Source organism: Cupriavidus basilensis (assembly GCF_000876015.1).
In the GTDB taxonomy this organism is placed as follows: Bacteria; Pseudomonadota; Gammaproteobacteria; order Burkholderiales; family Burkholderiaceae; genus Cupriavidus; species Cupriavidus basilensis_B.
The window spans coordinates 1-57,671 of the sequence record NZ_BBQM01000032.1; the positions used below are offsets into that span (position 1 = coordinate 1).

Below are 57,671 nucleotides of genomic sequence, written 5' to 3' on the forward strand. Positions count from 1 at the left end.
CCCTCGCCGCCCTTGCTCCATAGCAGCACCGCGTCAGGGGTGATCAGCCAACCCGTTTCGGCAAGGCCGGGCAGCAGGTGCTCAATAACGTCATCGTCGCCGGTGAGCAGTAGCCAAGGCTGGCGATGGCGCCAGCGCCAACCGTGGATAGCTCGAAGGCGTGTTGCCAGCGATTCCCTCAAGGGCGCCCACGCTAGCGAATCGGGCACTTCCGACCCGGCCACAGAATCGACCGGCACGACCCCCTGGGCAAGCAATGCCTGGTCTACCACGCGCCCCGCCTTGCGAAACTCCACCAAGGAAAACAGCGGGATCACAACCAGCAGGATTGCTCCACAGCCCAATACCCATGCCATCGCACGGCCTCGGCTCTCCGGCGTAGTCAGGCCAATCGTCGCGCCGAGCAGATAAATCAGGACACACGCCAAGGCGCATGCGAAGACCAAGGCCCAGAGTAGCCCAGAGGGCAGGCGGACCTTTGAAGCGGGAGAGGGAACGTCAGACACCTTCATGCGCTGTTAGATTTTCATTTGATCATGGTCATGCGGACCAGGTCACGTTGCTGGCTCGCAACCATTTGCGGACGCCCTGTTTGATGTGCATGCTCGCTCGCGAGTGCAATGCCAAGCCAATCGGCTGCGATGCCCGCATGGCCAAGACTGGCATCGACCTCTTGGATTTCACCCGCGTTCCGGCCGGCGTTCGTCCAGGCAGCCAGGATGGCTGCCCCAGTTGCGCTATCCACGCCGGATTGCCACAAACTACCGGCTTCGTCAGCAGAACCCCGCCCCCATTGCATGGCGGATGCTAGGACCCCGCCCATATCGGAAAGAGTGCCTTCAACGGGACGATGCAGCGCAGTATTCCCCACCCACCCTGCTCGCCGTCCAGCGCATTGCGTCACAAATAGCAAAGCCACGCCAGCCTCGGTACTATCAGATGGCGGCACGTCATACAGTTGTGCGGCGACGACCAGGATCGCGCGGGCCGTCTTTCCACCATTGTCAAGCCACCTATCCACTTCCATAACGCCATAATCTGCCGTTGTGTGCTCGACATTTTCCCCGCGCAGGCCCATCTCCACCCAGATGCGTTTCCAGCCGACCAACGCCTCAGCGGGGTCAATTGACCGCCCGTCAGCAACCAGATAGACATCCAGATGCAGCCGGGCCGGCAAGTCTCGCAGCGCATCCGTCATGCGTTCGAGCAACATCTGATACACCGATTCCGACCGGATGGCCGCTGGCTTCCTGGCGAATTCACTTGCGACATGGCCAGCCTCGTCCTCGCTCTCAATAAGAATCGAGTGCCGGACGTGAGCATTGACGGCATCCACATAGGTCGATTCCAACACGCTTTCACCATCGACGATGCGTTCGGCAACACGGTCTCCCCCAAGAGCGGTGACATAGGCAATTTCCAGTAAGCTCAATGGCTGTTGGGCATGTCTAATGGCAACACGCAAACCCTCGTCTCGCACTTCGTTGCGAATGTGCGTTTTCATCTGGGCATACTGGAACAGCCCATAACGCAGAGAAAACATCACTCCGTAGCAAAGGCCCGGAACACCAAATAACCAGGCCCAAAAGACTCCTTCGTGAACCGACTTGCCCGCAGGCCAGCACCACAAGGTCAAACCGGCACCGGCACCCATCACCACGATAAACAACACAAGCCAAATCACCGCCGAAGGCCCATCATCGCCACAGGCAACTTCTGCCGGCAATGCGGAGAGGTCGATCGGCATCAGGCAATTCCGGTATTGGGTGCCGACGAAATCAGCGAGCACCCGCAGGCAGTTCGGTGGCCATGAAAGGCCACCGGAACGCCATCATCGGTAAACGATGGGTCACCCTCGACGATCACGTTTTCTCCGTGCATTGGGCAAGACACCCAATCACCTTTGCGCGCCACCGGGCTGCCGTCGATCAACATCGTCACCGAGCCCGTGAGAACTACCCCGCCATGTGAATTTCCGTCGCCCTTCCTGACAATTCCTCTCATTTCTTTATCTCATCACAATATAAGATCAAGCTTCCTACTTAGCGGCGCCGACTATGGCAACCGCTGCCCATGACTTCTCGCACTCCGAGCTCACTTCGGCAATTCGGCAGGTCCGGCCGTCCACAACCAGCACATGGCCGTGGCCCCTCCCCACGTCACGCCTACCGCCACCAGCAGCATTGCAAGCCAGATCAGGGAGGCTTCGATCGTCCCGCCCAACTTAATGGGCAATGCGTTTCGAAATCCCCGTTGATCATCCAGGCAAATCAGCAACAGTGCTCCCGCGGCGGCAACTACCCACGGAAATACGGCATAGGGAGCGAGTCCGTTCCGTCGTTGTCGGAACACACGCACGCACTGCCTCAGCCAGAGCAACGAAACGAAGACAGGCAACGCGAGAATGGTGCGCGACAGCAACACCAAACTGAACATATCCCGCTCGGTCATCAACGTCAGCAACCAAATGGGAAGCACCCAGAAAATGAGTGCCCAGGCCATGACGAGCTGCAGATGCGATCCTCGTCGGGCAATTAAACTCACGCCCAAGAGCGTGACAGTCACGCCAAGCACACCTGCAATCAGGATCAACATTCCGCTGATATAACCCGCATAATCCGCATTAGACATAGCTGGCAGCCCCGACGCTCGTTGTTACCGGAATTAGACCGCATCCATCATGATCACTCCCGCTTGCGCAGTGACGCCACCACCTCGTCCGCTAGCCGCTTGAATTCCTCCTTCGACATTGGCGTAAGATTGCGTTGCCTTGCCACTTCCGACCGTTGAATCAAATGAATGTCCAAGGCATAGTAACCACCCTGCGGATTGGCGACAGCACGATATCCATAGTCCACGTCCCCATTCTGACGGGTGATTTGGATGAAACTGCTGTAGCCCTCATAGTCCGCCATCTTGACTGACGGAAATGGCCAAACGAGAGTTCGCATTTCCCTTTCTCGGGGAAGTTGCTCCCAAAATACCCTGAGGCTATCGCGGCTTTTTTTCTTGTTTTCGCTTGATGACAATCGGAAATCCGACGCGTCATCGTTACGATCCCACCAGGCACCATCACCCACCCAGATCATGATATCCGGGTGTTTCGCAAGCACGCCCTTCTGATAGATCCTTAGAAATCGCCCACGAAACGTCGTGCCGATGAAAGAAAATGGCAAACACAAGCCCTCTCCACTAGAAATCTCAAACAATTCCCGTGGCCGGAATAGCTTCACCTTCTCTTCAAAGGTCGGCTCGCCTGGGCTTGCTTTTCCTTTCGGAGGTCCTGAGATCGAATAAATCCTGCCAGCACGGTAGAAATACCCGTCAATACTATCTGGGCCATCTCGCCATGCGAAAGCATTTATGTCGCTGATTGGGTACGCGGAAATACTTTCCCCGTAGATCTGCCTCTCTTTCGCTGCATCCGTCATCGGTGCATTTTTTGCCTCATCAAGCGCATTTTTCTTATTACTGATATATGCGTCGTGCAATTTTTTTTGCACCGTATAAAATTCTTTGATCGTCACGTTACTGCCCGATGCAACCGGAAGTTCAGCTACCTGATCGCTTCCGCTAACGTAGTCACCAACAACGCTGCCAACCGTCCTCACAAGGGGCTGGAAATCCGCTGGCAGGTCCACCTGATATAACCCAACACACTCACTTTTCCAGGCCACCCCGTCTGTTTTAAATCCAAATACTTGCGCCTGACACACTCCCGCGCAAAGAGACAAGAGCATCCAGACCAACTGGAACCTGATTAGCTTGAAGGGATTCCTCATGATGCGCTCCCGTTGTCAGGCAACTGCCCGACTGCGGCCAGAACTGGCCGGGGTGCAGCATTTTTCTCATCGGGAACTTCCTTTGTTGGCAAAGGATCTCCCTCTGTAACCAAAGTATAATTTAGCTTCACATCGTTGTTCTCACCCTTGGTCCATGCATAAGGAAACAACGTCGCGAATCCCTTAATATTTCCCAATTCAGCCACCTGCTTTTCATCGAGTGGTGGCGCCTTCCAGAATTCCGAGTCAAATGGCATCCTTGTCCTTGCAAGCGTCAAATCTGCCCCCTTTCTCTCATTCTTCTCACCTCTGTGATAGACGGGCCAGATCGAAGCCCCCCTTTTCCGCTCCGTATTCTTTTGTGGATCAGAAGGGTCAAAATTTTGGGGAATAAAGGGAAACGCTGCTTCATAAGCCTTTGCGTTAGCGTCCGCAATTTTTTGAATGTTCTTCCAGCTGCCCGGCTTCCCTGGCTGCTGGATGGCGTTTTTCAACTCTGTTGCTTGCTGAACACTACTGCTGCCGTTTTCCACGTTGAGGCCGAAAATCTTCTCCCACACCGCTACCCGTAGATGGTGCGCGAAGTTCCGCACCAGGCGGGGTCGACCGTCATCAAGCACATCCTTACTGCCCTGTTTAGTGTCCAGAATCAGCACTCCAAGCTCTGAGTCACGATCCCCCAGCAAACTCCGATCGTTGATATTGGCACTGCCTAGCAGCACATAACGATCATCCACAATCATCAATTTCGAATGCACGTAGACCTGTTCTGTCACATAGCGTTCGCCCAGCTTGGTCCAGTTACGGAGATTCAATAGCGTGACGTACCTGAAGCACTCAGAAATCTTAATATCCTTATAATCATTCGTCGTCTCGCTCTCCCTGCAAACCGCCGCCTTGAGGGATGCCAATTCCTTGACGGTCTTGCACGTGCCTTTATTTGCATCGAACTCCCGCTTCGCCCACAAGTGCCGGCGAATCCGGTTCAACAGACTGAACCGCCCGAACACCAGCGTCTGCATCGTCCAATGCACCTGGCATAGCACCGCCCCATCATTCAGCTTCCCTTCCGGATGTACAGGCAGCGTGATATAGACGTGAAATGGCTCCCCATCAGGGTTGTCAAAGATTGCCCGCCTTATCCGGTCTCCAATGCACTGGCAAATGTCGTTCTGGATTCCTTCGTCATCGCCGTCGTAGCCCCAGCGGGTAGCCTTCGCCGAGACCATGCTGTACACCTCCGCGCCTGGCCCTACATAGCCGGGGCCCGGCGACGGGCTCGGGTTCCAGTCCGATTGGGCGCCGTCAATCGTCCGCGCCGAACCCGATTTCACCTGAGCACTGCTGAAGTTCGAGACGAAAAATTGATTCTCGATGTAGATGAAGTGCGTGCTATGGTCGATCAGCAACCGCATTGCCTGCAGATGATCACTTTGGGTCTTGCCGCTATCGCACATCGCCGGCGGAGCGCTACGCAGCACCTGAACCACGCAGCCACCTTTGCTTTGGACCGGTTTTTCCGCGTTTGTCAGCTTGGGGAAGTCCTTCTTTGCACCGTGGTTCCAGCGGCTCACGAAATTCCGCGTGAGCTCCGCGACAGCCGGTCCCTCAATGCGCACCTCGACATCATTCCAAGGCTGGCGGGGCTGGATGGCCACATCCAGTCCGTCGAGCGTTGTAGACAGTGGCACACCGGGCTTGTCCTTCGCTATATTGCCGCTGTATGGCTTCTGATAAGCGCCTCGTTCAATAGCCTCGCGTGCGATTTTCTTGTTCGTCTTAACGAGATACGGCACCCCTGCAGCGGTGTCCCATGGGCCACTCATGAGATCTGGATCGACGACCTCCACTTCACCATCGGTGACTTTACCCACCGGAGCCACGCAGGCGTTGTAGCGATTCAACCCCTTTCGACCATCCGCGTCCGCACGCAGGGTGAACTGCGCATCGTCATATCGACCATAGGCGAGATCGATGCCGCCGACGTAACCGATCTTCCGGTCAATCACGACCTGCTTCTGATGATGACTGTAGAAATCCCTATTCCGGGGTGACACCGAAGCCGACAACTGAACGTAGACTTGCTTGCCCTCGACTCCGCGCCGCAACGTGTCATTGATGCTTTCCAGCGCGCTCTTGGTTTGATCGTCGTAGGTCTGCACCGGTGGAGAGTCATCCCACGGCATGACATAGATCTTGAGGCGTGGCTTTGCCTTGGCCGCGCTAAGCAGAACGTCGTACAAGCGTTTGCCAGGCGCGAGCTGAGCATCCCAATTGACTTGCCATCCTGCGATATAGATGCTTTCCGTGGCACCAGCAATATCTTTGATCAGGTCGGAAAAATAGTCCTTCCCACAAATATATGGCTTGACCTGGTTCCCTTCGAGTGGCACGGAAAATCCATCCACAACGTGGAGGGAGCTGGTCACCGCGGCTTTATATGGGCTGCCATCCGTGCCAACGATCTGATGAACTTGACGCCTCTTGTCGGTGTTATCCGGCACGACTCAGACCCCCTTTATCTTATTCAGCGCGGCCTTGCCACCGACCTTTAGTACATCGGCGATGTGAGCGCCAGCCGAGCCATCGATATCCGTGCCGTTGATGCTACCCATTGCATCGGTATAGCCCATTGCATTGATGGCACTCTGATAGGCTTGACGGCTGCTCCAGCTCGCCAACTCCTGGTCCAGTACCAATTCATGGGCCCGGCCGTTCGCAACGACCCACATCTGATTCGGCGTCTCGTCATAGGCAGCCTTGAGCCTTTCCATTTCCGCGGATGTCAGTGGCAGTTTTCCAGCAGCGTCTACCCGTCCTTTCAGCAAAGGTTCAAAGTCCAGCAGGGCCTCTTCTGGACTCTCGGCCTGGACGATGGTCCATGGGGTATGCACGAGGTGGCCTCCGTGCTCACCAGGGACGTCCGGCATCATTAAATTGAACGTGGAAGGCGTCTCGGGCAACGCAGTGCGTGGCAGTACTGGCATTTTCATGTTCAAGCTCGCTGGCCCCACCTTCTGAAAGGTCGCGCACTTGAATTTCAGGTCCCCCGGGCAAGCGATCTCGATATTGCCGTTCTCCAGCTTGATGTAAGCGCCGCCACTGGCGAGAACAACCGACTTCTCGCCAACTGCCAACACCTTGCCAGTGGCGCTGGCCACTGTGACATCCTTGCGGCCAGTCATGGACAGTTCGTCGTCCTGCGCCTGTATTTCGACCTTGCCCTTGGCGGCAAACAGCTTCATGCCCAGTTTCTGCGCAAACAGCGAAACCGCCTCGCCTGCGGCAACCGTGAACTTCCTGATGACGCCGATATCAGCATTGCCGCCGGCAGTAGCAAACAGGTTCCCAGTGGCCGACACCTGAAGATGCGAACCGCTCGTCAACGCCACGCCTGCCGGAGCAGTGGCAAGCAAACCTGCCCCCTTGAGTTCATTCAGGGTCTGCTCAAACAACTGCTTTTGCTTCTCGAACTCGGCGGCGTGCGCCTGAGCCGCCTGCGCGGCCTTCGCCATTGCCTGCATCTGCTCAAGCGCAAGGTTCAACTGCTTCTGCGTGCCTTGCATGTCCAACTGCTGCCCATTCGCTCCCGGCTGGTCGTCCGCGGAAAGGAACAATCCCTTGCCGCCCCGGACCGCCCCCCAGCCCGACGTGCGCAACTCGAAGCCGTCTCCCCGCTTTTTCTTCTGATGATCAACGAGATACCCCAGGTTGAGCTGGGTCTTGCCATACTCGGTGGAGAGCTTGATCCCCTCCTGCCCCTCCCAGTCCTCAAACCGCAGCTTGTTGTTGCTCTGCGTGCGAATCACGTTGCGCGACAGCCAGCGATCCTGATTGGTGATCAGGTCAGGGTGCTGGCTGGTGTGCTGCACGCTGGCGATGTATGGCTTGTTCGGGTTGCCGTCTCGGAACGCCACGTCCACATAGGTGCCGTCGATCAGAGGAAAGTGAAAGCCCGTCTGCCGCGCCCCAGCGAACGGCTTGGCCAGGCGCAGCGGCACGCTCTCGCCGCCATTGGGCCAGGCGTCAAAGTCGAAATCGAAGCGGACGATGTAATGACCATCCTGGGTCAGGTAGGCATACTTGTACTGGCCCGGCGAGGTGATGCGGGCGCTGAGCGTGCCGGGGATGCGCGGCCAGTTGGCTTCGTCCATCGGCAGCCGGAAGCGCCGGTCCGAGGGAATGGCCTTGTAGGTGTTGCGGTAGGCGGCATCACGCGCGCCGGTGTGGACGACCTCGGTGACCACCTGCCCGTTGGGCGCGTCGGGCAACGCCAGGTCCAGTCGCAGGATGCGCGCCGGGCGCAGCGCCAGCACGTTGCTCTCACCCGTGTAGACCAATTGGCCGGCGAACTCGGCCTCGTGACGCAACTGCGCTTCCCACTTGGCGTCGTCGAAGTCCAGGTGATGCGTGCCATACACGTAGGACTGACCGTAGGTGGTCCTTTCCTTCGCGACATCGGCCTCTCCGGCGGGGCGTTCCCATGCCTTGTCGGGATTGAAGTCCGCGACCCGGAATGACTCGGGGATGGTCCGCGCATGGGTCCTGAGCGAAAACACCGTTTCCTGGCCTGATTCCAGTCCCGCCGTCTCGCGATAGGGCACTCGCAGCTCCGGCTGGTAGAGGTAATGGTCGATGTCATCGCCGAACACGATCATCTCGCCGAACTCGCCATGGATGAAATAGCAGTACAGGCCCTCCTGCTCCATCAGCAGCCGGATATAGTCCCAATCTGATATCTGGTACTGCATACGCAACTTGTGCTGCGGGTACTTGCGCCGCGTCTTGAAGGCGAACTGGTGGCCCTTGAGGTCGTGGCGACGCAGGATGGCCTCGATGATCTGGGGCGCGGTCTGCTGCTGGTAGATGCGGCTGGCGCGCGTGAGCCGCAGCCGCGCGACGAGCGGCTCCACGACGATCTCGTAGCCGCAGAAATCCCGGGTCTGGCGGGTCTTGGAGAAGCGCGTGATGCAGCCGGCAAACTTGCGTGGCTCGCTGCCGTCGGCGGGAGCGATCAGGAAGGTCGCGTCTTTGCCCAGATACCCGGCTCGATCAAGCTCAAGCGGATGCGTCAGTTGGATAGTGACGGCATAGGGCTCGCCCATCCGCTCCACTGCCTCGAACGACACCACCGACAGCGCGGCGGCGCTGGCTGTGCCCGGCACCTCGAGAAAGTATGCCTGCCGCCCGGTCAGTCCCCTGAGCAGGGCATCACCGTAAGTCCTCAGTTCCCTACCCAGATCCGCCATTGCTTGCGCTCCGTTGTCAGCGTGATCGAACCCTTTTTCACAGGCCGTGCATCGCTCGACACACAGCGCCTTGCGGCGCACGATAAACGCTTTTTCTTATGGAGAGAACCCCTTTGTCTCCGCATTAACATTGATTCACGATCTTCGACAAAAAATCAATCCAATTAAGATTCCTCTGATTTTCTTTCGATGAATTACGTGATATAAATTAAAAACAAGCGCCGTACCCATCGTTTTTCAAGCAGCAATAAAAACCGTTAAAGTCAGAATTAAAAAGGATCAGAATAATGGCTGAGAGTTTCCAGAACGAAGTGCCCAAGGCACGCGTCAATATCAAGCTGGACCTGCATACCGGTGGCGCGCAGAAGAAGGTGGAGCTGCCGCTCAAGCTGCTGGTGATGGGCGACTACAGCAACAGTCAGGACGCGCGAGCGCTTGCCGAACGCGAGAAGGTCTCGATCAACAAGAACAACTTCAACTCGGTCCTCGCCGACTTCAACCCGAAGGCCAGGATCGCGGTCGACAACACCCTCGCCAGCGATGGCTCGGAGCTGCCGGTCGATCTCGATTTCAAGTCGATGGACGACTTCAAGCCGGAAGTGGTGGCCGGCAAGGTACCCGAACTGCGCGCCCTGATGGCGGCACGCAATCTGCTGCGCGACCTGAAATCGAACCTGCTCGACAACGCGATGTTTCGCCGCGAACTCGAGAAAATTCTCAAGGACCCGGCCCTGTCCGAGCGCCTGCGTACCGATCTGCAGAATATCGGCCACGCCGCCCCGGCCTCCCCGTCCGTCCAGTAACTGCCTTCCTTGAGGAACCAACCCATGGCCAAGCATGAAATCACCGCCCACGCCCCTGGCGAAACCGACACCGTCGTCCTGGATGCGCCCGGCAAGAGCGTCTATGAATCGCTGTGCGAGAAAATCAACCTGACGCCGGTCAAGGCCACGCGCCCTGTGGAGTCGTTCCAGAGCGCCGATGCGCTCTCAGAATCGTCGCTGGATGAACGCGTCGCCCAGGCGATGAACGTTTTCCTGAAGATGATCCAGGACTCGTCGCAGCAGGTGGATCGCCTCGACAAGAGCCTGCTCGATTTCCATATCGAGCACCTGGATCAGCAGATCAGCCGCCAGTTGGACGCGATCATGCACAACGAGACGTTCCAGCAGATCGAATCGGCTTGGCGTGGCCTCAAGTTCCTGGTCGATCGCACGGACTTCCGCAAGAACGTCAAGATCGAAGTGCTGGATGTTTCGAAGGATGCGCTGCGCCAGGACTTCGAGGATACCCCCGAGGTCATCCAGAGCGGCCTGTACCTGCATACCTACATCCAGGAATACGACACGCCGGGCGGCGAGCCGATCGGCTCGATCATCTCGAACTACGCGTTCGACCGCAGCCCCCAGGACATCGCCCTGTTGCGCAATATCTCCAAGGTCTCGGCCGCGGCGCACATGCCGTTCATCGGCTCCGTCTCGCCAGCGTTCTTCGGCAAGGAGTCGATGGAAGAGGTAGCCAGCATCCGCGACATCGGCAACTACTTCGATCGCGCCGAATACCTGAAGTGGAAAAGCTTCCGCGAGTCCGACGACGCGCGCTATATCGGCCTGACTCTGCCGAATTTCCTGGCTCGCCTGCCCTATGGTCCGGAAACCGTGCCGGTACGTGCCTTCAACTACACGGAGGCCGTCAAAGGACCGGACCATACCCGCTACCTTTGGGCCAATGCCTCGTTCGCCTTTGCCGCGAACATGGTGCAGAGCTTCATCAAGAACGGCTGGTGCGTGCAGATCCGCGGCCCGCAGGCGGGCGGCCTGGTCGAAGACCTGCCGATTCACCTCTACGATCTGGGCACCGGCAACCAGGCCAAGATCCCGACCGAAGTGCTGATCCCGGAAACCCGCGAGTTCGAGTTCGCCAACCTGGGCTTCATCCCGCTGTCGTACTACAAGAACCACGACTTCGCGTGCTTCTTCTCCGCTCACTCGGCCCAGAAGCCGGCGCTCTACGACACCAAGGAGGCGACCGCCAACAGTCGCGTCAATGCGCGCCTGCCGTACATCTTCCTGCTGTCGCGGATCGCCCACTATCTGAAGCTCATTCAGCGCGAGAACATCGGTACCACCAAGGACCGCCGCCTGCTGGAGCTGGAGCTCAATACCTGGGTCAAGACGCTCGTGACCGAGATGACCGATCCGGGCGACGAGTTGCAGGCTTCGCACCCGCTGCGAGAAGCCAAGGTGATGGTCGAGGACATCGAGGACAACCCGGGCTTCTTCCGCGTCAAGCTCTTCATCGTGCCGCACTTCCAGATCGAAGGGATGGACATCAATCTGTCGCTGGTGTCGCAGATGCCCAAGGCGAAGAACTGAGCGACCGCAGCCAGTTTCAACGGCGATCTCGATATATCGCCAAGTGACTTGAGTCCCGCCGCACGCTGGCGCATGGCCACCGTGCGGCATCACCCATGCGGAAAACCTTTCCGCATACCAGCCGAGCACGATGAAGATAACAAGACCGCTGTGGGCGCAAGGGATTTTCATGACCCCGCAGCATTTCCAGCAACAAGCGCTGTGGGACCGCTATGCCGACGAGTACGTCGCACGCCTTGTCTGCCCCGATCCTTGGGGCGTCGTGCGCGTCGGGCTCGACCAACAGGCCCTGTCGATCCATCGGCTGGCGGTGAGCGCCCTGGCCCTGCGGCTGCCGGATGGCACCGTCATCGATACCGATCTCGCGGACCTGACGCCCTCGGCACGCGATCTTGGCGATGTGCCGGCCACCGTCGACGCGGTGGTCGTGCTGGTCGGCCTGGCCCTTGTTGATGCGCAAGGCGGCAATTGTGTCGAAGCCGGCGACCGGCCCGCGCGCCCGCGCCGCTTCATTCGGGAATACCGGGAAGTCGCCGACCTGCACGGGGAAGGCAAGGAAGAGATCAGCGTCGAGCGGCATGCGCTCGCGCTCCTCTTTGACTTCGAGGCAATCGGCGACTACGTCACCTGCGCGATTGCCCGACTGGTACGCACCCCTCAAGGACGCTTCGAACTCGATCCGGCCTTTGTGCCGCCCTGCCTGTTCCTGTCGGCCAGCGACCGGCTCACCGAGCGAATGGGCCGGCTATCGGAAATCCTGAGCGCCAAGAGCGCGAGTCTGGCCGTGCGGCGGCGCGAACGTTCCGACCAGATCGCCGACTACGCGGTTGCCGATGTGGCCCTATTCTGGCTGCTGCACAGCGTGAACAGCAGCTGGCCGGATCTGGCGCGCCTGCATGCGGCCCCGCAGCAGCATCCCGAACGACTTTACGGCACCCTGGCCCGGCTGGCCGGGGCACTACTGACCTTCTCCACCACCGAGACCCTCCAGGCCATTCCGGCTTATGACCATCTCGCCCCCGAACCGGTGTTCGCGGAACTGGAATCGCTGATCCGCACCCTGCTTGACACGGTGATCCCATCGCGCGTGGTGCCGGTGGCACTCGAACGTGCCCGGCCCACGGTCTGGGTAGGCAAGATCCTTGACGAACGGCTGGTCGAAGGGGCCGAGTACTACCTGTCCGTGCAGGCTGGACTGCCGGCCCACACGCTGCTTGAACAACTGCCGCGCCTATGCAAGGCCGGGGCACCGGACGAGGTGGAACAGATCGTCAACTCCGCGCTGCCCGGCATTCCGCTGCGCACGATGTCGCGCCTGCCCGCCGCCATTCCGGTGCGCATCGAGAACCAGTACTTTGCGCTCGACAGCGCCCACCCGGCGTTCAAGCGCATGCTGGACGCACGGGCCTGCCAATTCTACGTGCCGGCTTCGTTGCCGGACGTGTCGCTCGAACTCTTCGCGGTATTGCCGGCATGAGTCCCTCCACCATGCGTACCCCCGCCATGATGCTCCCGCTCGCACTGCGCGACACAGCGCTGACCGTCACGGAACTCGCCGACTCCGCCAGACCGACCGCTGGCTTCGAAACGTTCCGGGCAAAGTGTGTCGAACAGGTAGCCCGCCTGCGCGAGGAATTCGTGGCGAGCGGCCAGCCGGTCGACGTGATAGAAGACGCCGCCTATGCCCAGTGCGCCCTGCTGGACGAGGTAGCGCTAGGTCGGCTGCAGGGCGCCGACCGCGACGCCTGGGAGCGTGAGCCAATGCAGGTAGCGCAGTTCCAGAGCCACAATGCCGGGGAGATGCTGATTGCCCGCATCGAGCGGCGCCTGGCCGATCCGCAGCCGGTGCTGCCGCTGCTCGCCGTGTTCCACGCCGTCCTCGGGCTGGGTTTTCGGGGCCGATATGCCCTGGAGGGCGCCAGCGCCCGCACCGCCCTCATGCGCGCCATCGATGAACGCCTGGATCGCGCCGGCTGGCGAAACGCTTCCGGCCCGGTGCTGGTGACCGTCGGCAAGACACCTCGATGGCGCCAACTGTCGCCGCTTGCCTGGGTGGTCACCGCCGGCGTTGGCGCGGGTCTGGTCTATGTTGCGCTCGATCGGTGGCTGGCTGCGGCGATCACCCGGCTCGCGAGCTGAAAGGGGTGTCGTGACCGGCTACCCCTACCGTACATTGTTTGCCTGGATCGCGGCACTCGCGCTCGCCTGGCTGGCATTCAGCTCGCCTTGGGCGTCGAGGTGGAATCTGCTGCTCGCCGCCTTTACGATCACCCTGGCGCTGCTCGCGATCATCGTTGTCACCCGGCGGCTGCATGCGCGCCGGCGTGCTGCGGCGCCGGTGCTGCAGGCTGTCAGGGCATCGCTGGATGCGCTGCCCGGCGACATCCGGCGCAATACGCCGCTGGTGCTGACCGTGGGAGATGCCACCGGCGCCCCGGCGCAGGCCTTTGGCGATGCGATGGTTCGGATCACCGACACCGCGATCTGGGTGCGTGTCGACGATCCGACCCGGTTGGCTCATGTGGCGGATGCCCTCAAGCGATGGCGCGAGGAGCAGGGTCCGGATGCCGTCGCCTATCTGATTGGCGCCGACCAGGCCGACAATGCGGGTACGCTGAACGCAGGGCTCAGGCGCTGGCGCTCGGCCATCGGAGAGGCCAGCCGCGCGGTCGGCTATGCGTTGCCGGTCTGCGTCGCCGTGTATGCCGAAGAGGCGGACGGTACGCCGGACGACTGCCCCTGGTTTGGGATGTCTGGCATGGAGATGGTGTCGGGCGAGACCCTGGCGACCAGCGTCGCCACGCACGCCCTGCAGTATGCGCAAGCCGCAGTTCCGCTGGATCGCGAGGCCCGCATGCATCGCGCCACGCGTCTTGACACCCTGGCACGGTGGGCCGCTGGCGCGCTGCTGCCCGCCTTCGTCGAGAATCAGCGCGATGGAATCCGGCATGGGCGCCCGGTGCGCGTCGCAGCATTCGGCGTGACCACCGTCGTCGGAATCCCCGCTGCAAACTCGCTACTGGCCCGTTTCACCGAGCAGACGACAGCCCTGAGCCAACTCGCCCGGCACAGCCGGGATGGCCGGCGTGCAGCTTACCCGTTGCCGGAGCCCCTGATCCAGGGCATCGCCCTGCAGCCAGTGCGACGAACCTTGCCGCGTGCCTTGGGACATGCCTTTGCCTGGCTGGCGCTGGCATTCTGTGCCGCCTGCGCGGCCTCGGCCTGGCAGAACCGGGCGCTGGTGGCGCGCGTCATCGACGATATGGCGCGCTATCGCGCCATCAGCCCAGAGCACGACGCCGCCCGGGTCGATGCGCTGCGGGCCATCAAGCGCGACCGCGACGAACTTGAGCGGTATGCCCGCGCTGGCGTGCCACCGCGCCTGGGCCTGGGTTTCTATCGGGGCGTCCCATTGCTCACCCCGCTCAACACGCTGATCGCCGCGTATCAGCCCCCCGCACCGCCACCCTCGACCATCGAGCTCGACAGCCTGTCCCTCTTCAAGAGCGGCAGCGCCGTCCTGAATCCCGGTTCGAACCGGGTGCTGATTGGCGCGCTCGAGATGATCAAGGCGCATCCGGACAAGCGCGTGCTGGTGGCCGGACATACCGACACCACCGGCAACCCGGACAGCAACCTCAAACTCTCCGAGGCACGTGCCGCGTCGGTGCGCGACTGGCTGGCCGATGCCGCTGGCCTGCCACTCACGCACTTTGCGATCCAGGGCTACGGGGACACTCGGCCTAAGGCCACCGACGACACCGAAGCGGGGCGCGCTGCGAACCGCCGTGTCGAGATCACGCTTGTCCCCGATTGTCGCGATGACCGTCACGACAATCGGACACCCTCGGGCCAGTCGGCCTGTTCATTCCAGCAGAAGGAGTAAGAAGAAATGGCAATTCCCGCGTACATGTGGATCAAGGACGATGGCGGTGCCGATGTCAAGGGTTCGGTCACCGTGTCCGGCCGCGAGGGCAGCGTCGAAGTCGTCGCCTTTGACCACGCTGTCAATATCCCGACCGACTCCAACACCGGCAAGCTGACCGGCACGCGCGTGCACAAGCCGATCTTGTTCACCAAGGAAACTGACGCATCGACCCCCTATCTGTACAAAGCGGTCACCAGCGGCCAGACCCTGAAGTCGATCGAGATCAAGTGGTACAAGATCGACGACGCCGGCAAGGAAAAGGAATACTTCAACACCAAGCTGGAAAACGTGAAGGTGGTTGGCGTGACGCCCAAGATGCTGGACATCAAGAACCCGGCCTACGAAAAACACAACCACCTCGAAGACATCGAGTTGCGCTACGAGAAAATCACCTGGTCGTACAAGGACGGCAACATCATCCACGCCGACAGCTGGAACGAGCGCTCGTAACACGCGCGCAGCCGGCGCCAGGCGCCGGCTGGCCGTCTTGCATGGACGACATGCCGTGGTCCGCGCGCCCCATTTTCCCCTTCCTGCGTTCTTCCTCCCACGCCATGACCGCCCGCGATCCTTCCCCGTTCCTGCGTCGCCTGAACGACCACTGCGCCCAAGCCCTCACCGAGGCAGCCAGTCTCTGTGAAACACGCGCCCACCGGGACATCGAGGTCGAGCACTGGCTGATCAAGCTGCTGGAGTTGGGCGACGGCGACCTGCTGGCGATCCTGCGGCGTTATGAACTGGATGTCGACGGCATCTGGAACGCGCTGCTGGCCGCCATCGACCGGCTGCCGCACGACCTGCGCGGCAAGCCAGGCCTCTCGCAGCGCGTCGGCCAGTGGCTGGAAGCTGCCTGGATGCGCGCCTCGCTCGAAGTGGCGGGCCCCGGCGAGGCTCGGCCCATCCGCTCGGCACATCTGCTTGCGGCGCTAGCCGACTCGCCGCACCTGCTGCGTGCGCCCGATGCCTGGCCGCTCCTGTCCGTGTCGGCCGTGCAGATCGAACGGCTGATGCGCGAGCTGGACAATATCTCGATCGAGGCGGCCTCGCCCATTGGCCCTGGAGCGGACGGGCAAGCGCCCGACCCGCTGACGCCGGGACCGGCGGCAGCGCCCACCTCGCCTGCCCCGGGCAGGGCGATGCCCGGCCAGGCCGACACGTTGGCGCTGGACCGCTTCACCACCGATATCACCCGAAAGGCACGCGATGGCAAGATCGACCCGGTGTTTGGCCGCGATGTCGAAATCCGTCAGATGGTCGACATTCTGGCGCGCCGCCGCAAGAACAATCCGATTCTGGTCGGCGAGCCCGGTGTCGGCAAGACCGCGCTCGTCGAAGGGCTCGCGCTAAAGATCGCCGAAGGGGATGTGCCCGCCGTCATCCGCGATGTCAGCGTGCTGACGTTGGACCTGGGTCTGCTGCAGGCCGGTGCCGGGGTCAAGGGCGAGTTCGAGCAGCGCCTCAAGAACGTCATCGAGGCCGTGCAGCAGTCTCCGACCCCGATTCTGCTTTTCATCGACGAGGCCCACACCCTGATCGGTGCCGGCAATACCGCTGGCGGCGCCGACGCGGCCAACCTGCTCAAGCCGGCGCTGGCGCGCGGCGAGCTGCGTACCATTGCGGCCACGACGTGGTCCGAATACAAGCAGTACTTCGAGCGCGACGCCGCGCTGGAGCGCCGCTTCCAGATGATCAAGGTCGACGAGCCCGACGACAACGCGTGCCTGATGCTGCGGGGCCTGAAGGAGCGATATGCGCATCACCACGGCGTGCATATCACCGATGCGGCCGTGGGCGCCGCTGTCCGGCTGTCGCGCCGCTACCTGACCGGGCGCCAGTTGCCGGATAAGGCCGTCGACTTGCTCGACACTGCCGCCGCCCGCGTGCGCATGAGCCTGGAGGCCACTCCGATCGCCATTTCCGCCTGCGAAGCGAAGCGTGGGGCGCTCGAGGTCGAACGCTCCGCCTTGCTGGAGGACCAGGCCGCCACCGGCGCCGAGGCCGGTGAACGGCTGGCGGCCATCGATGCGCGGCTCGCCGCGCTCGCCAGCGAGTTGAACGCGTTCGCGCACGTCTTCGCCGAACAGAAGCGTGCCGCCGAAACCTTGATCGCGTTGCGCGTGCAGTGGCAGGCGGCCACCGACGAGTCGGCCCGCCTGGATCTGGCGCCATCGATCCAGGCTGCCCACCAGGCATTGGCCAGGCACGGCCACGCCGCCTTGCTCCACGCAGAAGTCGACGAGACCGCCATTGCTCAGGTGATTGCCGACTGGACCGGGGTGCCGGTCGATAGCCTGCTGTCGAGCGAAATCGCCACCTTGCTGGCGCTGGAAACGCGTCTAGGCCAGGTCGTCGTCGGCCAGGACGAAGCGCTGGCCGCGCTGGGCAAGAGCCTGCGCACCGCCAAGGCCGGTCTGAAATCGGAGGACGCGCCGCTGGGCGTGTTCCTGCTGGTCGGGCCATCCGGCGTCGGCAAGACCGAAACCGCTCGGGCGCTGGCTGACCAGATGTTCGGCGGCGAACGTTCGCTCATCACCATCAACATGTCGGAATACCAGGAAGCGCACACGGTCTCGCAGCTAAAGGGATCGCCGCCGGGCTATGTCGGCTATGGCGAAGGCGGTGTGTTGACCGAAGCGGTCCGCCAGCGCCCCTACAGCATTGTCCTGCTGGATGAAGTCGAGAAGGCCCACCGCGACGTGCTGAATCTGTTCTATCAGGTATTCGACCGCGGCTTCATGCGGGACGGAGAAGGCCGGGTAATCGACTTCCGCAACACCGTGATCCTGATGACCTCGAATCTCGGCAGCGAGCAGATTCTGGCAGCAACCGACGCTGCGGCACAGGCCGGTGCCGAACTCCCGACCGGCACCCTGATGGAAGCGATTCGTCCGCTGCTGATCGATCGCTTCCAGCCGGCGCTGCTGGCACGCTTCCAGACCATCGTGTACCGCCCGCTGTCGGCCGAGGCCATGACCGCGATTGTGCGGATGAAGCTTGCCAGGGTAGCTCAGCGGATCGCAAATCGCTTCGGCATGCCGCTGAGCTGCGGCGACGCGCTGGTCGCCGAACTGGTGCGGGCCTGCCTGCTGCCCGATTCCGGAGCGCGCAATATCGACAGCCTGCTTGACCAGCAGATTCTGCCGGTGCTATCGCGCGAGCTACTGGTGCGCATGGCCGACCGGCAGATGCCGAAGTCAATCCAGCTATCGTTCTCCGAGGCGGACGGCATCGGGCTGAGCTTTGAGGAAACCTGCGTGGGCGCGCAGGCGAGCGCGTGATGCGTGGCGGGCCAGGGTTCTTCGAGGCCGTGACGGGGCATTTTGCGAACGGAGCCCCGATCGGCGAATTCGACGCGGCCACACAGACCTTCCTCTCGGTGCAGGACAACATCCAGCGCATCCTCAACAGCCGCCGCGGCGGCCTGGCCCATCTGCCGGACTATGGTCTTGGCGATCTGTCCCGCATCTACCGGCACCTGCCCGCCTCCGCGCATACGCTCAAGCGCGAAATCGAAACCACGCTGCTGCGTTACGAGCCGAGGCTGAAGGCGATCGACCTCACCATCGAAGAGACCGAGCCCGGCATGCTGCTTAGCTTCACCATGAGCTGCCACCTGCATCAGGCCGGGCTGGTGCGCTTCGGCACGCACTTCACCCCCGATGGACAAACGCGGCTCAAACTGCTGAAAGCCGACCGCGACCGCGGATGACCTTGCAACGTTGGATGGAGATGGAGGCTTGACCATGAAGCAGTTGGCCGGAAAAGGCAGTCGCACCACCACCGATGGCACCAAGATGGGCGCTTTCGGCCATTCGATCATGAACATTGGGATCCCAAGAACTCATGGAATGGTCGAGTACAGCGCATGGCACCGATTTTCGCGTTGGCGATTACATCTTCTCCGGCGGTGGATTCACGAACCTGGCGTGGTCGCCTGACAGTTCGATCCGCATCGAGGGCAATGGCAAATACGAAGGAACTGGTGAGACGCTCCATTGCCTGATCTTGCGCGGCAAAGCGGTACAACCATGCAGCCAGGTGCGACCAACTCCTCCGGCAAACCTGCACAATCCACCGACATCACCACCGGAAGCCGCAGCGCCCTTGCAAGGCCGCGCAGCACCCTCCTGAACGTCCCGATCTATCCGCCGCCGAAGCACGCTGCCCGGCGTGAGCGCCAAGCAGCCAGCGCTCGGGGTAGTGCCGCTCGATCAACTGGTTGAAGCGCTGGAACAGGCGCGGATCCTCGCGCCGCATCAGCACCGCATCAGGCCAACCAGCGCAATCTCGCGCCCCCGGGCGCTCGCCGCGGAATTTGGCCGGACGAGAACCTCAAGGCTTGATGTGCTTGAGCTCGTCGAGCAGCCCGAGCAGCAGTCGCAGCTTGTCCTCGCCGAACTGCGCGAGGATGCGCCGGTAGTTTCTCTCCATGTCCTCGCTCATATCGACAAAGCACTGCTGCCCCGCCTCGCTCAGGCACACCAGCACGCGGCGCTGGTCGTGCCCGGACTTCCAGCGGCGCACCAGGCCGTCGCGCTCCATGCGCGCCAGCACGCCGGTCATGCTCGGCTTGAGGATGCAGGCCTGCTGCGCCAGTTGGTAGATTTCCATCTCGCCCTGCTGGCGAAGGATGCGCACGATGCGCCACTGCTGTTCGGTGAGGTCATGCTGATTGAGCGAAGGCCGAAAAAAAGCCATGGCGGCCTCACGCGCTTGCAGCAGCGTGAGGGTCAGGGACGGGCGCGGACTGGACATGCGGGGATGCTCGACTGGAATTGGATAAGATTTTAACCATCCTGGTTCCTGCCGGCAAACCCGCTACCGCTATCGCACGCATATCACCGCGGCACCGACTCATCCGTCTGGCTCCTGGCAATGATCTTGGGCGAGATGTCGCTACTGGGGGATCCTCTTGAGCAATGACTTGACTGTAGTTAATATCTTAACTATAAAGATAACATGTTAATGAAATCGGGGCGCCCGACGGCGATCCCGATGGAACCAGGAGAACGAAGCCATGCGCCGCGCTGTCAGCGAAGCCGCAACGGGCACCCTGTTCGGCGTCGCGCTGAACTACCAGGGCCTGTTGCGCGGCCGGCTGGAGGAATTCCAGCGGCCGCCCTACCAGAAGCCGCCGGTCAAGCCGGTGCTGTTCATCAAGACACCCAATACGCGCAACGGCGACGGCCAGGCGGTGGTCTTCCCCGCCGGCACCGAACGCCTGCAGCCTGGCCCGGCGCTGGGCGTGGTGCTTGCCCGCGACGCCAGCCGCGTCGGTGAGGAACAGGCCATGGACTACGTGGCCGGCTACGTGATCGTCAACGAGTTCAGCCTGCCGGAAGACAGCTATTACCGCCCGGCGGTCAAGGCCAAATGCCGCGACGGCTTCTGCGCGCTGGGCACCGAGGTGATCGGCCGCGACGAGATCGCCGACCCGCACGCGCTGCCGATCCGCCTGCTGGTCAACGGCGAGCTGCGCCAGGAAAATAGCAGCGCCAACCTCGTGCGCGGAATTCCCCGCTTGATCGCCGAGATCAGCGAATTCATGACCCTGCATGCCGGCGACGTGCTGATCACCGGCACCCCCGAAGGCCGCGTCGACGTGCAGCCGGGCGACGAAGTGGTGGTGGAGATCGAGGGCCTCGGCCGCCTGCGCAATCGCATCGTGGCGGAGGCGGTCTGAGATGAAGCACGCACGCATCCGCTACCAGGGAGCAATGCACGCCGTCACGGTGGAGGCCGGCAACGCCGTGCGCCTGGCCGATGGCCGCCTGCTCGGCGAACGCCAGGTGGAATGGCTGCCGCCGGCCAGCGGCAGCATGTTCGCCCTCGGCCTGAACTATGCCGACCACGCCGCCGAGCTGGCCTTCATGGCACCCACCGAGCCGCTGGCGTTCATCAAGTCGCGCGGCGCCTACACCGGCCACAACCAGGTCACCTGGCGCCCGGACAACGTGGCCTACATGCACTATGAGTGCGAACTGGTGGCGGTGATCGGCAGGACGGCGCGCAACGTCGGGCGCGACGACGCCCTCGCCTTCCTGGCCGGCTACACGGTGTGCAACGACTATGCGATCCGCGACTACCTGGAGAATTACTACCGGCCCAACCTGCGCGTGAAGAACCGCGACGCCACCACCCCGGTCGGCCCCTGGATCGTCACGCCCGACGAGGTGCCCGACCCGTCGAGGCTGACGCTGCGCACCTGGATCGACGGCGAGCTGAAGCAGGAAGGCACCACCGCGGACATGATCTTCGACATCCCCTTCCTGGTCGAATATTTCTCCAGCTTCATGACCTTGCAGCCGGGGGACATGATCGCCACCGGCACGCCGGAAGGCCTGGCCGACGTGGTCCCGGGCAACGAAGTGGTGGTGGAAGTGGAAGGCGTCGGCCGCCTGGCCAACCGAATCGTCAGCGAGGCCGAGTTCTTCGCGAACCGCGCCCGCCCGTAACAAGCGGAGGCAGAACCATGATCAGGCACTGGATCAACGGCCGCGAGGTCGAAAGCAGGACCGTCTTCGAAACCGTCAACCCGGCCACCACCGAGGTCATCGCCGAGGTCGCCAGCGGCGGCGCCGAGGAAATCGCCCTGGCCGTCGCGGCGGCCAGGGAAGCCTTCCCGAAATGGGCCGGCACCCCGGCGCGCGAACGCGCGAAGCTGATGCGCAAGCTGGGCGAGCTGATCGACCGCAACGTGCCCAGGCTGGCCGAGCTGGAAACCCTCGACACCGGCCTGCCGATCCACCAGACCCGGAACGTGCTGATCCCCCGCGCCTCGCACAACTTCGAGTTCTTCGCCGAGGTCTGCACGCGCATGGACGGCCACAGCTACCCGGTGGACGACCAGATGCTCAACTACACCCTGTACCAGCCGGTGGGTGTGTGCGGACTGGTGTCGCCGTGGAACGTGCCGTTCATGACCGCCACCTGGAAGACCGCGCCGTGCCTCGCGCTGGGCAACACCGCGGTGCTGAAGATGAGCGAACTCTCGCCCTTGACCGCCAACGAGCTGGGCCGCCTGGCCCTCGAAGCCGGCATTCCGCCGGGCGTGCTCAACGTGGTGCAGGGCTATGGCGCCACCGCCGGCGAGGCCCTGGTCCGCCACCCGGACGTGCGCGCCATCTCCTTCACCGGCGGCACCGCCACCGGCAGGAAGATCATGCAGGCCGCCGGGCTGAAGAAGTATTCGATGGAGCTGGGCGGCAAGTCGCCGGTGCTGGTCTTCGACGACGCCGACCTCGACCGCGCGCTCGACGCCGCGCTGTTCACCATCTTCTCGCTGAACGGCGAGCGCTGCACCGCGGGCAGCCGCATCTTCATCCAGGAGACGGTCTATGAACGCTTCGTCGAGGCGTTCGCCGCCCGCGCCCGGCGCCTGATCGTCGGCGACCCGCAGGACCCGAAGACCCAGATCGGCTCGATGATCACCCAGGCCCACTACGACAAGGTCACCGGCTACATCCGCATCGGCATCGAGGAAGGCGCGCGCCTGCTCGCCGGCGGCCTGGAGCGCCCGGCCAACCTGCCGGCACACTTGTCTCGCGGGCAGTTCATCCAACCGACGGTATTCGCCGATGTGGACAACCGCATGCGCATCGCCCGCGAAGAGATCTTCGGCCCGGTGGTCTGCCTGATGAAGTTCAAGGACGAGGCCGAGGCGCTGCGCCTGGCCAACGACACCGAGTACGGCCTGGCCTCCTACATCTGGACCCAGGACATCGGCAAAGCCCATCGCCTGGCGCGCGGCATCGAGGCCGGCATGGTCTTCGTCAACAGCCAGAACGTGCGCGACCTGCGCCAGCCGTTCGGCGGCGTGAAGGGCTCGGGCACCGGCCGCGAAGGCGGGGAATACAGCTTCGAGGTCTTCGCCGAGGTCAAGAACGTGTGCATTTCCATGGGCAGCCATCACATTCCCCGCTGGGGCGTGTGAGGCGTGGCCAGACGACAGAGCGGCCATCCGAGGCCGCCGCAACCGCCGGCGTGACATCGACAAGGACAAGAAACGGGCACGGCGCCCCTCACCAGGAGACTCGACATGGGCAAACTCGCTCTAGCTGCCAAGACCACTCACGTTCCTTCGCTGTACCTCTCGGAACTCCCCGGCCCCCGCCACGGCAGCCGCCAGGCGGCCATCGACGGCCACAAGGAGATCGGCCGCCGCTGCCGCGAGCTGGGGGTGGACACCATCGTGGTGTTCGACACCCACTGGCTCGTCAATGCCGGCTACCACGTCAATTGCGCGCCGCGCTTCGAAGGGCTGTACACCAGCAACGAACTGCCGCACTTCATCGCCAACATGGAGTACGGCTTCCCGGGCAACCCCGAACTCGGTCGCATCCTCGCCGATGGTTGCAGGGCCATGGACGTGGACGTGCTGGCCCACGACGCCACCACGCTCGCGCCCGAGTACGGCACGCTCGTGCCGATGCGCTACATGAACCAGGACCAGCACTTCAAGGTGATCTCGGTCTCGGCGATGTGCACGGTGCACTATCTCAACGACAGCGCGCGCCTGGGCTGGGCCATGCGCAAGGCGGTCGAGGAACACTACGACGGCACCGTGGCCTTCCTGGCCAGCGGCTCGCTGTCCCACCGTTTCGCCCAGAACGGCCAGGCGCCGTCGTTCGCCGACCGCATCTGGACCCCGTTCCTCGAGACCCTCGACCATCAGGTGCTGGCGATGTGGCAGCGAGGCGAGTGGCGGGCCTTCTGCGACATGCTGCCCGAGTACGCCGCCAAGGGCCACGGCGAAGGCTTCATGCACGACACCGCCATGCTGCTGGGCGCGCTCGGCTGGTCCGCCTATGACGGCAAGGCGGAGGTGGTGACGCCCTACTTCGGTTCCTCCGGCACCGGGCAGACCAACGCCGTGCTGCCGGTCACCCCGCAGGACGGCGCGGCGATACCCGCCGCGCAGGCCTGGGCCGGCGCCGGCAACCCTTGCGCCAGCCGCCTCTGAGGAAGCCGCCATGCCGCACTTCATCGCCGAATACACCCACAACATCGAAGCCGAGGCCGACCTGCCCGGCCTGTTCGAGCAGGTCCATGCCTGTCTCGGCGCGAGCGGGATCTTCCCGCACGGCGGCATCCGCAGCCGCGCCGTGCGCATCGACACCTGGCGCATGGCCGACGGCCGGCACGACTACGCCTTCGTCCACATGAGCCTGAAGGTGGGCGCCGGGCGCGACCTGGCAACCCGCCGGCAGGTCGCCGACGCGCTGTTCGCGGTAATCAAGGCCCACTTCGCCGAACTGCAGGCGCGGCGCCCGCTGGCGTTGTCTTTCGAGATGAGCGAGCTGGATGCGGAGCTCAACTACAAGCAGAACAACGTCCACGCCTTCCTCAAGGGCCAGGCGGGCTGACGCCGGCCGCCGTGGTCAACCCCCGCCGAGAGACAACGCCATGCTCGACTCCGCCCTGATCCAGGAAGCCGCCACCCGTCTCGACGCCGCCGAGCGCTCGCGCCGGCAGGTGCGGCAGTTTTCCCTCGACTACCCGGCCCTGGCCATCGAGAACGCCTACGCCATCCAGCGCGCCTGGGTGGCGCAGAAGATCGCCGGCGGCCGCGTGCTCAAGGGCCACAAGATCGGCCTGACCTCGCGCGCCATGCAGGTCTCGTCGAACATCGCGGAGCCGGACTACGGCGCGCTGCTCGACGACATGTTCTTCGACGAAGGCGGCGACATTCCGTGCGCGCGCTTCATCGTGCCGCGCGTCGAAGTGGAGCTGGCGTTCATCCTCGGCAAGCCGCTGCGCGGGCCCGGCGTCAACCTGTTCGACGTGCTCGACGCCACCGAATGGGTGATCCCGGCGCTGGAGATCATCGACGCGCGCATCGAGCAGGTGGACCCGGAGACCAAAGCCACGCGCAAGGTCGTCGACACCATCTCCGACAACGCCGGGGTGGTCATGGGCGGGCGCGCCGTGCGGCTAGGCGAGATCGACCTGCGTCGCGTGCCGGCGATCCTCTACCGCAACGGCGTGATCGAGGAATCCGGGGTTTCCGCGGCGGTGCTCAACCACCCGGCCAGGGGCGTGGCTTGGCTGGCCAACAAGCTGGCACCCTACGACGTCACGCTGGAGGCCGGCCAGGTGATCCTGGGCGGCTCCTTCACCCGCCCGGTGGCGGCGGCGCCCGGCGACACCTTCCATGTCGACTACGACCGGCTCGGCAGCATTTCCTGCCGCTTCGCCTGAACCCCGGAGATCCATGAACGTCCCGCCGAACCTGTTCAGGCAAGGCCTGCAGACCGGCCATGCACAGACCGGCCCGTGCTGCGCGGCACTGGCGGCCAGCGCGCCGTGAAGAGAAGGAACCGCCGGAGAAGGGACCGCTGACGCCTACCGGTATCCCACCACCACCTGCCCCGACTGCCCTTGCAGGACCGGCGTCAGCGCGCCCCTGCCCGGTACCTGGAACGCAAAGACGAAACCGTTGGCGGCATCGTCGCCGCCGAACGCATCGGTCAGCCCTTCGGCGCCGGACAACAGCACGCAGCGCTGCGCGTTGCACAGGTAGGCCTGCAGGTCGTGCGGCGGCGTGCGGTTGAAGGCGTAGCGCCAGCGCACCGTGGTGATCGCGCCTTCGGCCTGCGGCAGGTAGCCGGTGGGCGTGATGGGCGCGGAGACGGTGCGCAGGCCCTTGCCGTACAGCGCGGGGCCGCTCACGGAAGCCGACCACGAGTGCAGCGTCTGCCCGGCCGGGCCGGCCCAGCCGTGGCCGCCGCAGGCGGCCAGCGCCGCCACGGCGAGACAGCGGGACCAGCGCAGCGGCAGGGTCATAGCAGGCCGCGCAGTTGGGAGCGCAGGCGCGTGATGGCCTGGCTGCGGATCTGGCACACACGCGATTCGGTGACGTCGAGCACGGCGCCGATCTCGCGCAGGTTGAGCTCCTGGTCGTAGCACAGCGACAGCACCAGCTTCTCGCGCTCGGGCAGGCGCTCGATGGCGCGGATCAGCGCTTCGCGCATGCCGCTTTCCATCAGCACGGTGAGCGGGTTGCCGTCGTCGCTGACGCTCAGGTGGCGGTCCAGGAAATCTTCCTCGCCGGAGCGCTCGAAGTCTTCATAGTGCAGCAACTGGCAGCCGTAGACCTCGTTGAGCAGGGTCTGGTATTCCTCCAGCGGCAGCTCCAGCTCCTGCGCCACCTCGGAGTCCAGCGGCGTGCGGCCGAGCGTCTGCTCGAGGCCGCGCACGGTACGCTCGATGCGCCGCGTGAACTGGCGCAGGCTGCGCGACTGCCAGTCGTTGGCGCGCACCTCGTCGAGCATGGCGCCGCGGATGCGCTGGCTGGCGTAGGTCTCGAAGCGCGCGCCGTGGGTATCTTCGTAGCGCTTGGCGGCATCGAGCAGGCCGATCATGCCGGCCTGGATCAGGTCGTCGAGCTGGACGCTGGCGGGCAGCTTGGCGGCGAGTTGCAAGGCGATGCGACGCACCAGCGACGCATGCGCGGTCACCGTATCCGTCTGTTCGAGCTTTCCCTGAATCGTGTACATGGTGGAATTCTCGTGAGTCCTAGCTTGCTTGCAGGCCCGGCGTTCAGGCCAGGGCCGTGGCCGGCGGCGCCAGGGGCGTGGCCGGAGGGGTTGAACGGTTTTCCGCCGCCGCGGGCAACGGCCAGGCGGCGACGCCGGTGGCCAGGCGGCGCAGGGCGGCCGTGGCCGGCGCGGCCGCGAAGGCTTCGACCACGCAGCGGCCCAGCGCCGCGCTGCGCGCGACCAGCGGGTCGAGCGGCAGGCTGCCCGCCGCGCGCGCGTCCACGCCGAGGTACTGGCTGGCGGTGCGCGCCAGGTTGCCGAGCACCGCGGTGGCGGCCGCGTCGCTGGGCGCGGCGTTGACCACCAGGTGGAAGCGGCGGCAGGCGTAGAGATGGTTGAGCTGCTTGATGCAGGCGTAGGCGGCCTTGATCGAGGCCGGCTCCGCGCGCAGCACCACGATCAGGTTGTGGGCCGCGGCGGCCATCGGCGACAGCGCGCCATCGGCGTCGCCGCGCGCATCGCTGAGCACGGTGCGGTAGCCGTTGAGCAGTTGCAGGTCGCCGCCGGCCTGGGCGCTGGCGGGCAGCACGCCGATGGCGCCGGCGGGACGCTGGCCGAGCGCGGCCTCGAGCGTGGCGGCGCCGCCCAGCACGGCGTCCAGCGTGGCGGCGGGCGCCGCCCCGGACAGCCGCGTGGCGCGCGCGCCGGCGCGGTCTTCGTCGATCAGCAGCACGCGCTCGCCCTGCATGGCGAGCGCGTTGGCCAGGCCGAGCGCGACCGTGGTGGCGCCGGCGCCGGCGTCGCTCGCCACCACCGCGATGCGGCGCGTGACGCGCGGCGCCAGCATGCGCCGCAGGCTTTCGGCCTGGTCGAGGGCGAGAGAATTCACGTCCTACTCCCCCTGCACCTGCGCCAGTGCCTTGAACATGCGGCTGCTGTCGGTAAAGGCGTCCGCCTCCGTGGCGGAAGCGACGGTGGAAATGGCGGTGGAAGCGGCGGTGGAGACAGTGGCAGAAACAGCGGCTGAAACAGCGGGCGCCGCATCGCGGACGGCGGCGCGGCCGTTGCGCGCGGGGTAGTTCTCCAGCACGTCCAGCAGCGCCAGCAGGCGGCCCATGCCTTCGACCAGCACCGCGGCGTTCGGGGTCTGGCGCGCCGGCGCGCGCGCCGACAGGCGCGCGAGGAAGGCGGCGGCCTCGGTGTCGCCGGCCTGCTCCAGGCGCAGCGAGGCGATGGCCATCTGCAGGGCCAGCAGGCGCGCGCAGGCCTGGCCCTCGGCCTGGGCGGCATCGCCGGCGCCGTCCTGGCGCTCGCCCTGGCTCAGGTGGTCGAGCGCATGGCCGAGCGTGCGCAGCTGCGCCTCGCCGTCTTCGGCCCAGCGCGCCCAGCGCGCCAGCTGCGCGCCCTCGCCGAGCAGCGCGGGATCGCACAGCAGGTACTGCACGGCCAGGGTCTGGCCGTTGTCGAGATCGACCACGCGCGAGACCAGCAGGCCGGCTTCGATGCCGCCCTCGGCGCCGCGCGCGCCGCGCGCCTGGCTTTCCAGCACGCGCACCGGCGCCTGCGCGACCCACTGCGCGGCGGCGCGGCCGCGGTATTCCATTTCCTCGACGGCGTGGAAGGTCAGCGTGTCGGCCAGCGCGTCGACCTTCAGCGCGGCGCCGCCGCTGACCACGCGCGTGGTCCTGCGGGTGGCGGTGAGCCAGCGCTCGCCCGCGGTCTGCCAGCGCGCCAGCATGGCCGGCGCCGGCATGGCGTCGAGCACGTTGACAACGGTGCGCGTGGCGGCGATGGTGGCGGCCAGGTTGACCGCGTCGGTCTCCCAGCCGCCTTGCGTGGCCTGCAGCACCGGCGCGATACGCCCGCCGGGCGCCACGGCGGCGGCCAGCGGCAAGCCGTCGCGGTCGGCCAGCCACAGCGTGTGCAGCCACGGGCGCGCGGCGCGGCGGCCGGCCGCGGGCGCGGCCACCACGGCGCTCAGCGCGAGCACGAAGCGGTCGCACTGGCGCACCAGGTCGCGGCAGACGGACTCGCGCACGTGCTGCGCCATCAGCCGCGCCGAGGGCGCGCTGTCCGCGCGCTGCTGCCAGAGCGTGCGCACCAGGTCGAAACCGTAGTTGCCGCCGTCGAGCTGGTCGACGCAGTCGCTCACGGCGTTGGCGCTGTCGGTCAGCGAGCGCAGCATGCCGTCGGCGCCGGTGGCGGCGGCGCCTTCGCCGCGCGCGGGCAAGGCGCGGCGCGCGGCTTCGGCCTCGGCGAACACGGAGCCGCGGCGCGGGGTCTGGAAGGCGCGCTCGACCAGGGCGGTGCCGCTGGCCAGCTCCAGGTGCTCGGGCACGCGCTGGCCGGTGGAGGCGTAGTAGACCGGCAGGCGGTGGCGGATCACCACGTCGAGCACCGAGCCCAGGTGCGTGGCTTCGTCGAGCTTGCTGACGATGCAGCCGTCGATGCCGCCGTCGGGCGAGGTGTCGTGGCGGTAGGCGTGCACCACTTCGTTGAGCGTGTCGCCGTGGCTGGCGCCGTTGAGCAGCAGGATGCGCTGCACCGGGGCCTGCACGCCGCCCAGCATGGCGATCTGCTCGGACAGGCTGCGGTCGCGCTGGCTCATGCCGACGGTGTCGATGATGACCAGGTGCTTCTCGCTGAGCGCGGCCAGCGCGAAGCGCAGGTCGGAGGCGTCCTTGACCGCGTGCACCGGCACGCCGAGGATGTCGCCGTAGATGCGCAGCTGCTCGTGCGCGCCGATACGGAAGGTGTCGGTGGTCAGCAGCGCGAGCCGTTCCGGGCCGTGCTTGAGCACGAAGCGCGCGGCCAGCTTGGCGGTGGTGGTGGTCTTGCCCACGCCGGTGGGGCCGACCAGCGCCAGCACGCCGCCCTGCGCGAACAGCGCGTCCTCGTCGCCGAGCACCGGCACCTTGCGCGCCAGCTCCTGGCGGATCCAGGTCATGGCGGCGGGCCGGTCGTGGCCGAGCGGCAGGTGGCCCAGCAGCGTGCGCGCGAGCTGGCCGGAGAAACCGGCCGTGACCAGCCAGTTGAACAGCGAGTCGCGCAGCGGGTCGCCGCCGGTGGCGGGCAGGCTGTGCGTGCCGACGGCCGCGGCCTGGCCGGCGAACTGGCGCTCCATCATGGCGCGCATGTTCTGCAGTTCGCCGCGCAGGTCGCCCAGCGCGCCGTCGACCGCCACGGTGGCCGGCGGCGGCGTGAAGACCGGGGCGTTGCTGGAAATCGCGCCGAGATCGGTGTCGCGCATGGCGACGATCTCCACGCCGCCCTCGACGGTGCGGTTGGACAGCACCACGGCGTCCGGGCCCATCGCCTCGCGCACCTGGCGCAGGGCCTCGCGGCCGTTGGCCGCAACGAATTTAGCTACGCTCATCTTGCGTCATCCCTCACGCTGCGCCGCCGATCATGGCGGTGATCCTGATGTTTCGGTTGTCCGGCACCTCGGCATGCGAGAGCACCTTGAGCTGCGGCATGGTCCGGCGCAGGAAGCGTGCCAGCAGCGGGCGCAGCGGATGCGGCACCAGCAGCACGGGGTCCAGCCCCAGGTGTTCCTGGCGCGATACCGCGGCCTGCGTCTGCTGCAGCAGCGCGTCGGCCAGGCCCGGCTCGATGCCGCCGCCGTTGGTCAGCGCCTGCGACAGCACGCGCTCCAGCCCCGCGTCGAGGCCGATCACCTGCAGGTCCGCGCCGTTGGGGAACCACTGCTGGGTGATGGCGCGGCCCAGCGCCACGCGCACCAGCGCGGTGAGCTCGTTCGGGTCGCTGATCTTGGGCGCGTGCTCGGCCACCACGTCCAGCACGGTGCGCATGTCGCGGATCGGCACGCTTTCGTCGAGCAGGTTCTGCAGGATCTTCTGCAGCGCCGTGAGCGTGATGACCTTGGGCACCAGGTCCTCGGTGAGCTTGGGCGACTCCTTGGCGATGCGGTCCAGCAGCGCCTGCACTTCCTGGCGGCCGAGCAGCTCGGCCGCGTGCAGGTGGATCAGGTGGTTGAGGTGGGTCGCCACCACCGTGCTGGCGTCCACCACGGTGTAGCCGTAGGTCTGCGCCTGCTCCTTGAGCGCGGCGTCGATCCACACCGCCGGCAGGCCGAAGGCCGGGTCCTGCGTGGGCGCGCCGGGCAGCGCGCCGGACACCTGGCCGGGGTTGATGGCCATCCACTGGCCCGGCGAGGCCTCGCCGCGGCCGATCTCCACGCCCTTGAGCGAGATGCGGTAGGCGTTGGGCTTGAGCTCGAGGTTGTCGCGGATGTGCACCACCGGCACCAGAAAGCCGATCTCCTGCGCCACCTTCTTGCGGATGCTCTTGATGCGGCCCAGCAGCTCGCCGTTCTGCGCGCGGTCCACCAGCGGGATCAGGCGGTAGCCCACTTCCATGCCGAGCGGGTCGACCAGCGAGACGTCGTCCCAGCTCGCCTCGGTCGATTCCGGCGCGGTGGCGGGCACGCGCTCCTCGCGCTTCTTGTCCTGCGCCGCCGCCACGTCGCGGCGCGACACGTAGCGGCCGAACCACACCAGCGCGCCGGCGAACAGCAGGAAGGCGAAATGCGGCATGCCGGGGATCAGGCCCATCATGCCGATGATGCCGCCGGTCAGGTACATCACGCGCGGGTTGGAGAAAAGCTGGCCGGTGAGCTGCTGGCCCACGTCCTGCTCGTTGGCCACGCGCGAGACGATCACGCCCGCGGCGGTGGAGATCACCAGCGCGGGGATCTGCGCCACCAGGCCGTCGCCGATGGTCAGCAGCGTGTAGTTGCGCACCGCGGTGGAGAAGTCCAGGTCGTGCTGGAGCATGCCCACCACCATGCCGGCGCCGATGTTGATGAACATGATCAGCAGGCCGGCGATGGCGTCGCCGCGCACGAACTTGCTGGCGCCGTCCATCGCGCCGTAGAAGTCCGATTCCTGCGCCACTTCGGCGCGGCGCTTCTTGGCGCCTTCTTCGTTGATGAGGCCGGCGTTGAGGTCGGCGTCGATCGCCATCTGCTTGCCCGGCATGGCGTCGAGCATGAAGCGCGCGCCGACTTCGGCGATGCGGCCCGCGCCCTTGGTGATGACCATGAAGTTGATCACCACCAGGATGGCGAACACCACGATGCCCACCGCGAAGTTGCCGCCCACCAGGAAGTGGCCGAAGGCCTCGATCACCTTGCCGGCGGCGTCCGGACCGGTGTGGCCCTCGAGCAGCACCACGCGCGTGGAGGCCACGTTGAGCGACAGGCGCAGCAGCGTGGAGAACAGCAGCACCGACGGGAAGGCGGCGAAGTCCAGCGCCTTCTGCGTGTACATGCCCACCAGCAGCACCATGATCGACAGCGCGATGTTGAACGTAAACAGCAGGTCCAGCACGAAGGGCGGCAGGGGCAGGATCATCATGCCCAGGATCATGATGATCAGCAGCGGCCCTGCCAGGGCCTTCATCTGGCCGCCGCCGGCGCGCGCGCCGGGCAGGTTGAACAGCGAGGTCAGTGCGTTCATGCGTGGCTTTCCGGTACGGCGAGTTCGTCAGGCACCAGCAGGTCCGCGGGCGCCTGCGGGTGCGGGCCGTTGGTGTGGTGCCAGTGCTTCAGTTGATAGACCCAGGCCAGCACTTCGGCCACGGCGGTGTAGAGGCCGGACGGGATCTCGTGGCCCAGTTCGACGTGGCGGTGCAGCGCGCGCGCCAGCGGCGGCGCCGACAGCAGCGGCACGTTGTGCTCGGCGGCGATCTCGCGGATGCGCGCGGCCACTTCCTCGCTGCCCTTGGCGACCACGCGCGGCGCGCCCATGCGGCCTTCCTCGTAGCGCAGCGCCACGGCGAAGTGGGTCGGGTTGGTCACGACCACGTCGGCCTTGGGCACCTCGGACATCATGCGGCGGCGCGCCATCGCGCGCTGCTGCTGGCGGATGCGGTTCTTGATGTGGGGGTCGCCCTCGCTGTCCTTGTGCTCCTGCTTGACCTCTTCCTTGGTCATGCGCAGCTTCTTGAAGAAGGTCCAGTACTGCCAGGGCACGTCGAGCGCCGCCACCAGCACCAGCGAGGCGGCGATCAGGCCGCAGCAGTGGAGCACGAACTCCAGCATGTGCAGCAGCGCCTCGTGCAGCGGCGCGTTCATCAGCGCCACCGCCTCGCCCAGGCGGTGCCACAGCACCCAGGCCGCCACGCTGCCCACCAGCAGGGCCTTGGCGATGGCCTTGGCCAGCTCCACCAGCGATTGCGAGGAAAACAGGCGGCCCACGCCCTTGAGCGGGGACAGGCGGGAGAAATCGGGTGCGAGGGACTGGGTGGAGAACAGCCAGCCGCCCAGCAGCATGGGGCCGGCCAGCGCCGCCGCGCCGAACAGCAGCAGCAGCGGCAGGAAGGCCAGCAGGCCTTCCCAGACGTTCATGGCGAAGCGCGACATCATGCGCGAGGTGTCGAACGCCGTGGCCGGCTCGAAGGCCAGGCTGGCTTGCATCACGGCGTTGAGCTTGCTGCCGAGCGTGCCGCCCAGCGCCCACAGGCCGGCCACGCCGCTCATCAGCATCATCAGGGTGGCCAGTTCGCGCGAGCGCACGACCTGCCCTTCCTCGCGCGCCTTTTCCAGGCGCCGGGGTGAGGCGGGTTCGGTTTTCTCGAGATCGCTTTCTTCGGACATGGCCGCTCCGTTACGAAGCGGCATGCTGGCCCTTCGTCAGCAACGATTATCGGAGCGCGAAGCGGCGGGCATTAGCGGGAATAGGGCGGGGATTCTGGCGCTGTTTGCGCGATGGCGCCTCCCCCCGGGGGAGGCGCCGCGGCGCACGCGGGCGCCGCGCGCGGCACCGCGTGCGCCGGTGCGGGGCTCAGAAACCCAGGCTGGCGAGCAGGTCGTCCACCTGCGACTGGTCGGAAACCACGTCGTGCTTGCCTTCGGGGTTGATCTGCGGGCCGTTCATCAACGTGGCGGGGGTGTCCACCCGGCGGTCGGCCGGCACGTTGTCGATCAGCACCTGCAGCAGCTCCTGCTCCAGCGAGCGGATCATGTCCATCATCTTCTTGATGACCTGGCCGGTCAGGTCCTGGAAGTCCTGGGCCATCATGATCTCCAGCAGGTGGCTGCCGGTGGCGCGCGCCTGCTGGGGCACGTCGGTCAGGAAGGCGCGCGTGTCGAGCACCAGCTCGCGCGCGTCGGCCAGCTCGACCGGCTTGTCGAACCAGGCTTCCCAGCGCTTGTCCAGCGCCTCGGCCTGCTTTTCCATGCCGGACTGGAGCGGCTGCGCCAGTTCCACGGCATTGAGCGTGCGCTCGGCGGCCTGCTCGGTCATCGAGGCGATGTAGCTGAGACGGTCGCGGGCGTCGGGGATGGCCTGCGCGGCACGCTCGATTTCCTTGTCGAGCCCCAATTCGCGCATATTGTCGCGCAGCATCCGTGTCAGGGCGCCAATGCGCTGGAAAAGCTGCTCGGCAGATTCGTTGCTGAGAGTCGGAGTCGTCGACATATCGCTCACCTTATGCCCCTTCCTTGGCCAGCTTTTCGAAGATCTTGGTGATCTTCTCGTCGAGCGTGGCGGCCGTGAAGGGCTTGACCACGTAGCCGTTGGCGCCGGCCTGCGCGGCGGCGATGATGTTTTCCTTCTTGGCCTCGGCCGTCACCATCAGCACCGGCAGCTTGGCCAGCGTGGCTTCGGCGCGGATCGCCTGCAGCATGCTCAGGCCGTCCATGTTCGGCATGTTCCAGTCGGACACGACGAACTGGAAGCTGCCGTCCTTGACCTTCTCCAGGCCGGCGGCGCCGTCCTCGGCTTCCTCGACGTTGGAAAAGCCCAGCTCCTTGAGCAGGTTGCGGATGATGCGGCGCATGGTGGGGAAGTCATCGACCACCAGGATCTTCATGTTCTTGTCCACTCTAACGGCTCCAATACAGTTGTGGAAAGTTGCTTCGGTTGTTTCAATACCTGCGCCAGCCGGGCCGCTTGCGCGCGGCCGGGCGGGCGCCAGTGCCCGGTCAGACCCGCTGCGCGCGCGCGCCGAAGGTCGCCAGGCGCGCCATCACGCGCTGGCTCATCGCGTGCAGCGGTACCACCTCATGCACGCCGCCGGCGGCTATCGCCTCCTTCGGCATGCCGAATACGATGCAGGTGCTTTCGTCCTGCGCCAGATTGTAGGCGCCGGCCTCGCGCATGCGCAGCATGCCCTGCGCGCCGTCGCGCCCCATGCCGGTGAGCATCACGCCGATGGCGTTCTTGCCGGCGTGCTGCGCGGCGGAGTCGAACAGCACCTCCACCGACGGGCGATGGCGGTTGACCGCCGGCTCCTGCGACAGGTGGGCCACGTAGTTGGCCCCGCTGCGCGCCAGGCGCAGGTGCGAGTCGCCCGGCGCGATGTAGGCGTAGCCCGGCAGCACGCGTTCGCCGTGCTCCGCTTCCTTGACCGTGATGCGGCACAGGCCGTCCAGGCGCTGCGCGAACGAGCGCGTGAAGCCGGCCGGCATATGCTGCACGATCATCACCGCCGGGCAGTCCGGCGGCATCGGCATCAGGAATTCCTTGATCGCCTCGGTGCCGCCGGTGGAGGCGCCGACGATGATCAGCTTTTCCGTGGACAGCAGCGGGCTGCGCAGCATCGGCGCGGCCGGCGCGGCGGCGTCGCCGGCCGGCGCGGGAGACGCCGTGCGCAGGCGCGCGCGCGCCGCGGCGCGGATCTTGTCGGCGATGGTGTCGGTGTACTCCATCAGGCCGTCGCGGATGCCGAGCTTGGGCTTGGTGACGAAATCCACCGCGCCCAGCTCCAGCGCGCGCATGGTGATCTCGGAGCCGCGCTCGGTCAGCGAGGACACCATCAGCACCGGCATCGGGCGCAGGCGCATCAGGCGCTCGAGGAAGTCCAGCCCGTCCATGCGCGGCATTTCCACGTCGAGCGTGAGCACGTCCGGGTTCAGGCGCTTGATCAGATCGCGCGCCACCAGCGGGTCGGGGGCGGTGCCCACCACCTCCATGTCGGGCTGGCTATTGATGATCTCCGTCATCAGGCTGCGTATCAGCGCGGAATCGTCCACGCACAATACCTTGATCTTGGCCGCACTCATGTCTTGGAAAATCCTTGTCGGTTCAGGAAGCGGCTGCCGACGGCGAACGCCGGGGAAACAGCTCGGCGCCGCCGGTGGCGGGTGCGGTGGCAATGGCGCGGGCCAGCGCGCGTTCGTTGCGCTCGACCACGACCTGGTCGTCCTGCCGCGTGAGGCGGCGCACCAGCGCCAGCCCGGTCAGCGGGAAATAGCTCACGCGGCGCGCGTGCGGGCCGCGCAGGTCCTGCGCGGCCACGCGCACTTCCTCGGTCTTGAGGTACTTGAGCACGAACTCGGCGTTGCGGTCGCCGATGTTGAGCGTGGTCATGTTGGCCAGCACCGCGCCGCCGCCGAAGACCTTGGCCTCGAGCCGCTCGCGGCGCGCGCCCATCTTGAGCAGGTCGTTGATCAGCACTTCGAGCGCGTAGCTGCCGTAGCGCATCGACGCCGACAGCAGGCGGTCCGCGCCGGCGCCGGCACCGTCGTCGTCGGGCAGCATGAAATGGTTCATGCCGCCCACGCCGGCGGTCTCGTCGCGGATGCAGGCCGCCACGCAGGAGCCCAGCACGGTGGTCAGCACCACGTCCTCGCGCGTCACGTAGTACTCGTTGGGCAGCAGCTTGATGGCCTGCTTGCCGAACTCGCGGTCGAAATAGGTGCGGGTGGCGATCGCTTCCGGCAGGTGGGGGGTGCGCATCACGAACCTCCCAGCCGCGCCGACGGCGGCGCCAGCTCGTACACCGTCTGCCCGCGCAGCTGGAACGCGCGCGTGACGTAGGAAAAATTCTCCGAGTGCCCCGCGAACAGCAGGCCGTGCGGCTTGAGCAGCGGCACGAAGCGCTCCAGGATGCGGCCCTGGGTCGGCTTGTCGAAGTAGATCATCACGTTGCGGCAGAAGATCGCGTCGAACTTCTCGCGGATGCCCCAGTCCGGCGCCAGCAGGTTCAGCGGCTGGAAGTCGATGGTGCCCGCCAGGTCCGGCTTGACCTTGACCGCGCCGGCGCGCTGGCCGGTGCCCTTGAGGAAGAAGCGCTTGAGCCGCTCCGCCGACAGCTTGCTGACCTGCTCGGCGGTGTAGACGCCGGCGCGGGCCTTGGCCAGCACCTGGGTGTCGATGTCGGTGGCCAGCACGGTGCCGGCGCGGTCGCCCAGCGCCTCGGCCAGCGTGATGGCGATGGAGTAAGGCTCCTCGCCGGTGGACGCGGCCGAGCACCAGACCGAGTAGGGCCGCCCGATCTTCTTGGCGTGCTCGGCCAGCAGCGGGAAGTGATGCGCCTCGCGGAAGAACGAGGTCAGGTTGGTGGTCAGCGAATTGGTGAAGAACTCCCACTCGTCCGTGCGGTCGTCCGCCTCCAGCATGGCCAGGTAGGTGCCGAAATCGGTGAGCTGCAGCGTGCGCAGGCGCCGCGCCAGGCGGCTGTACACCATCTCGCGCTTGTGGCTGCCCAGCGAGATGCCCGCGCGGCGATGGATCATCGCGCGGATCTTCTCGAAGTCGCGTTCCGTCAACAGGAAGTCCCGCGGCTCGTCGCGCCGCAGCGAGGCGGGCTGCGCCGGCGCGTGGCCGGCGGCGAAGGCGGTGGGGCGGGGCTGCGTCATCTGTTGCCTGCTACGGGATGCTTGATGCTATGGCGGCTGCGGACGGGCTCACGCGAGCTCGGCCTCGACCAGTTCCATCTCGGCGCTGGTCATCAGTTTCTCGATGTCGATCAGGATCAGCATGCGGCCGTCCACGGTGCCGAGGCCGGTGAGGTGCTCGTTGGAGACCGACACGCCGAACTCCGGCGCCGGCTTGATGGCGTCGCCGGTCAGCGTCAGCACGTCGGACACGCCGTCCACCACGATGCCGACCACGCGCCCGGCGATGTTCAGGATGATGACCACGGTCTGGTGGTCGTAGCGCACGTTGCCGAGGCGGAACTTCAGGCGCAGGTCGACGATCGGCACGATCACGCCGCGCAGATTGGTCACGCCCTTGATGAAGTCCGGCGCGTTCGCCAGGCGCGTCACCGCGTCGTAGCCGCGGATCTCCTGCACCTTGAGGATGTCGATGCCGTATTCCTCGCTCCCCAGCGTGAAAACCAGGAACTCCTGCCCCGCGGCTTCGCTTCCGGGGGTATCGATGTGTCCGATGCCGGCCATGATGTGTTGTTCTCCTGAGCGTTAAGCAACGTTATGCAAGTACCGGGTCCTGCCGGCGCACGCCGGTGCGCTGCAGCGCGCCGACGTCCACGATCAGCGCCACGCTGCCGTCGCCCAGGATGGTGGCGGCGGAGATGCAGGGCACCTTGCGGTAGTTGGTTTCGAGATTCTTCAGCACCACCTGGTGCTGGCCGATGAGCTGGTCCACCAGCAGCGCGAAGCGCTTGCCTTCGGCCTGCAGGATCACGGCGATGCCCTGGGTCGGCTCCTGCACGGCTTCGTCCACGTTGAACACGCGGTGCAGTTCCAGCAGCGGCAGGTATTCGCCGCGCACGTGCATCACGCGGTCGTTGTTGGCCGCGGTGTGCACGTCCTCGGGCTTGGGCTGCAGCGACTCCATCACGCAGTTCAGCGGCAGGATGAAGGTTTCCGCGCCGACCTTGACCGACATGCCGTCGAGAATGGCCAGCGTGAGCGGCAGCACGATGCGCGTGGTGGTGCCCTGGCCGGCGCGCGAGCTGACCTCGACGTGGCCGCCCATTTCCTGGATGTTGCGCTTGACCACGTCCATGCCCACGCCGCGCCCGGAGAGATCGGTCACGGCCTCGGCGGTGGAGAAGCCCGGCGCGAAGATCAGTTGCCAGACTTCGTCGTCGCTGATGTTCTCCGACACCGGCAGGCCGTTCTGCACGGCCTTGGCCAGGATCTTGTCGCGGCGCAGGCCGCCGCCGTCGTCGCTGACCTCGATCACGATGTTGCCGCCGTGGTGCTGCGCGGACAGGATCAGCTGGCCGGTCGGCTCCTTGCCGGCGGCCACGCGCTTGTCCGGCGTCTCGATGCCGTGGTCGAGGCTGTTGCGCACCAGGTGGGTGAGCGGGTCGATGATGCGTTCGATCAGGCTCTTGTCGAGCTCGGTGGCCTTGCCGAACGTGACCAGGTCGATCTGCTTGCCGAGCTTGCCGGCAAGGTCGCGCACCAGGCGCGGGAAGCGCGAGAACACGTAGTCCATCGGCATCATGCGGATCGACATCACCGCTTCCTGCAGGTCGCGCGCGTTGCGCTCGAGCTGGCCCATGCCGGAGAACAGGCGGTCGAACAGCACCGGGTCGAGCGCCGAGGCGGTCTGCGCCAGCATCGACTGCGTGATGACCAGCTCGCCGACCAGGTTGATGATCTGGTCCACCTTCTCGGTGGGCACGCGGATCGAGCCGGACTCCTGCGCGTGGGCGGCGGCGGCCGGCGCGGCCTTGGCCTTTTCCTTGGCCGGGGCGGGCGCGGCGGCCGGCGCGGCAGCGGCGGGAGCGGGGGCCGGCGCCGGCGCGGCGGCCGCCGGCGGGGCCGCTTCGGCGGCGGCCGGGGCGGCCGGCGCATCGGCCGCTTCCACCACGATCTGGTCGCCGTCGACGATGAAGCAGCACACCGCGATGATGTCATCGGGGCTGCACTGGGTCGACAGCCACACGGTGAGGTTGGCGCCCTCTTCCTTCTGGCCGGTGATCTCGCCGAGGTTGCCGAGCTCGTCGCGCAGCAGCGCCTGGTCGGCCGCCGAGACGTTGACCAGCGTCACCTTGAGGCCGCCGCCGCCGGCTGCCGGCGCGGGCGCGGCTGCCACCGGGGCCGGCGCGGGCGCCGCGGCGGGCGCGGGCGCGCCGCCGCCGGCGGTCTCCAGCGCCAGTTGTTGCAGGACGGCGCAGATGCGCGCCAGCGTTTCCGGATCGGGTTCGGTACCGTTACGGTAGGCGTTGAGCTGATCTTGCAACACGTCCTTGGTTTCCAGAAAAGTGTCGATGATGGTGCGGGACAACGTCAGCTCCCGCCGCCGCGTGCGGTCGAGCAGGTTCTCCAGCAGGTGCGTGGTTTCGGTCAGTGCCGCAAAGCCGAAGGTGGCCGCACCGCCCTTGATGGAGTGGGCCGCGCGGAAGATGGCGTTGAGCTCTTCCGCGTCGGGGGATTCGAGATCCAGCCCGAGCAGCAGCTGCTCCATTTCCACGAGGAGCTCCTCGGCTTCCTCGAAGAAGGTCTGATAGAACTGTGTGATATCGATATCGACAGACATAACCGTCCTGGCTCACTGAAATTGGCGGTGAAGGCCGCCGCCGGCATGGCGGGCGGACTTCATTGAACACGGCTCCTGCTGGCTGGAGCCTGGGCCGGGGGCGCGGCGGGATTGCTTGGTGCGGTGGCGGGCGCGGCCGGCGCTGCGGTGGCCGCGGGCGCCGGGGCCGAGGCCGCGGCGGGCGCGGAGGCGGCGGACAGCTCCGCCTGCATTTCCTTGCCCACCTCGCCCGCCTTGGCCGACACCGTGACCTCGGCGGCGCTGGCGTTCTCGGCCTCGATGCGGGCCTGCGCGCGCTGGTTCAGCACCACGATGCTGATGCGGCGGTTGATCGGCGCCAGCTCGTCCTTCTTGTCGAGCGGCATGGTCGCGGCCAGGCCGATCACGCGCAGCACCTTGCCTTCGTTCATGCCGCCGGCGACCAGCTCGCGCCGCGACGCGTTGGCGCGGTCCGACGACAGCTCCCAGTTGCTGTACGTGCGCTCGCCGTTGGAATAGTTGGCCGCGTCGGTATGGCCCGACAGGCTGACCTTGTTGGGCATCTCGTTGAGCACCGGGCCGATCTCGCGCAGGATGGTGCGCATGTACGGCTCGACCGCGGCGCTGCCGGTGCGGAACATCGGGCGGTTCTGCGTATCCAGGATCTGGATGCGCAGGCCCTCGCTGGTGATGTCCAGCAGCAGCTGCGGGCGGAACTGGCGCAGCACCGGGTTGTTCTCGATGATCTGCTCGAGCCGGTTCTTGAGCGCGCGCAGGCGCTCGCCTTCCTGGCGCTCGCGGGCCTTCTGCGCGGCGTCGTCGGCGCTCTTGCGCACGTCGCCGTCCTGGCGCGTGACGTCCATGCCGCCGCCGGGAATCACGCTCGACGACAGGCTGCTCTTGTTGCCGCCCGCCACCGCCACCTTGAGCGGCGTGCGGAAATACTCCGCGATCTGCACCAGGTCCTTCGGCGTCGACGCGCGCAGCAGCCACAGCACCAGGAACAGCGCCATCATCGCCGTCATGAAGTCGGCGTAGGCAATCTTCCAGCTGTGGTTGCCGTGCGGCTTCGCGTGTTGGCGCGACTTGCGGACGACAATCGGACGCATGTCGTGGGCGTTGCTCATGGCTGTAGCTCCTGCCGCTTAGGTGATGCTCTTGACCTCGCGGACGTGGTCGTCCAGCTCGAGGAAGGAGGGGCGTTCGCTGGAGTACAGCACCTTGCGGCCGAACTCGACGGCCACCAGCGGGGCGTAGCCGTTGAGCGAGGCAAGCAGCGTGACCTTGATGCACTCGTACATCTTGAGGGACTCGGCCACCTGGTGCTCGACGCGCGCGGCCAGCGGCGAGACGAAGCCGTAGGCCAGCAGGATGCCGAGGAAGGTGCCGACCATCGCGTGGGCGATCAGCGCGCCGAGTTCCGCCGGCGGCAGGTCCGCCGAGGCCAGCGCGTGCACCACGCCCATCACCGCGGCGACGATGCCGAAGGCCGGCAGGCCGTCGCCGACGCGCGACAGCGCGTGGGCGGGCACCTCAGCCTCGTGGCGGTAGGTCTCGATCTCGTGGTCCATCAGGGCCTCGATCTCGAAGGCATTCATGTTGCCGTTGACCATCATGCGCAGGTAGTCCGTGAGGAACTCCATCATGGCCGGGTCGGCGAGGATGCGCGGATACTGGCTGAACACGCTGCTGGCCGCGGGGTCCGCGATTTCCTTCTCGAGGAACAGGATGCCTTCGCGGCGGGCCTTGGACAGCAGCACGTACAGCAGCGCCATCACTTCCATGTACAGCGCCTTGCTGTACTTGCTGCTGCGGAACAGCGTCGGCAGCGCGCGCAGGGTGGCCTTGATGGCCTTGCCGTTGTTGGAACTGATGAACGCGCCGATTGCGGCACCGGCGATGATGACCAGCTCTGCCGGTTGATAAAGCGCGCCCATATGGCCACCGGTCATGGCGTATCCACCAAGCACCGCCGCCATCACGACAACATAGCCAATTACAACTAGCACGATCGATTCCCCGTCAGTAAAACACGCCAGGCACGCACAAGGCTCGCCCGGCCGGGATGGGCGCAAGCGCGCCCGCCCCGCCCTGGGGCTCACCGGCCGCGCAACCTGTCGTCGGGCCCGGGACTCCGGGTCAGGCGACGGCTTGCACGGGCGCGACGTCCTTCGAGAGCTTCTTCGCCTTGCCGGCGCGCGACGGTGGTCGGCACAGGCTGCACACGAAGTTCGCATGCGGCTCGTATGCGTGTGTCACGAACTGGCCGCCGCAGCAGGTGCAGCTGGAAAGCTGCAGCATGTTGCTCTCGAAAAACCGTACTAACGTCCAAGCACGGGTGAAACTTAAGACAATTTCGCTGCCGAGCAGCGATACGTGCTCGAGATAGAGGCGATAACTGGCCACCACCGCGCGGATGCCCGCCGTCTCGCCCTGCTGGACCATGAACTGGTAAGCCGAGAAAAACAGCGAGGAATGGATGTTCGGCAACCAGGTGGTGAACCAGTCGGTCGAGAACGGGAGCATGCCCTTGGGCGGCGAGGCGCCGCGCAGCTCCTTGTAGAGGCGGATCAACCGGTCGCGCGAGAGCGTGGTCTCGGCTTCGAGCACCTGCAGGCGCGCCCCCAGGCCGATCAGCTCGATGGCGAGCTGGGTCTGGTTGGCGTCCTGCAGCACGCTCTTGCGGTTGGGTACGGGAGCGGCCGTGAAGCTCCGGGCTGGCTGGGCTTGCAGGAGCGCGGTCAATTGAGCGACTCCACGGGTTGCCGCGCGAGCAGGATGGCAGCGTGGATCTGCTGCATGTCGTGACTCTTGGCCGTGTGGGTGAGCGTCGACAGCAACGCATGGTCATCGAACCGGAAGCGGCACAAGACCATGTTGGACGCTGCCAACTTGACGAGCTGGGCCGGTGTCAGCTTGGCGAGAATGTCGGCAATTTCCTTGCTGACGCCAAGCCGGAACATGGCTTCCAGATGGTTTTCGCGCACCAGGCGTTGCGCGAGCAGCAGATAGGCGAGATTGACCTCCCTGATCTCCTGGAGAACTTCACTGCTTTCCAATTTTTCCCCGCTACCAAAAACCCGTCGACCGCTTGTCCGGCGCTTACCCGCAGCACGGGGCTGAAGGCGACCAGATCGTTTGTGTGCGTGTGCGACGGGTACTGCGTACGACAAAGGAACTGCGCTTGGTCAGACTTATCTCGAACGTTACAAGTGTTACAGAGTGTAAGTAAGACTGTGAGAGTTATATCGGCAATTGGACCGGGCTGCCAATCCCCTCTAACGTTGGGTCAATCAAATGTCGCACGAAACATACATGGGATGCGAAGTTTGTAACAAGTCACCGATTTGTCATGTGATTTGCATCAAATCTGTTACCCATATGTAACAGAAGAAAGCCTCTAAAATGCACGATGCGTTACCTCCCGGACAGTGCCGAAGCCGGCGGAAACCACGGCGAAGTGGCGCCCGCGGGGGGTGTAGTCGCATTCCTCTATTGACCGCCCGGCACTCATTGCAGTAGCGCCCGGCGCAGCCACGCCGCCACGCGCGCGAACAGGTCGTCGGGCTCCTCGCGGAACAGGTGCGGGCAGGTCTGCTCGACCTGCTCCATGACGCGCGCGGTCTCCTCCGCGTTCACGGTGCCGTACTCCAGCGCGAGCGCCAGCAGCGCGCGCAGCTCGCCCAGGCGCGCGCGCGCGGCGCCCGCGCCGCGTTCGGTCTGCACCCGGTACATGACGTCGTAGACGCGGCTGCGCAGGCTCTCCGCCACGCGCCACGCCGGCGTCTGCATCTGCTCCTCCAGCACGCGGATGTCCACCGCGGAGCTGGCCAGCTGCGAGGCCAGCGGCTCGACGAAGGCGAGATCGGCGCCGGCATCCTCCAGGATCTGCCGCGACCACTCGCGCGCGCGCGTCAGGCGCTCCTGGGGCGTCCATTCGTAGCGCACCGCGAGGCCGTAGCCGAAGCGCTGGGCGTCGCGCATGAGCGTGGCCATCGCGTTGGGCAGCTGCTTGTTGAAGACGCGCTTGGCCCAGGCGTATTCGCCGCCGGAAAGCAGGCGCGTGACGGCGCGCTCGGTCAGCGGGCCGTCGTGGTGAAGCAGGCGGGCACGCAGGAAATCGTCGAAATCCGGCGGCGTGAATTCGCTGTCGAGCCCGGCGGAGAGCTTGACGAAATGGTCGAACTCGGCGCGCAGCTTGGCGGCGGCTTCGTCGGGCAACGCGAGTGAGATTTCCGTTGTCATGGGGTCCAGTGCTGACGTGGGCGCCGCGCGGCGCCGCCGCCGGCCGCGCCGGCATGCGTCGCCGCCCGAGGCCGGTGCCTCGGGTTATGGCCTCAGAAAGCGCTCCAGTCGCCGTTGTCCGACGCGGCCAGGGCGGGACGCGCCGGGCGCGCCGGCGCCGGCGCGGGGGCTTCCTGCGCGTCCTGGTCCGCGTGCGCGGCGTCGCCGTCGTCCAGTTCCTCGGCAACCGCGGCGGGCGCCGCCAGGCGGGTCGGCTCGACCCGGCGCAGCACCGCCGGCGCCTTGGCGCGCGGCGCCTCCGCGCGGCTGGCGGCGGCCTGCGCCTCGGCCAGGCGGAAGTTGGCCACCGAAGCCTGCAGGCGCGAGGCCTGGTCTTCCAGCGAGCCGGCCGCGGCGGCGGCCTCTTCGACCAGCGCCGCGTTCTGCTGCGTGACCTCGTCCATCTGCGCCACGGCCTTGTTGACCTGCTCGATGCCCGAGCTCTGCTCGGCCGAGGCCGCGCTGATCTCGCCCATGATGTCGGTCACGCGCTTGACCGCCTGCACGATCTCGCCCATCGTCTTGCCGGCCTGGTCCACCAGCGCCGAGCCGTTTTCCACGCGCGCCACCGAGTCGCCGATCAGGCCCTTGATTTCCTTGGCGGCGTTGGCGCTGCGCTGCGCCAGGCTGCGCACCTCGCCGGCCACCACCGCGAAGCCGCGGCCCTGCTCGCCGGCGCGCGCGGCTTCCACCGCCGCGTTGAGCGCCAGGATGTTGGTCTGGAACGCAATGCCTTCGATCACGCCGATGATGTCGACGATCTTCTTCGATGCATCGTTGATCTCGTCCATCGTCTGCACCACGCGGCCGACCACTTCGCCGCCCTTCACCGCGGTCTCCGAAGCGTTGGCGGCCAGCCCGCTGGCCTGGCGCGCGTTGTCCGCGTTCTGGCGCACCGTGCTGGTCAGCTCTTCCATGCTCGACGCGGTTTCCTCCAGCGAGGCCGCCTGCTGCTCGGTGCGCTGCGACAGGTCGCTATTGCCCGCGGCGATCTCGCGCGAGGCCGAGGCGATCGATTCGGCCGAATCCTTGAAGTCGCGCAGCGTGGCCGACAGTTGCTGCTGCATCTGCTTCATGGCGTGCAGCAGGCTGGTCTTGTCGCCGCCGCGCAGCTTGACCTCGCCGGAGAAGTCGCCGCCGGCGATGCGCGCGGCGATGGCCGCCGCATAACCGGGCTCGCCGCCGAGCTGGCGCGACAGCGTGCGGGCCAGGAAGGCGCCCAGCGCCACCGAAAGCGCCAGCGCGCCCAGCACCATGCCCAGCATCCACAGGCGCGAGGTCTGGTAGACGCCGCGCGCTTCTTCCATGTTGGCCAGCGCGCGCTCGTCGCGGCGCTTGACCATGTTGGCCATCACGTCCTCGAGCGCGCGGCTGTCCTTGATCAGGTCGGCGCTTTCCGTGAACACCTGGCTTTCGAACTGCGAGGTGTCGAGCGGCTGCTTGTTCACCAGCGTCACGTAGGCGCCGATGCGCTGGCGGTAGGCCGGCAGCAGGGTGTCGAACTGCTTGAGCATGGCCTGGCCTTCGGGCTGCGTGAAGGCGACGCGCGCGCCCTTCATGCGCTCGTCGAGCGCGGCCAGCGCTTTCTCGATCTGTTCCTTCTCGGCGGCGCGCTCGCCCATCGTCGAGGCGGACAGCAGCGCGATCTGCGCGCGGCTGGAATAGAGCAGGTCGATGTTGGCGCCCTGCACGCCCTTGAGCGACTGCAGGTCATCGTGGTAGATCTTGCCGGTCCAGTCGGCCATGCGCCCCATGTTGACGACGCCAAGCAACCCTATCACCGCGCCGATGAGCGACACGACCAGAAAGCCAGCGACCAGCTTGGTCGTGACGCGTAGCTGATTGAACCATTGCATGCAGACTACCTCTTTTCTCTGAATGACTTGACCAGATGCCTGCCTGTCCTGGCCGGCGGATGCCGGCCACCGCGGAACGGCGGCGCTATTTCTTGTTTTCCAGAACCAATGTTTTCAGACCGACCACTTCAGCCGGAGGCTGGCCGGCGCCGGGCTGCCGCCCCGCGCCGGCCTCGACCTGCCGGGTACATCCCTTGCATCCCTTAAATCCCTTGCATCCCTTGAATCCCGTACATCCCCGCACTGCTTGCCGGCGGGCTCGCCATGACCCGCCCGCCCCGCGCCGCGCGAGCGGCCGTCAGCCAGCCATCAGCCGCGGCTCGCCCTGCCCCGTGCCGCGCGCCGCCCGCACGGGGCGCGGCTCGGGACGCAGGCTCACGCGGAACGTGGCCACCGCATCGCGCAGGCGCTTGGCCTGATCTTCCAGCGAGCCGGCCGCGGCGGCGGCCTGCTCCACCAGTGCCGCGTTCTGCTGCGTCACCTCGTCCATCTGGGCCACCGCCTCGTTGACCTGCTCGATGCCCGAGCTCTGCTCGGCCGAGGCCGCGCTGATCTCGCTCATGATGCCGGTCACGCGCTCGACCGCCTGCACGATCTCGTTCATGGTCTTGCCGGCCTGGTCGACCAGCGCCGAACCATGTTCCACGCGCGCCACCGAGTCGCCGATCAAACCCTTGATTTCCTTGGCGGCGTTGGCGCTGCGCTGGGCCAGCCCGCGCACCTCCCCGGCCACCACCGCGAAGCCGCGGCCCTGCTCGCCGGCACGCGCCGCTTCCACCGCGGCGTTGAGCGCCAGGATGTTGGTCTGGAACGCAATGCCTTCGATCACGCCGATGATGTCGACGATCTTCTTCGACGCCTCGGTGATCTCGTCCATCGTCTGCACCACGCGGCCGACCGCTTCGCCGCCCTTCACCGCGGTTTCCGAGGCGTTGGCGGCCAGCCCGGTGGCCTGGCGCGCGTTGTCTGCGTTCTGGCGCACCGTGCTGGTCAGTTCCTCCATGCTCGACGCGGTTTCCTCCAGCGACGCCGCCTGCTGCTCGGTGCGCTGCGACAGGTCGCTGTTGCCCGCGGCCACCTGGCGCGTGGCGGAGGAAATGCTCGACATGCCTTCCTGGATCTCGCCGACCACCGACAACAGGCTGCGCTGCATGGTGCGCATGGCGCGGGACAGCGCGCCCATTTCGTCGGACGCGCGATAGTCCAGGTGGGTGGTGAGATCGCCCGCGCCCAGGCGCAGGGCGAAGTCCAGCATGTCGCGCACCGGCTTGTTCACCCGCGCCAGCAACAGCGAGCCGGCCACGAACGACGACACCACCGCCAGCGCGAAGCCGCCCCACAGCCACGGCCGCAGCGCGCCCGCGCCGTCGCCGGCCAGCAGCTCGAACGCCGCCAGCGCGGCCAGGAACCACACCAGCCCCGCCGCCTGCGACAGCACGATGCGGCGCCGGATCGTGACCTTGCGCAGCCGCCCGAACAGCCCGAACAGCCCGCGGCGCACCACCGCGCCGTTGCGCACGGCCAGGCGGCGGCCCTGGTCCTCGCGCAGGCGCGCATAGGCGGCCTCGGCCGCCTCGACCTGCTCGCGCGGCGGCATCGCGCGCACCGAGGTGTAGCCCACCAGCTGGCCGTCGGCCACGGTCGGCGTGACGGTGGCGCTGACCCAGTAGAAATCGCCGTTCTTGCGGCGGTTCTTGACGATGCCCACCCACGAGTGGCCGGCCTGGATGGTCTGCCACAGGTCGGCGAAGGCCGCGGCCGGCATGTCCGGGTGGCGCACCAGGTTGTGCGCGGCGCCGAGCAGTTCCTCGGCCGCGAACCCGCTGGTCTCGATGAAGGCGCGGTTGGCGAACGTGATGCGTCCCTTCAGGTCCGTGCGGGAGATGAGGTAGTCGTCCGGGGAGAGCTTGAACTCCCGGTTGGTAACAGGCTGGTTATTTCGCATGACTGGAGAAACTGCGTGGATCGGGCTGGCGGCGGAACAAGGTGCCGCTCAGGCGGCGACGGCGGCTTCGAGTGCCGCGAGCTCCTCGGTGTCCAGCAGTTTCTCGATGTCGACCAGGATCAGCATGCGGTCCTCGACCGAGCCGATGCCGCGTATGTATTCGGTTTCGCCGGAAAGCTGCGGAGCCTGGCGGACCTGGCCCGCGCCCAGCGTCAGCACGTCGGACACGCCGTCGACCACGATGCCGGTGGTCTGCTGGTGCAGCTCGACGATGATCACCACCGTGTACTGGTCGTAGGCGATCTTGGCCTGGCGGAACTTGATGCGCAGGTCGATGATGGGCACGATCAGGCCGCGCAGGTTGATCACCCCCTTGAGGTAATCGGGCGCGTTGGCGATCTGCGTGACGTTCTCGTAGCCACGGATCTCCTGCACCTTGAGGATGTCGATGCCGTACTCCTCGCCGCCCAGCCTGAAGGCGAGGAATTCCTCGCCCGTCCCTTCTGTCGTCTTGTTCGCGCTTTTCATTGTCTGGCTCCGCATGCCGGCTCCGGCCCCGGGGCGTCGCCAAAGCCCGGGCCGGCCAGCCCGCGGGCGGGCAGCCAGCCGAGACCCGGTGCGCCGGGGCACGAATGTCGTTTAGTGCTTAACGGCAGCCGCGGGCGTGGCTGAAGGGTAACAATGACAAAGCATTTACCCCACCTTCGTAGGGTCCAGCAGCGCGCCCACGGCCTCCATGAGCTGGTCGGGGTCGAACGGCTTGGCCAGGAAGCCCGATGCGCCGGCCACGCGCGCCTGCTCGCGCACCTGGCCGTCGGCCTCGGTGGTCAGCATCAGCATGGGGATGGCGGCATAGGCGCCGGTGGCCCGCAGCGTGCGGATCAGGGTCAGGCCGTCGGTGCCGGGCATGACCTGGTCGGTCACGAGCATGCCGAAGGACGCCGCCTGCGCCATTGCCAGCGCCTCGCCGCCGTCGGCGGCCTCGGACACGGCGTAGCCGCCGGTGCGCAGGCAGGCGCCGATCATGCGGCGCAAGGAGGGGGAATCGTCGACGACGAGGATGTGAGGCAAAGACATGGCGGCTCCGTTGACAGCACGATGGTGAGTCCACGGACGCGGCGATCTGGCGTGGTGGACCGGGGTTCGTTCCTGCCCTGGGCGGCATGCGCCCGGCGGACGCCCTGCGCGTTGTGGCATGCGCCGGCGACGAGGCAGAGACTGGCGCCGCGCCGCCGGCAAGGCCGGTGCGAAAGGCGCCCCTGCGGGGCATATCGGCAGCCGCGGCGAAATCCGTAGGCCGAATGCGGGCTGGCGCGCGCGATTGTGCGCGGCGGCGGCGAATTGCCCCGGCGTGCCGCCCTGCATGCCCCCCGCATACCCCCGGCATGCCGCCCGCGCGCCGTCCGCCTGCCGCCGACAGCGAGTGCCCGATAACCGATCGCCGGAAATCCGCTTACCCTACCTGCATGGGGTGCAGCAGGCCGCCGCGGGTGGGCATACTACGACGCCTGCTGCAGGATGCACCCCGCGCTTGCCGTGCCAGGCAAAGGCCCGCGGCGCCCACAAAATGGGCGCCGCGGCTTGATCGGAACCTCACCATGTCGAATTTGCCAGGCCCCCCGTGGCACCAGCGCGAGGTACCGGAAACGCGCCGCCCCGACAAGCTCACGGTGTTCGTGCAGGGCGCGCCGGATGCCCTGCTGGCGCCGCTGCCCGATTTCGGCGGGCGGCTGCAATGGCTGTCGCGGCGCCCGCGCCAGCCGGCCGACGCGCAGATCGTCATCGCCGAGCGCCAGATCGGCGCCACGCTGGCGCAGCGCCTGCGCTCGCTGCGCCATCCCGAGCGGCTGGTGCTGACCGTGCTGGTGGACGGCACCGCCGCCGCCGCGGCCGGCTGCGGCCCGGTCGTGCCCACCACCGCCGAGGCGCTGCCGCGCACCTTGCAGCTGCTGGCCTCGGTGCTGTTCGCGCCGGTGCTGGAAGACGGCCCCATGCCGCTGTCGTGGCAGGACGTGCACGCGGTGGCGAGCCGCGACGCGGTCGGCCTGGCGCTGCACCTGGACACCGGCGCCGAGTCCTGCATGGCGGACGAACTGCTGCTGCAGCTGGCGCGCTTCCACGGGCGCACGCGCATCGAGCCCGAGGCGCTGCTGGCCAGCATCTACCTGCCGCGCGGGCTGCCCTCGCTGGTGGCGTGCAGCCAGCAGCTGCGGCGCCTGGGCGCGGTCACGGGCCACCATTGCGAGACCCGCTTCGCCCTGCTGGTGCCCGAGAGCGGGCGCTTCACCCGCCTGCTGGCCCTGTTCCCGCCGGGCGGCGCGCTGCCGGAGCCGTTCACGCCGCGGCGCTGAGCGCGCGGCCGGCAGGCCGGCGCGGCGTTCAGGCCGCCGACATCAGCTCCGCGAAGGCGCCGGCATCGAGCGGCAGCGACAGCAGGTAGCCCTGCACCTCGTCGCAGCCCATCGCGGCGAGGATGTCCATCTGCGAGTTCGATTCCACCCCTTCTGCCACCACGCGCATGCGCAGTTCGTGCGCCAGCGCCACCATCGAGCCGACGATGGCGCGGCCCTGCGCGTCCACGTCGAGCCCGCCGATCAGCGTGCGGTCGATCTTCAGGGTGCCCACGCGCAGCCGCTTGAGGTAGCCCAGGCTGGAGTAGCCGCTGCCGAAATCGTCGAGCGCCACGTGGATGCCGAGCGTCTGCAGCTCGACCAGCGTCTCGAGCGACTGCGCGATGTCCTTCATCGCCGCGGTCTCGGTGATCTCCAGCGTCACGGCCGACGGCGGGATGTCGTGCTGGTGGATCTGCTCGAGCAGGTATTGCGGGAAGTCGCGGCTGGCGAAGCGCAGGCCGGAGACGTTGATGGCCACCGGCACGGTCGGGATGCCGGCGTCCTGCCATTGCCGGATCTGCCGGCAGACCGTGGCGATGACCCAGTCGTCGAGCTTGTCGATCTGCCCGGACTGCTCCGCCACGCTGATGAACTCGGCCGGGTTGACCACGCCGAGCGTGGGATGGCGCCAGCGGCACAGCGCCTCGGCGCCCACCACGGCGCGCTGGCGCACCTCGAACTTGGGCTGGTACTGCAGCGAGAGGCTGTCGTCCTGGATCGCCAGCCAGAGATCGCGCCGGATCACGCGCATGCGCCGGGCGCGCTCGCCGGCCGCGGAGTTGAACACGCGGACCTGGTTGGAGCCGCTCTCGCGCGCCTCGGTCAGGCTCACGCGCGCGGCCTGCATCAGCGCCTCGGAGGTCTGGGCGTCGCGCGGGTAGATGGCGATGCCGATGTTCACGCCGATCTGCATCTGCAGGCCGCGCGCGGCCACGAACTCCGCCAGCGAGCCCAGCAGGCGCGAGCCGAGCTCGTTGGCGCGGCTCTGGTGCACCAGCTCGGGCACGCCCACGGCGAACTCGTCGCGCGCCAGGCGGGCGAGGAAATCGTGCGGCTCCAGCGCGGCCTGCGCCAGCGCGCCGGCATCCTGCGCCAGGATGTCGTCGGCCCGCACCTCGAAGACTTCGTCGACCTTGCGGAAGTCGGCGATATGCACCAGCAGCACGGCGCAGCCGGTCTCGGCCAGCCGCGCCTGCGCGATCGACTGGTCGAGCCAGCGCGCGAAGGCGCTGCGGTCGGGCAGGTCGGTGCTCACGCTGTACTCGCCGACCGTGCCCTGGCCGCGCGCGGCGGTGCGCACGGTCAGGCGGCCCGGGATGCGGCCGCGCCGGCGTACCGGCAGGGTGCTGGCGACGGGCACCGGGCCGGACGGCAATTCCTCCGGCGGCTCGTCCTGCATGCCGGCGCTGGCGCCGCCGCTGTAGCCGGAGGCGGTGGCGAGATGCCAGCCGCTCGGGTTGGCGCGGCGCAGCCAGAAGAAGCCCAGCGACAGCGCCGCCAGCGCGCCCACGGCCAGCCACGCCGGCTGCACCGCGCCGCGCGGATCGGCGCACAGCGCCGACAGGCGCGAGCCGCCGCCGCACAGCGTGCTCAGGCGGGCGCCCGCGGCCACCACCACGCCGGCGCCCGCCAGCGCGGCCAGCAGCACGCCGCCGCGCAGCGGCGGCAGGTGGCGGCGCAGCCAGGGAATGGCCAGCGCCACCGCCACCGTCGCGGCCAGCGCGGTGGTGGTCTGCACCACGCCGTGCGAGAAGCGCAGGCTGCCCGAGGCCACCACGACCCACAGCGGCAGGCCGACCGAGGCCGGCGACAACAGCAGGAACGCCCAATGCAGCGACCTGGCGGGACCGCGTGCCAGCTCCCGGTCCGGCTTGGCTGCACGTATGCCCAGCCCGACCGCGAGGCCAAAGAGAGCAGCGAGCAGCAGAAGGCTAGCACTCATGTCGATAAGGAAGCTGGGCAAGAATTGAGAGCGATGATGACGCGACGATGCGGTCGATGCGGCGCGAGACCCGCATCATCGCATCACGCAGGCGTCCCCGAAAAGGAAAACGGCTGCGGTCGCGCCGGCATGGGTCAGAACGCGCTCCAGTCGTCGCCGCCAGCGCCACCCGCGCCGGCCGCGCTGGCCGCGAGCACCGGCACCCGCGCGGGCGGCGCCACGCGCCGGACCGGCTCGCGCCGCGCGGGCGCGGCGGGCTGGAGCCGGGGCGCGCGCGAGGCCGGCGCGGCGGCGCGCGGGGCCGCCGCCGGGGCGGTCACCGCATGGCCGACCGTATGGCTGACCGTATGGCTGACGGCGGGGCCGGCGCCCTGGCCGGCGGCGAGCCGGAACACGGACACCACGCCGTTGAGCTTCTGCGCCTGTTCTTCCAGCGCGCCCGCGGCGGCGGCGGCTTCTTCCACCAGCGCGGCGTTCTGCTGCGTGGCCTCGTCCATCTGCGAGACCGCCTGGTTGACCTGCTCGATGCCGCTGGTCTGCTCCTGCGTGGCCGCGCCGATCTCGTTCATGATGTCGGTCACGCGCTTGACCGCGCTGACGATCTCGCCCATCGTCTGGCCGGCCTCGGCCACCAGGCGCGTGCCGCTTTCCACGCGCTGGCCGGATTCGCTGATGAGCGCCTCGATCTCCTTGGCGGCGCCGGCCGAGCGCTGGGCCAGGCTGCGCACCTCGCCGGCCACCACGGCGAAGCCGCGGCCCTGCTCGCCGGCGCGCGCGGCTTCCACCGCGGCGTTGAGCGCCAGGATGTTGGTCTGGAACGCAATGCCCTCGATCACGCCGATGATCTCCACCACCTTGCGCGACGAGCCGTTGATCTCGTTCATGGTATCGACCACGCGGCCCACCACCTCGCCGCCCTTGAGGGCGATCTGCGAGGCGTCGCCGGCGAGCTGGCCGGCCTGGCGCGCGTTGTCGGCGTTCTGGCGCACCACCGTGGTCAGCTCTTCCATGCTGGCGGCGGTCTGTTCGAGCGAGGAGGCCTGCTCCTCGGTGCGCTGGGACAGGTTGAGGTTGCCGGAGGCGATCTGGCCGGTGGCCGCGGCGATCGAGTCGGTGCCGCCGCGCACCTGCGCGACGATGTTGGAAAGGCTGTCCTGCATCGACGCGAGCGCCTGCATCATGCGGCCGATCTCGTTGCGCGACACATTGACGATGCGCGAGGTCAGGTCGCCGCCGGCCATGCGCTCGAACACCGACAGCGCTTCCTCGACCGGCCGCACGATGGCCCGGTGCAGCGCCAGCGTGGACAGCGCGGCCACCACCAGGCCGAGCGCGATCAGCGCGAACGACAGCATGCGCACGCTCTGGAAGCCGGACTGGGCGAGATTGAAGTTCTCCTCGCCGGTGCGGAACTGGTAGCCCTGCAAGGCCTCGTAGGCCGTCGCCAGGCTGCGCTGCATGTCGGGCAGCTCGTTCTTGGCGAGGGCCAGCGCCTGCTCGGCGTTGTTCTCCAGCAGCGCCTTCTGCAGGGGCTTGATGCCCTTTTCCATGAAATCGCGGCGCTTGCGGTCCACCTCGTCCGCCAGGGCCTTTTCCTCGGCGCTCTGCGGCAGCGCGGCGTAGCGCTTCCATGCGGCGTCGGCGCTGTCGACGAAGGTCATCGAGCGGTCCACCACCGCCTTGCCTTCTCCGCCGGCGCCCGGCATCACGCCGCGGTCCAGCGCCAGCCGCATGCGGGTGGTGCCGAGCATGGTCTCGCTCAGCGCCTGGGCCGAGGCGAGCTGGTTGCCATAGGTTTCCTGGAGTGCTGCGTTGCTGCTGGATATGCCATGCAGGCCGGCCGCGCCGACCAGCACGAGCAGGACCGACAACAATGCCATCGCCCCGCGCAGCAAGGTCTTGATCTGAATATTGTTATGGAACGACATAAAACACCCGATACGGTAAGGAACGCGCGGGACCTCCTCCGGCCCCGGCCCGGCGGATCGACACCCCTGCGATCCGCTCACGGCAAATAACGGCGAGCCGCCGAGAATCCTTGAGAAGGTGCGGTGCGCGCCACGCCGCTTATGCGCCGCCCTCCGATTCCACCTGAAATGCCTCCCCGGTGGCGAAAAACGCCCCGCCGGCAAGATAGTGGATCGAGCGGTGTTCGTTATCCGGAAAATGCCAGCGGCCCGCCGAAAACGCTGCCGCGTCGGCCCAGGCGGCCACGACCTCGGCGATGAACAGATCATGGCGCGCCGCATTATGCGGCTCGGGGATCACCCGGCATTCGAGCCAGCCGAGGCAGCCCGCCAGCAGCGGCGCGGCGATTTCCCGCGCGGGGAACGTGGACAAACCCGCGGCGGCGAACTTGTCGGCCTCGCGGCCGGAGCGCGAGCCGACCGCCAGCGTGGCGCCCGCCTGCGCGCGCGCCGGGATGTTCAGCGCGAATTCGCCGGACGCTTCCACCAGTTCGCGCGTGAGCGTGCGCGCATCGATCACCACCGCCACCTTGGCCGGCTGGAAGTCCAGCGGCATGGCCCAGGAGGCGGCCATGACGTTGCGCCGCCCGCCGTGCGCGCTGGTGACCAGCGTCACCGGCCCGTGATTGAGCAGCCGGTAGGCCTTGGGCAGTTCCACGGGAACGAAGCCGGCCGGCGCGGCGGCCGCGGCGTTGATCGGATCGGATGACATGGCAGCGTGGTGGCGAAGGATGGATGGGCGCGCGAAACGGACCGCTATTGTTACAGCAAACGCACCCGGAGGCGATGGCCAATACCCGGCGGGGGTATTTCCCCCTGCCGGCGGGACAAAAACATGCAAATGAGCCGGGTCTCATTTTTCCGCCGCGTGGCGCGGCGCCGAAAATGCCCGGCGGCGCCGCGACCAGAGATTGGCGCGGAAGTTCATTAATTTGACACGGGCGCCAATTTATCGGAATTCTCTTTCTGCCGACATGGGCATATGCAGGATCGCCACACCCCGTTATAATCGTCCCACTCTCACCCGCTCACCAGTAAATCGAGGCTCGTAATGGCGACTTATCAGGAAATTGTTCAGAAAATCAGCGAACTCCAGAAGCAGGCCGAGGAAATCAAGGCGCGCGAGCAGGCGACCGTCATTGCCGATATTCGCGAGAAAATCGAGCAATATGGCCTGACCGCCGACGATCTCGGCTTCGGCACCAAGCCCGCCGCCAGCAAGAAGGCCACCCGCAAGGTGCCGGTGCGCTACCGCGACAGCGCGGGCAACACCTGGACCGGCCGCGGCAAGCGCCCGGGCTGGCTGACCCAGGCGCTGGCCTCCGGCAAGAACATCGACGACTTCCTGATCTGAACCAGGGTTTCGCCGCAGGCATGAAAACGGCCGGGCCAGCGCCCGGCCGTTTTTTATTGCCCGCCGGCGCGGCTCAGCCGGCGAAGCCGAGCGGGTTCATCGACTGCCAGCGCCACGAGTCCTCGCACATGCGGTCGATGTCGTGCCTGGCCTGCCAGCCGATCAGCGCGTGCGCCAGCGCCGGGTCGGCATAGCACGAGGCGATGTCGCCCGGGCGGCGCGCCACGATCTCGTACGGCACCGGCCGGCCGCTGGCGCGCTCGTAGGCCGCCACCACTTCCAGCACGCTGTAGCCGCGGCCGGTGCCGAGATTCACGGTCAGGCACTGCTGCTTGTCGCGCAGGTAGACCAGCGCGTCGAGGTGGCCGGCGGCGAGGTCGCACACGTGGATGTAGTCGCGCACGCCGGTGCCGTCCGGGGTCGGGTAGTCGCCGCCATACACCATCAGCTTCTCGCGCCGGCCGCCGGCGACCTGCGCCACGTAGGGCATCAGGTTATTGGGCACGCCGCCCGGGTCTTCGCCGATCAGACCGCTCTCGTGCGCGCCCACCGGATTGAAATAACGCAGGTAGGCAATGCGCCACGACGGGTCCGAATGCTCCAGGTCGCGCAGGATCTGCTCGCCCATCAGCTTGGTCTGGCCGTAGGGATTGGTGGCCGACAGCGGAAAGTCCTCGAGGATCGGCACGGCATGCGGATTGCCATAAACCGTGGCCGACGAGCTGAACACCAGCTGCTTCACGCCGGCCGCGTTCATTGCCGAGCACAGCGTGAGCAGGCCGCCGAGATTATTGCCGTAATAATCGAGCGGCTTGGCGACCGATTCGCCCACCGCCTTGAGCGCGGCGAAATGAATCGCTCCGGTGATGCGGTGCTCGGCGAACAGGCGGTCCAGCAAGGCCCGGTCGCGCACGTCGCCTTCGACAAAATCCGGGCGCTGCCCGGTTATCCGCGCCAGCCGCTCCACCACCTCGCGGTTGCTATTGCAGAGATTATCCAGGCCGATCACGCGATAGCCGGCTTCGAGCAGGGCCACCCAGGTGTGCGAGGCGATATAACCGGTAGCTCCCGTGAGCAGCAAGGTTTCAGACATGGCGATTCATCGGTAAGTTGAGAAAGAGGCGAAACGGGCGCGGCAACGGCGCCGGCCCTGGCTGCCGCGCCCGCTCCTGCCCGGCATGCGGCAATGAGCACCAGCAAGCGGGGCCGGCGGCGCGGCGAGGCGGGTAAGCATATCAGGCCGCATCGGGCACGCGCGTGACGGCGCCCGCATGCCGCGCCGGCGGCTGGCCCGAGCGGGCCTGCCACGCTTCGAACGCGGCCCGCAGGCGCCAGCCGGATTCCAGGTCGCGCATGCCGAGGCGCTGCGCCACCTCGGCCGGGCTCGCGCCGGCTTCGAAGTGCAGCGCGCAGCAGGTGTTGCGCAGCGTCTGCGGCGAGGCGCGCTCGCTGCGCCCCGCCAGCACGCCGGCTTCGTCGAGCAGGATCTCGACGCGGCGGTACAGCGAGGCGGCGTGCAGCGGCCGGCCCGCCGGCGTGGCGGGGAAGACCAGTTCGCCAAGCGTGTCCGCGGCCGCGCGGACTGCCAGCCACGCCAGCAGCGCGGCGCGCGCGAAGGCGAAGACCGGCGCCTCGTAGGCGCGGCCGTTGTCGGCGCGCACCAGGCGCAGCGCGCGGGCGTCCGGCGCGATGCTCTGCGCGCGCAGGTCGCGGGCTTCGCCCACCTTGAGGCCGGCGCCCAGCAGCACCGCCACCAGCGCGGTGTCGCGCGCGCGCTTCCACTGCGTCGGCGACGGCATGCCGGCGTCCTTGCCATCCTGGCCGTCGTTCGCGCGCGGCGGCGCCGGCGCCAGCACGCGGGCGATCACGATGTCCCGCTCGGCGGGCAGCAGGAATGCCGTGGGATCGTTCTCGCCTTCGGCCAGATGCGCG

General features: G+C 66.7%; 52 protein-coding genes (1 of these 52 running past the window's edge). 17 read left to right on the top strand and 35 right to left on the bottom strand.

The genetic code is table 11. The features are described from left to right. The 7 genes from KF708C_RS36565 to KF708C_RS31790 all read right to left on the bottom strand — a co-directional run. A partial coding sequence (locus tag KF708C_RS36565; RefSeq protein ID WP_197090458.1) for a hypothetical protein occupies window positions 1-356 on the bottom strand: 356 nt, incomplete at its 3' end. 170 nt (window positions 357-526) lie between these two features. Beyond that, window positions 527-1,747: a hypothetical protein gene (locus KF708C_RS36205; RefSeq protein ID WP_156174044.1), complete on the bottom strand. Its 1,221-nt coding sequence runs from the start codon at window positions 1,745-1,747 to the stop codon at window positions 527-529. After that, a complete protein-coding gene (locus tag KF708C_RS35230) occupies window positions 1,747-2,004 on the bottom strand; it encodes a PAAR domain-containing protein (protein ID WP_081651619.1) in 258 nt (85 codons plus the stop codon). Before KF708C_RS35230 ends, KF708C_RS36205 begins: the two co-directional genes overlap by 1 nt. Before the next feature lie 90 nt (window positions 2,005-2,094). Then, on the bottom strand, window positions 2,095-2,631 hold the full coding sequence (locus KF708C_RS31775) for a hypothetical protein (protein ID WP_156174045.1): 537 nt from the start codon (window positions 2,629-2,631) through the stop codon (window positions 2,095-2,097). A 53-nt stretch (window positions 2,632-2,684) separates the two neighbouring features. Then, window positions 2,685-3,782 carry a hypothetical protein gene (locus KF708C_RS36210; RefSeq protein ID WP_155888407.1) on the bottom strand — a complete coding sequence of 366 codons (1,098 nt, stop codon included), beginning with the start codon at window positions 3,780-3,782 and terminating at the stop codon, window positions 2,685-2,687. Continuing rightward, window positions 3,779-6,286, bottom strand: a complete 2,508-nt coding sequence (locus KF708C_RS35235; RefSeq protein ID WP_156174046.1) for a phospholipase D-like domain-containing protein — start codon at window positions 6,284-6,286, stop codon at window positions 3,779-3,781. Before KF708C_RS35235 ends, KF708C_RS36210 begins: the two co-directional genes overlap by 4 nt. 3 nt (window positions 6,287-6,289) lie before the next feature. Next, complete coding sequence (locus tag KF708C_RS31790) at window positions 6,290-9,031, bottom strand: type VI secretion system Vgr family protein (protein WP_082080174.1); 2,742 nt, start codon at window positions 9,029-9,031, stop codon at window positions 6,290-6,292. Window positions 9,032-9,318: 287 nt separating this feature from the next. Here KF708C_RS31790 and tssB point away from each other — a divergent pair, with 287 nt between their 5' ends. From tssB to KF708C_RS36215, 9 genes are all read left to right on the top strand, one after another. After that, entirely contained in the window at window positions 9,319-9,834 is a 516-nt protein-coding gene (gene tssB, locus KF708C_RS31795) for a type VI secretion system contractile sheath small subunit (RefSeq protein ID WP_020205598.1), read from the top strand. Between the two features lie 24 nt (window positions 9,835-9,858). Then, window positions 9,859-11,406, top strand: a complete 1,548-nt coding sequence (gene tssC / locus KF708C_RS31800; protein WP_059415716.1) for a type VI secretion system contractile sheath large subunit — start codon at window positions 9,859-9,861, stop codon at window positions 11,404-11,406. A 130-nt stretch (window positions 11,407-11,536) separates the two neighbouring features. Further along, window positions 11,537-12,883, top strand: a complete 1,347-nt coding sequence (tssK, locus tag KF708C_RS31805) for a type VI secretion system baseplate subunit TssK (RefSeq protein WP_082080176.1) — start codon at window positions 11,537-11,539, stop codon at window positions 12,881-12,883. 11 nt (window positions 12,884-12,894) lie between these two features. Continuing rightward, complete coding sequence (locus tag KF708C_RS31810; protein ID WP_059415721.1) at window positions 12,895-13,545, top strand: DotU family type IV/VI secretion system protein; 651 nt, start codon at window positions 12,895-12,897, stop codon at window positions 13,543-13,545. 10 nt (window positions 13,546-13,555) lie between these two features. Further along, window positions 13,556-15,292, top strand: a complete 1,737-nt coding sequence (locus KF708C_RS31815; protein ID WP_059415725.1) for an OmpA family protein — start codon at window positions 13,556-13,558, stop codon at window positions 15,290-15,292. A 6-nt stretch (window positions 15,293-15,298) separates the two neighbouring features. Beyond that, window positions 15,299-15,784 (top strand): Hcp family type VI secretion system effector, encoded by a 486-nt coding sequence (locus tag KF708C_RS31820; RefSeq protein WP_029044159.1) that lies wholly within the window; start codon window positions 15,299-15,301, stop codon window positions 15,782-15,784. Window positions 15,785-15,888: 104 nt separating this feature from the next. Further along, window positions 15,889-18,612, top strand: coding sequence for a type VI secretion system ATPase TssH (gene tssH / locus KF708C_RS31825; protein ID WP_059415844.1), 2,724 nt, complete (start codon window positions 15,889-15,891; stop codon window positions 18,610-18,612). Further along, a complete protein-coding gene (gene tssE / locus KF708C_RS31830; RefSeq protein ID WP_020205590.1) occupies window positions 18,612-19,043 on the top strand; it encodes a type VI secretion system baseplate subunit TssE in 432 nt (143 codons plus the stop codon). The genes tssH and tssE overlap by 1 nt, the downstream gene beginning before the upstream one ends. Window positions 19,044-19,177: 134 nt before the next feature. Further along, window positions 19,178-19,465, top strand: a complete 288-nt coding sequence (locus KF708C_RS36215; protein ID WP_156174047.1) for a hypothetical protein — start codon at window positions 19,178-19,180, stop codon at window positions 19,463-19,465. 201 nt (window positions 19,466-19,666) lie between these two features. Here the strand turns inward: KF708C_RS36215 and hpaR are convergent, their stop codons facing one another. After that, window positions 19,667-20,089, bottom strand: coding sequence for a homoprotocatechuate degradation operon regulator HpaR (gene hpaR / locus KF708C_RS31835; protein ID WP_020423938.1), 423 nt, complete (start codon window positions 20,087-20,089; stop codon window positions 19,667-19,669). A 262-nt stretch (window positions 20,090-20,351) separates the two neighbouring features. Here hpaR and KF708C_RS31840 point away from each other — a divergent pair, with 262 nt between their 5' ends. The 6 genes from KF708C_RS31840 to hpaH all read left to right on the top strand — a co-directional run bounded on the left by KF708C_RS31840 (window position 20,352) and on the right by hpaH (window position 25,534). After that, a complete protein-coding gene (locus KF708C_RS31840; protein ID WP_059415726.1) occupies window positions 20,352-21,017 on the top strand; it encodes a fumarylacetoacetate hydrolase family protein in 666 nt (221 codons plus the stop codon). A gap of 1 nt (window position 21,018) precedes the next feature. Further along, window positions 21,019-21,789: a fumarylacetoacetate hydrolase family protein gene (locus KF708C_RS31845; protein ID WP_059415728.1), complete on the top strand. Its 771-nt coding sequence runs from the start codon at window positions 21,019-21,021 to the stop codon at window positions 21,787-21,789. Window positions 21,790-21,806: 17 nt separating this feature from the next. Continuing rightward, the gene (hpaE, locus tag KF708C_RS31850) at window positions 21,807-23,267 is read left to right on the top strand and encodes a 5-carboxymethyl-2-hydroxymuconate semialdehyde dehydrogenase (RefSeq protein WP_059415730.1); all 1,461 of its coding nucleotides are present in this window, start codon (window positions 21,807-21,809) and stop codon (window positions 23,265-23,267) included. 105 nt (window positions 23,268-23,372) lie between these two features. Further along, window positions 23,373-24,296, top strand: coding sequence for a 3,4-dihydroxyphenylacetate 2,3-dioxygenase (gene hpaD, locus KF708C_RS31855; protein ID WP_059415732.1), 924 nt, complete (start codon window positions 23,373-23,375; stop codon window positions 24,294-24,296). Between the two features lie 10 nt (window positions 24,297-24,306). Continuing rightward, entirely contained in the window at window positions 24,307-24,699 is a 393-nt protein-coding gene (locus tag KF708C_RS31860; RefSeq protein ID WP_059415734.1) for a 5-carboxymethyl-2-hydroxymuconate Delta-isomerase, read from the top strand. Window positions 24,700-24,739: 40 nt separating this feature from the next. Then, complete coding sequence (gene hpaH, locus KF708C_RS31865; protein WP_059415736.1) at window positions 24,740-25,534, top strand: 2-oxo-hept-4-ene-1,7-dioate hydratase; 795 nt, start codon at window positions 24,740-24,742, stop codon at window positions 25,532-25,534. A 144-nt stretch (window positions 25,535-25,678) separates the two neighbouring features. On the opposite strand, the gene KF708C_RS31870 is transcribed toward hpaH, so the two are convergent. The 22 genes from KF708C_RS31870 to KF708C_RS31975 all read right to left on the bottom strand — a co-directional run bounded on the left by KF708C_RS31870 (window position 25,679) and on the right by KF708C_RS31975 (window position 49,160). Continuing rightward, a complete protein-coding gene (locus KF708C_RS31870) occupies window positions 25,679-26,119 on the bottom strand; it encodes a flagellar protein FlhE (protein ID WP_020205582.1) in 441 nt (146 codons plus the stop codon). Then, on the bottom strand, window positions 26,116-26,832 hold the full coding sequence (locus KF708C_RS31875; RefSeq protein ID WP_020205581.1) for an RNA polymerase sigma factor FliA: 717 nt from the start codon (window positions 26,830-26,832) through the stop codon (window positions 26,116-26,118). The genes KF708C_RS31870 and KF708C_RS31875 overlap by 4 nt, the downstream gene beginning before the upstream one ends. Window positions 26,833-26,875: 43 nt before the next feature. After that, window positions 26,876-27,703, bottom strand: a complete 828-nt coding sequence (locus tag KF708C_RS31880; protein ID WP_197090459.1) for a MinD/ParA family ATP-binding protein — start codon at window positions 27,701-27,703, stop codon at window positions 26,876-26,878. Window positions 27,704-27,706: 3 nt separating this feature from the next. Continuing rightward, complete coding sequence (gene flhF, locus KF708C_RS31885; protein ID WP_059415738.1) at window positions 27,707-30,190, bottom strand: flagellar biosynthesis protein FlhF; 2,484 nt, start codon at window positions 30,188-30,190, stop codon at window positions 27,707-27,709. A gap of 13 nt (window positions 30,191-30,203) precedes the next feature. Continuing rightward, entirely contained in the window at window positions 30,204-32,294 is a 2,091-nt protein-coding gene (flhA, locus tag KF708C_RS31890) for a flagellar biosynthesis protein FlhA (protein WP_020205578.1), read from the bottom strand. Further along, window positions 32,291-33,433, bottom strand: a complete 1,143-nt coding sequence (gene flhB / locus KF708C_RS31895) for a flagellar biosynthesis protein FlhB (protein ID WP_020205577.1) — start codon at window positions 33,431-33,433, stop codon at window positions 32,291-32,293. Before flhB ends, flhA begins: the two co-directional genes overlap by 4 nt. Window positions 33,434-33,620: 187 nt before the next feature. Further along, window positions 33,621-34,256 (bottom strand): protein phosphatase CheZ, encoded by a 636-nt coding sequence (cheZ, locus tag KF708C_RS31900; protein ID WP_029044156.1) that lies wholly within the window; start codon window positions 34,254-34,256, stop codon window positions 33,621-33,623. 10 nt (window positions 34,257-34,266) lie between these two features. Next, window positions 34,267-34,662 carry a chemotaxis response regulator CheY gene (gene cheY, locus KF708C_RS31905; RefSeq protein WP_020205575.1) on the bottom strand — a complete coding sequence of 132 codons (396 nt, stop codon included), beginning with the start codon at window positions 34,660-34,662 and terminating at the stop codon, window positions 34,267-34,269. 100 nt (window positions 34,663-34,762) lie between these two features. Next, window positions 34,763-35,842 carry a protein-glutamate methylesterase/protein-glutamine glutaminase gene (locus KF708C_RS31910; protein ID WP_059415739.1) on the bottom strand — a complete coding sequence of 360 codons (1,080 nt, stop codon included), beginning with the start codon at window positions 35,840-35,842 and terminating at the stop codon, window positions 34,763-34,765. A 22-nt stretch (window positions 35,843-35,864) separates the two neighbouring features. Further along, window positions 35,865-36,518 carry a chemoreceptor glutamine deamidase CheD gene (cheD, locus tag KF708C_RS31915; RefSeq protein WP_020205573.1) on the bottom strand — a complete coding sequence of 218 codons (654 nt, stop codon included), beginning with the start codon at window positions 36,516-36,518 and terminating at the stop codon, window positions 35,865-35,867. Beyond that, window positions 36,518-37,420: a CheR family methyltransferase gene (locus tag KF708C_RS31920; RefSeq protein WP_059415742.1), complete on the bottom strand. Its 903-nt coding sequence runs from the start codon at window positions 37,418-37,420 to the stop codon at window positions 36,518-36,520. Before KF708C_RS31920 ends, cheD begins: the two co-directional genes overlap by 1 nt. Window positions 37,421-37,468: 48 nt before the next feature. Further along, window positions 37,469-37,963 carry a chemotaxis protein CheW gene (gene cheW / locus KF708C_RS31925; protein ID WP_020205571.1) on the bottom strand — a complete coding sequence of 165 codons (495 nt, stop codon included), beginning with the start codon at window positions 37,961-37,963 and terminating at the stop codon, window positions 37,469-37,471. A gap of 31 nt (window positions 37,964-37,994) precedes the next feature. Then, entirely contained in the window at window positions 37,995-40,019 is a 2,025-nt protein-coding gene (gene cheA, locus KF708C_RS31930; protein ID WP_059415744.1) for a chemotaxis protein CheA, read from the bottom strand. A 59-nt stretch (window positions 40,020-40,078) separates the two neighbouring features. After that, window positions 40,079-41,125 (bottom strand): flagellar motor protein MotB, encoded by a 1,047-nt coding sequence (motB, locus tag KF708C_RS31935; RefSeq protein WP_059415746.1) that lies wholly within the window; start codon window positions 41,123-41,125, stop codon window positions 40,079-40,081. Between the two features lie 18 nt (window positions 41,126-41,143). Continuing rightward, window positions 41,144-42,007 (bottom strand): flagellar motor stator protein MotA, encoded by an 864-nt coding sequence (motA, locus tag KF708C_RS31940; RefSeq protein WP_029044407.1) that lies wholly within the window; start codon window positions 42,005-42,007, stop codon window positions 41,144-41,146. A gap of 130 nt (window positions 42,008-42,137) precedes the next feature. Beyond that, entirely contained in the window at window positions 42,138-42,743 is a 606-nt protein-coding gene (flhC, locus tag KF708C_RS31945; RefSeq protein WP_029044406.1) for a flagellar transcriptional regulator FlhC, read from the bottom strand. Further along, window positions 42,740-43,057, bottom strand: a complete 318-nt coding sequence (flhD, locus tag KF708C_RS31950; protein ID WP_006162633.1) for a flagellar transcriptional regulator FlhD — start codon at window positions 43,055-43,057, stop codon at window positions 42,740-42,742. The genes flhC and flhD overlap by 4 nt, the downstream gene beginning before the upstream one ends. A 451-nt stretch (window positions 43,058-43,508) precedes the next feature. Continuing rightward, window positions 43,509-44,243, bottom strand: coding sequence for a DUF4088 family protein (locus KF708C_RS31955; RefSeq protein WP_029044405.1), 735 nt, complete (start codon window positions 44,241-44,243; stop codon window positions 43,509-43,511). Window positions 44,244-44,335: 92 nt separating this feature from the next. Then, complete coding sequence (locus KF708C_RS31960) at window positions 44,336-46,138, bottom strand: methyl-accepting chemotaxis protein (protein ID WP_059415748.1); 1,803 nt, start codon at window positions 46,136-46,138, stop codon at window positions 44,336-44,338. 298 nt (window positions 46,139-46,436) lie between these two features. Continuing rightward, the gene (locus KF708C_RS31965) at window positions 46,437-48,083 is read right to left on the bottom strand and encodes a methyl-accepting chemotaxis protein (protein ID WP_059415749.1); all 1,647 of its coding nucleotides are present in this window, start codon (window positions 48,081-48,083) and stop codon (window positions 46,437-46,439) included. A 48-nt stretch (window positions 48,084-48,131) separates the two neighbouring features. Then, window positions 48,132-48,611, bottom strand: coding sequence for a chemotaxis protein CheW (locus tag KF708C_RS31970; RefSeq protein WP_020206750.1), 480 nt, complete (start codon window positions 48,609-48,611; stop codon window positions 48,132-48,134). Window positions 48,612-48,776: 165 nt separating this feature from the next. Then, complete coding sequence (locus tag KF708C_RS31975; RefSeq protein WP_029044404.1) at window positions 48,777-49,160, bottom strand: response regulator; 384 nt, start codon at window positions 49,158-49,160, stop codon at window positions 48,777-48,779. A 521-nt stretch (window positions 49,161-49,681) separates the two neighbouring features. Here KF708C_RS31975 and KF708C_RS31980 point away from each other — a divergent pair. Then, window positions 49,682-50,434: a hypothetical protein gene (locus KF708C_RS31980; RefSeq protein WP_020424023.1), complete on the top strand. Its 753-nt coding sequence runs from the start codon at window positions 49,682-49,684 to the stop codon at window positions 50,432-50,434. Window positions 50,435-50,462: 28 nt separating this feature from the next. Here the strand turns inward: KF708C_RS31980 and KF708C_RS31985 are convergent, their stop codons facing one another. The 3 genes from KF708C_RS31985 to KF708C_RS31995 form a co-directional block, all read right to left on the bottom strand. Continuing rightward, window positions 50,463-52,418, bottom strand: a complete 1,956-nt coding sequence (locus KF708C_RS31985; RefSeq protein ID WP_059415751.1) for a putative bifunctional diguanylate cyclase/phosphodiesterase — start codon at window positions 52,416-52,418, stop codon at window positions 50,463-50,465. Between the two features lie 134 nt (window positions 52,419-52,552). Next, a complete protein-coding gene (locus tag KF708C_RS31990; protein ID WP_059415755.1) occupies window positions 52,553-54,346 on the bottom strand; it encodes a methyl-accepting chemotaxis protein in 1,794 nt (597 codons plus the stop codon). Window positions 54,347-54,485: 139 nt separating this feature from the next. Beyond that, window positions 54,486-55,097 (bottom strand): flavin reductase family protein, encoded by a 612-nt coding sequence (locus KF708C_RS31995; protein WP_059415758.1) that lies wholly within the window; start codon window positions 55,095-55,097, stop codon window positions 54,486-54,488. A gap of 339 nt (window positions 55,098-55,436) precedes the next feature. Between KF708C_RS31995 and KF708C_RS32000 the strand changes: the two genes are divergently transcribed. Beyond that, window positions 55,437-55,739, top strand: coding sequence for an H-NS histone family protein (locus tag KF708C_RS32000; RefSeq protein WP_020206694.1), 303 nt, complete (start codon window positions 55,437-55,439; stop codon window positions 55,737-55,739). Between the two features lie 73 nt (window positions 55,740-55,812). Here the strand turns inward: KF708C_RS32000 and galE are convergent, their stop codons facing one another. Together galE and KF708C_RS32010 are read right to left on the bottom strand one after the other, a co-directional pair. Further along, window positions 55,813-56,832, bottom strand: coding sequence for a UDP-glucose 4-epimerase GalE (galE, locus tag KF708C_RS32005; protein ID WP_020206695.1), 1,020 nt, complete (start codon window positions 56,830-56,832; stop codon window positions 55,813-55,815). 142 nt (window positions 56,833-56,974) lie between these two features. Beyond that, window positions 56,975-57,671, bottom strand: the 3' portion of a protein-coding gene (locus KF708C_RS32010; protein WP_059415846.1) for a tyrosine-type recombinase/integrase. It continues 338 nt past the right edge of the window; only the last 697 of its 1,035 coding nucleotides appear in the window; its start codon lies beyond the right edge, outside the window — the gene reads right to left on this strand; its stop codon occupies window positions 56,975-56,977.

Coding starts and splice junctions, on each gene's coding strand:
- hpaR (WP_020423938.1), bottom strand. CDS start 20,089: ATGTCCAGTCCGCGCCCGTCCCTGACCCTCACGCTGCTGCAAGCGCGT.
- KF708C_RS31845 (WP_059415728.1), top strand. CDS start 21,019: ATGAAGCACGCACGCATCCGCTACCAGGGAGCAATGCACGCCGTCACG.
- tssE (WP_020205590.1), top strand. CDS start 18,612: ATGCGTGGCGGGCCAGGGTTCTTCGAGGCCGTGACGGGGCATTTTGCG.
- KF708C_RS35230 (WP_081651619.1), bottom strand. CDS start 2,004: ATGAGAGGAATTGTCAGGAAGGGCGACGGAAATTCACATGGCGGGGTA.
- flhF (WP_059415738.1), bottom strand. CDS start 30,190: ATGAGCGTAGCTAAATTCGTTGCGGCCAACGGCCGCGAGGCCCTGCGC.
- KF708C_RS31990 (WP_059415755.1), bottom strand. CDS start 54,346: ATGTCGTTCCATAACAATATTCAGATCAAGACCTTGCTGCGCGGGGCG.
- KF708C_RS31955 (WP_029044405.1), bottom strand. CDS start 44,243: ATGACAACGGAAATCTCACTCGCGTTGCCCGACGAAGCCGCCGCCAAG.
- KF708C_RS36215 (WP_156174047.1), top strand. CDS start 19,178: ATGGAATGGTCGAGTACAGCGCATGGCACCGATTTTCGCGTTGGCGAT.
- KF708C_RS31980 (WP_020424023.1), top strand. CDS start 49,682: ATGTCGAATTTGCCAGGCCCCCCGTGGCACCAGCGCGAGGTACCGGAA.
- KF708C_RS31870 (WP_020205582.1), bottom strand. CDS start 26,119: ATGACCCTGCCGCTGCGCTGGTCCCGCTGTCTCGCCGTGGCGGCGCTG.
- flhA (WP_020205578.1), bottom strand. CDS start 32,294: ATGAACGCACTGACCTCGCTGTTCAACCTGCCCGGCGCGCGCGCCGGC.
- KF708C_RS31920 (WP_059415742.1), bottom strand. CDS start 37,420: ATGACGCAGCCCCGCCCCACCGCCTTCGCCGCCGGCCACGCGCCGGCG.
- KF708C_RS31775 (WP_156174045.1), bottom strand. CDS start 2,631: ATGTCTAATGCGGATTATGCGGGTTATATCAGCGGAATGTTGATCCTG.
- KF708C_RS31985 (WP_059415751.1), bottom strand. CDS start 52,418: ATGAGTGCTAGCCTTCTGCTGCTCGCTGCTCTCTTTGGCCTCGCGGTC.
- cheA (WP_059415744.1), bottom strand. CDS start 40,019: ATGTCTGTCGATATCGATATCACACAGTTCTATCAGACCTTCTTCGAG.
- KF708C_RS31910 (WP_059415739.1), bottom strand. CDS start 35,842: ATGAGTGCGGCCAAGATCAAGGTATTGTGCGTGGACGATTCCGCGCTG.
- KF708C_RS36205 (WP_156174044.1), bottom strand. CDS start 1,747: ATGCCGATCGACCTCTCCGCATTGCCGGCAGAAGTTGCCTGTGGCGAT.
- KF708C_RS31975 (WP_029044404.1), bottom strand. CDS start 49,160: ATGTCTTTGCCTCACATCCTCGTCGTCGACGATTCCCCCTCCTTGCGC.
- KF708C_RS31970 (WP_020206750.1), bottom strand. CDS start 48,611: ATGAAAAGCGCGAACAAGACGACAGAAGGGACGGGCGAGGAATTCCTC.
- cheW (WP_020205571.1), bottom strand. CDS start 37,963: ATGGCCGGCATCGGACACATCGATACCCCCGGAAGCGAAGCCGCGGGG.
- KF708C_RS31995 (WP_059415758.1), bottom strand. CDS start 55,097: ATGTCATCCGATCCGATCAACGCCGCGGCCGCCGCGCCGGCCGGCTTC.
- KF708C_RS31875 (WP_020205581.1), bottom strand. CDS start 26,832: ATGTACACGATTCAGGGAAAGCTCGAACAGACGGATACGGTGACCGCG.
- hpaE (WP_059415730.1), top strand. CDS start 21,807: ATGATCAGGCACTGGATCAACGGCCGCGAGGTCGAAAGCAGGACCGTC.
- galE (WP_020206695.1), bottom strand. CDS start 56,832: ATGTCTGAAACCTTGCTGCTCACGGGAGCTACCGGTTATATCGCCTCG.
- flhB (WP_020205577.1), bottom strand. CDS start 33,433: ATGTCCGAAGAAAGCGATCTCGAGAAAACCGAACCCGCCTCACCCCGG.
- KF708C_RS31965 (WP_059415749.1), bottom strand. CDS start 48,083: ATGCGAAATAACCAGCCTGTTACCAACCGGGAGTTCAAGCTCTCCCCG.
- KF708C_RS31810 (WP_059415721.1), top strand. CDS start 12,895: ATGCGTACCCCCGCCATGATGCTCCCGCTCGCACTGCGCGACACAGCG.
- tssK (WP_082080176.1), top strand. CDS start 11,537: ATGAAGATAACAAGACCGCTGTGGGCGCAAGGGATTTTCATGACCCCG.
- hpaH (WP_059415736.1), top strand. CDS start 24,740: ATGCTCGACTCCGCCCTGATCCAGGAAGCCGCCACCCGTCTCGACGCC.
- KF708C_RS31790 (WP_082080174.1), bottom strand. CDS start 9,031: ATGGCGGATCTGGGTAGGGAACTGAGGACTTACGGTGATGCCCTGCTC.
- KF708C_RS31840 (WP_059415726.1), top strand. CDS start 20,352: ATGCGCCGCGCTGTCAGCGAAGCCGCAACGGGCACCCTGTTCGGCGTC.
- tssC (WP_059415716.1), top strand. CDS start 9,859: ATGGCCAAGCATGAAATCACCGCCCACGCCCCTGGCGAAACCGACACC.
- cheZ (WP_029044156.1), bottom strand. CDS start 34,256: ATGTCGACGACTCCGACTCTCAGCAACGAATCTGCCGAGCAGCTTTTC.
- KF708C_RS31820 (WP_029044159.1), top strand. CDS start 15,299: ATGGCAATTCCCGCGTACATGTGGATCAAGGACGATGGCGGTGCCGAT.
- KF708C_RS31860 (WP_059415734.1), top strand. CDS start 24,307: ATGCCGCACTTCATCGCCGAATACACCCACAACATCGAAGCCGAGGCC.
- cheD (WP_020205573.1), bottom strand. CDS start 36,518: ATGCGCACCCCCCACCTGCCGGAAGCGATCGCCACCCGCACCTATTTC.
- motB (WP_059415746.1), bottom strand. CDS start 41,125: ATGAGCAACGCCCACGACATGCGTCCGATTGTCGTCCGCAAGTCGCGC.
- KF708C_RS36210 (WP_155888407.1), bottom strand. CDS start 3,782: ATGAGGAATCCCTTCAAGCTAATCAGGTTCCAGTTGGTCTGGATGCTC.
- KF708C_RS32000 (WP_020206694.1), top strand. CDS start 55,437: ATGGCGACTTATCAGGAAATTGTTCAGAAAATCAGCGAACTCCAGAAG.
- hpaD (WP_059415732.1), top strand. CDS start 23,373: ATGGGCAAACTCGCTCTAGCTGCCAAGACCACTCACGTTCCTTCGCTG.
- tssH (WP_059415844.1), top strand. CDS start 15,889: ATGACCGCCCGCGATCCTTCCCCGTTCCTGCGTCGCCTGAACGACCAC.
- KF708C_RS31960 (WP_059415748.1), bottom strand. CDS start 46,138: ATGCAATGGTTCAATCAGCTACGCGTCACGACCAAGCTGGTCGCTGGC.
- tssB (WP_020205598.1), top strand. CDS start 9,319: ATGGCTGAGAGTTTCCAGAACGAAGTGCCCAAGGCACGCGTCAATATC.